Source organism: Embleya sp. NPDC025285, from assembly GCF_055558835.1.
In genome coordinates, this window is sequence record NZ_JBVHLU010000031.1 from 1 (window position 1) to 56632 (window position 56632).

The 56632-nt window shown below is 70.6% G+C and carries 52 protein-coding genes, 1 tRNA gene and 1 pseudogene; 28 read left to right on the forward strand and 26 right to left on the reverse strand.

Translation table 11 applies throughout. From position 1 onward, the window contains the following. From ACZ4FV_RS21775 to ACZ4FV_RS21785, 3 genes are all read left to right on the forward strand, one after another. Positions 1 to 223: hypothetical protein (locus ACZ4FV_RS21775; RefSeq protein ID WP_465323089.1), on the forward strand; the 223-nt coding region annotated here is incomplete at its 5' end. Between the two features lie 558 nt (positions 224 to 781). Further along, entirely contained in the window at positions 782 to 1456 is a 675-nt protein-coding gene (locus ACZ4FV_RS21780) for a Yip1 family protein (protein ID WP_402242106.1), read from the forward strand. Between the two features lie 405 nt (positions 1457 to 1861). After that, positions 1862 to 2464: a bifunctional DNA primase/polymerase gene (locus ACZ4FV_RS21785; RefSeq protein ID WP_465323090.1), complete on the forward strand. Its 603-nt coding sequence runs from the start codon at positions 1862 to 1864 to the stop codon at positions 2462 to 2464. 146 nt (positions 2465 to 2610) lie between these two features. Here the strand turns inward: ACZ4FV_RS21785 and ACZ4FV_RS21790 are convergent, their stop codons facing one another. Beyond that, positions 2611 to 3108 (reverse strand): phosphoribosyltransferase, encoded by a 498-nt coding sequence (locus tag ACZ4FV_RS21790; protein WP_395867950.1) that lies wholly within the window; start codon positions 3106 to 3108, stop codon positions 2611 to 2613. A 165-nt stretch (positions 3109 to 3273) separates the two neighbouring features. Continuing rightward, entirely contained in the window at positions 3274 to 3855 is a 582-nt protein-coding gene (gene dcd, locus ACZ4FV_RS21795; RefSeq protein WP_020557430.1) for a dCTP deaminase, read from the reverse strand. 156 nt (positions 3856 to 4011) lie between these two features. Here dcd and ACZ4FV_RS21800 point away from each other — a divergent pair. Further along, positions 4012 to 4082, forward strand: a tRNA-Gly gene (locus ACZ4FV_RS21800). A gap of 202 nt (positions 4083 to 4284) precedes the next feature. On the opposite strand, the gene ACZ4FV_RS21805 is transcribed toward ACZ4FV_RS21800, so the two are convergent. Together ACZ4FV_RS21805 and ACZ4FV_RS21810 are read right to left on the reverse strand one after the other, a co-directional pair. Further along, positions 4285 to 4722 carry a helix-turn-helix domain-containing protein gene (locus ACZ4FV_RS21805; RefSeq protein WP_402242129.1) on the reverse strand — a complete coding sequence of 146 codons (438 nt, stop codon included), beginning with the start codon at positions 4720 to 4722 and terminating at the stop codon, positions 4285 to 4287. Between the two features lie 441 nt (positions 4723 to 5163). Further along, positions 5164 to 6591 (reverse strand): hypothetical protein, encoded by a 1428-nt coding sequence (locus ACZ4FV_RS21810; protein WP_465323091.1) that lies wholly within the window; start codon positions 6589 to 6591, stop codon positions 5164 to 5166. Between the two features lie 491 nt (positions 6592 to 7082). On the opposite strand from ACZ4FV_RS21810, the gene ACZ4FV_RS21815 reads away from it, so the two are divergent. Further along, positions 7083 to 8069: a zinc-binding dehydrogenase gene (locus tag ACZ4FV_RS21815; protein WP_465323110.1), complete on the forward strand. Its 987-nt coding sequence runs from the start codon at positions 7083 to 7085 to the stop codon at positions 8067 to 8069. Positions 8070 to 8124: 55 nt separating this feature from the next. Here the strand turns inward: ACZ4FV_RS21815 and ACZ4FV_RS21820 are convergent, their stop codons facing one another. Further along, on the reverse strand, positions 8125 to 9201 hold the full coding sequence (locus ACZ4FV_RS21820; protein ID WP_395867945.1) for a nitrilase family protein: 1077 nt from the start codon (positions 9199 to 9201) through the stop codon (positions 8125 to 8127). A gap of 215 nt (positions 9202 to 9416) precedes the next feature. Between ACZ4FV_RS21820 and ACZ4FV_RS21825 the strand changes: the two genes are divergently transcribed. Further along, positions 9417 to 10577 carry a LysR family transcriptional regulator gene (locus ACZ4FV_RS21825; protein WP_465323092.1) on the forward strand — a complete coding sequence of 387 codons (1161 nt, stop codon included), beginning with the start codon at positions 9417 to 9419 and terminating at the stop codon, positions 10575 to 10577. 213 nt (positions 10578 to 10790) lie between these two features. Here the strand turns inward: ACZ4FV_RS21825 and ACZ4FV_RS21830 are convergent, their stop codons facing one another. The 4 genes from ACZ4FV_RS21830 to ACZ4FV_RS21845 all read right to left on the reverse strand — a co-directional run bounded on the left by ACZ4FV_RS21830 (position 10791) and on the right by ACZ4FV_RS21845 (position 14757). Then, a complete protein-coding gene (locus ACZ4FV_RS21830; protein WP_395867940.1) occupies positions 10791 to 11270 on the reverse strand; it encodes an RrF2 family transcriptional regulator in 480 nt (159 codons plus the stop codon). A 62-nt stretch (positions 11271 to 11332) separates the two neighbouring features. Beyond that, complete coding sequence (locus ACZ4FV_RS21835) at positions 11333 to 12127, reverse strand: hypothetical protein (RefSeq protein ID WP_395867938.1); 795 nt, start codon at positions 12125 to 12127, stop codon at positions 11333 to 11335. Positions 12128 to 12706: 579 nt separating this feature from the next. Next, entirely contained in the window at positions 12707 to 14059 is a 1353-nt protein-coding gene (locus ACZ4FV_RS21840; RefSeq protein ID WP_402242135.1) for a hypothetical protein, read from the reverse strand. Positions 14060 to 14241: 182 nt separating this feature from the next. Further along, complete coding sequence (locus ACZ4FV_RS21845; RefSeq protein WP_465323093.1) at positions 14242 to 14757, reverse strand: SigE family RNA polymerase sigma factor; 516 nt, start codon at positions 14755 to 14757, stop codon at positions 14242 to 14244. A gap of 174 nt (positions 14758 to 14931) precedes the next feature. Here ACZ4FV_RS21845 and cspE point away from each other — a divergent pair, with 174 nt between their 5' ends. Next, complete coding sequence (cspE, locus tag ACZ4FV_RS21850) at positions 14932 to 15141, forward strand: transcription antiterminator/RNA stability regulator CspE (RefSeq protein ID WP_395867933.1); 210 nt, start codon at positions 14932 to 14934, stop codon at positions 15139 to 15141. Positions 15142 to 15237: 96 nt separating this feature from the next. Here the strand turns inward: cspE and ACZ4FV_RS21855 are convergent, their stop codons facing one another. Beyond that, complete coding sequence (locus tag ACZ4FV_RS21855; protein ID WP_395867931.1) at positions 15238 to 15528, reverse strand: MTH1187 family thiamine-binding protein; 291 nt, start codon at positions 15526 to 15528, stop codon at positions 15238 to 15240. A gap of 59 nt (positions 15529 to 15587) precedes the next feature. Further along, a complete protein-coding gene (locus tag ACZ4FV_RS21860) occupies positions 15588 to 16514 on the reverse strand; it encodes an alpha/beta hydrolase (RefSeq protein ID WP_402242140.1) in 927 nt (308 codons plus the stop codon). A gap of 206 nt (positions 16515 to 16720) precedes the next feature. Between ACZ4FV_RS21860 and ACZ4FV_RS21865 the strand changes: the two genes are divergently transcribed. Continuing rightward, the gene (locus tag ACZ4FV_RS21865; RefSeq protein ID WP_395867927.1) at positions 16721 to 17071 is read left to right on the forward strand and encodes a hypothetical protein; all 351 of its coding nucleotides are present in this window, start codon (positions 16721 to 16723) and stop codon (positions 17069 to 17071) included. Between the two features lie 409 nt (positions 17072 to 17480). Here ACZ4FV_RS21865 and ACZ4FV_RS21870 read toward each other — a convergent pair whose 3' ends face one another. The 6 genes from ACZ4FV_RS21870 to ACZ4FV_RS21895 all read right to left on the reverse strand — a co-directional run bounded on the left by ACZ4FV_RS21870 (position 17481) and on the right by ACZ4FV_RS21895 (position 23069). Continuing rightward, complete coding sequence (locus ACZ4FV_RS21870; protein WP_465323094.1) at positions 17481 to 18260, reverse strand: endonuclease/exonuclease/phosphatase family protein; 780 nt, start codon at positions 18258 to 18260, stop codon at positions 17481 to 17483. Between the two features lie 185 nt (positions 18261 to 18445). Beyond that, positions 18446 to 18745, reverse strand: coding sequence for a hypothetical protein (locus ACZ4FV_RS21875; RefSeq protein WP_449760562.1), 300 nt, complete (start codon positions 18743 to 18745; stop codon positions 18446 to 18448). A 96-nt stretch (positions 18746 to 18841) separates the two neighbouring features. Further along, on the reverse strand, positions 18842 to 19807 hold the full coding sequence (locus tag ACZ4FV_RS21880) for a hypothetical protein (RefSeq protein ID WP_402242143.1): 966 nt from the start codon (positions 19805 to 19807) through the stop codon (positions 18842 to 18844). Between the two features lie 6 nt (positions 19808 to 19813). Then, complete coding sequence (locus ACZ4FV_RS21885; protein WP_465323095.1) at positions 19814 to 20086, reverse strand: hypothetical protein; 273 nt, start codon at positions 20084 to 20086, stop codon at positions 19814 to 19816. A gap of 499 nt (positions 20087 to 20585) precedes the next feature. Next, positions 20586 to 21542, reverse strand: coding sequence for a pirin family protein (locus ACZ4FV_RS21890; RefSeq protein ID WP_402242146.1), 957 nt, complete (start codon positions 21540 to 21542; stop codon positions 20586 to 20588). A gap of 339 nt (positions 21543 to 21881) precedes the next feature. Then, a complete protein-coding gene (locus tag ACZ4FV_RS21895; RefSeq protein WP_395867915.1) occupies positions 21882 to 23069 on the reverse strand; it encodes an ROK family protein in 1188 nt (395 codons plus the stop codon). Between the two features lie 215 nt (positions 23070 to 23284). On the opposite strand from ACZ4FV_RS21895, the gene edd reads away from it, so the two are divergent. From edd to ACZ4FV_RS21930, 7 genes are all read left to right on the forward strand, one after another. Beyond that, positions 23285 to 25189, forward strand: a complete 1905-nt coding sequence (gene edd, locus ACZ4FV_RS21900; RefSeq protein WP_465323096.1) for a phosphogluconate dehydratase — start codon at positions 23285 to 23287, stop codon at positions 25187 to 25189. Then, complete coding sequence (glk, locus tag ACZ4FV_RS21905; protein WP_395867913.1) at positions 25186 to 26205, forward strand: glucokinase; 1020 nt, start codon at positions 25186 to 25188, stop codon at positions 26203 to 26205. Before edd ends, glk begins: the two co-directional genes overlap by 4 nt. Continuing rightward, positions 26202 to 26822, forward strand: a complete 621-nt coding sequence (gene eda / locus ACZ4FV_RS21910; RefSeq protein WP_402242148.1) for a bifunctional 4-hydroxy-2-oxoglutarate aldolase/2-dehydro-3-deoxy-phosphogluconate aldolase — start codon at positions 26202 to 26204, stop codon at positions 26820 to 26822. Before glk ends, eda begins: the two co-directional genes overlap by 4 nt. A gap of 812 nt (positions 26823 to 27634) precedes the next feature. Continuing rightward, positions 27635 to 29962 carry a xanthine dehydrogenase subunit D gene (pucD, locus tag ACZ4FV_RS21915; protein ID WP_402234888.1) on the forward strand — a complete coding sequence of 776 codons (2328 nt, stop codon included), beginning with the start codon at positions 27635 to 27637 and terminating at the stop codon, positions 29960 to 29962. A 130-nt stretch (positions 29963 to 30092) separates the two neighbouring features. Further along, on the forward strand, positions 30093 to 30596 hold the full coding sequence (locus tag ACZ4FV_RS21920) for a nucleoside deaminase (protein WP_395867907.1): 504 nt from the start codon (positions 30093 to 30095) through the stop codon (positions 30594 to 30596). A gap of 208 nt (positions 30597 to 30804) precedes the next feature. Next, entirely contained in the window at positions 30805 to 31125 is a 321-nt protein-coding gene (locus ACZ4FV_RS21925; protein ID WP_465323097.1) for a hypothetical protein, read from the forward strand. Positions 31126 to 31349: 224 nt separating this feature from the next. Next, the gene (locus ACZ4FV_RS21930) at positions 31350 to 31706 is read left to right on the forward strand and encodes a VOC family protein (RefSeq protein WP_395867902.1); all 357 of its coding nucleotides are present in this window, start codon (positions 31350 to 31352) and stop codon (positions 31704 to 31706) included. 45 nt (positions 31707 to 31751) lie between these two features. On the opposite strand, the gene ACZ4FV_RS21935 is transcribed toward ACZ4FV_RS21930, so the two are convergent. Continuing rightward, positions 31752 to 32342, reverse strand: coding sequence for a TetR/AcrR family transcriptional regulator (locus ACZ4FV_RS21935; RefSeq protein WP_395867900.1), 591 nt, complete (start codon positions 32340 to 32342; stop codon positions 31752 to 31754). Positions 32343 to 32418: 76 nt separating this feature from the next. Between ACZ4FV_RS21935 and ACZ4FV_RS21940 the strand changes: the two genes are divergently transcribed. Continuing rightward, positions 32419 to 34188, forward strand: coding sequence for an ABC transporter ATP-binding protein (locus tag ACZ4FV_RS21940; RefSeq protein WP_465323098.1), 1770 nt, complete (start codon positions 32419 to 32421; stop codon positions 34186 to 34188). A gap of 63 nt (positions 34189 to 34251) precedes the next feature. Here ACZ4FV_RS21940 and ACZ4FV_RS21945 read toward each other — a convergent pair whose 3' ends face one another. Beyond that, a complete protein-coding gene (locus tag ACZ4FV_RS21945) occupies positions 34252 to 35331 on the reverse strand; it encodes a PP2C family protein-serine/threonine phosphatase (protein ID WP_395867896.1) in 1080 nt (359 codons plus the stop codon). A gap of 235 nt (positions 35332 to 35566) precedes the next feature. On the opposite strand from ACZ4FV_RS21945, the gene ACZ4FV_RS21950 reads away from it, so the two are divergent. The 5 genes from ACZ4FV_RS21950 to ACZ4FV_RS21970 all read left to right on the forward strand — a co-directional run bounded on the left by ACZ4FV_RS21950 (position 35567) and on the right by ACZ4FV_RS21970 (position 41416). Then, complete coding sequence (locus ACZ4FV_RS21950) at positions 35567 to 36193, forward strand: TetR/AcrR family transcriptional regulator (protein ID WP_395867894.1); 627 nt, start codon at positions 35567 to 35569, stop codon at positions 36191 to 36193. A 220-nt stretch (positions 36194 to 36413) separates the two neighbouring features. After that, a complete protein-coding gene (locus ACZ4FV_RS21955; protein WP_465323099.1) occupies positions 36414 to 38114 on the forward strand; it encodes an N-acyl-D-amino-acid deacylase family protein in 1701 nt (566 codons plus the stop codon). A gap of 186 nt (positions 38115 to 38300) precedes the next feature. Continuing rightward, positions 38301 to 39962, forward strand: a complete 1662-nt coding sequence (locus ACZ4FV_RS21960) for a peptidoglycan-binding protein (protein WP_402234883.1) — start codon at positions 38301 to 38303, stop codon at positions 39960 to 39962. Beyond that, the gene (locus ACZ4FV_RS21965) at positions 39959 to 41221 is read left to right on the forward strand and encodes an ABC transporter permease (protein ID WP_465323100.1); all 1263 of its coding nucleotides are present in this window, start codon (positions 39959 to 39961) and stop codon (positions 41219 to 41221) included. The genes ACZ4FV_RS21960 and ACZ4FV_RS21965 overlap by 4 nt, the downstream gene beginning before the upstream one ends. Before the next feature lie 123 nt (positions 41222 to 41344). Then, positions 41345 to 41416, forward strand: a complete 72-nt coding sequence (locus tag ACZ4FV_RS21970; protein WP_465323111.1) for a hypothetical protein — start codon at positions 41345 to 41347, stop codon at positions 41414 to 41416. Between the two features lie 139 nt (positions 41417 to 41555). Here ACZ4FV_RS21970 and ACZ4FV_RS21975 read toward each other — a convergent pair whose 3' ends face one another. Next, the gene (locus ACZ4FV_RS21975; protein ID WP_020549161.1) at positions 41556 to 41954 is read right to left on the reverse strand and encodes an SseB family protein; all 399 of its coding nucleotides are present in this window, start codon (positions 41952 to 41954) and stop codon (positions 41556 to 41558) included. A 217-nt stretch (positions 41955 to 42171) separates the two neighbouring features. On the opposite strand from ACZ4FV_RS21975, the gene ACZ4FV_RS21980 reads away from it, so the two are divergent. The 3 genes from ACZ4FV_RS21980 to ACZ4FV_RS21990 all read left to right on the forward strand — a co-directional run bounded on the left by ACZ4FV_RS21980 (position 42172) and on the right by ACZ4FV_RS21990 (position 45893). Further along, on the forward strand, positions 42172 to 43998 hold the full coding sequence (locus ACZ4FV_RS21980) for an acyl-CoA dehydrogenase (protein WP_395867887.1): 1827 nt from the start codon (positions 42172 to 42174) through the stop codon (positions 43996 to 43998). 179 nt (positions 43999 to 44177) lie between these two features. Beyond that, complete coding sequence (locus tag ACZ4FV_RS21985; RefSeq protein ID WP_395867885.1) at positions 44178 to 45464, forward strand: M18 family aminopeptidase; 1287 nt, start codon at positions 44178 to 44180, stop codon at positions 45462 to 45464. A gap of 138 nt (positions 45465 to 45602) precedes the next feature. Continuing rightward, positions 45603 to 45893, forward strand: coding sequence for a DUF6458 family protein (locus ACZ4FV_RS21990; RefSeq protein ID WP_395867980.1), 291 nt, complete (start codon positions 45603 to 45605; stop codon positions 45891 to 45893). A 201-nt stretch (positions 45894 to 46094) separates the two neighbouring features. Here the strand turns inward: ACZ4FV_RS21990 and ACZ4FV_RS21995 are convergent. Beyond that, positions 46095 to 47543: pseudogene (locus tag ACZ4FV_RS21995) on the reverse strand (thioredoxin-like domain-containing protein); the annotation flags it as partial. 171 nt (positions 47544 to 47714) lie between these two features. Here ACZ4FV_RS21995 and ACZ4FV_RS22000 point away from each other — a divergent pair. The 3 genes from ACZ4FV_RS22000 to ACZ4FV_RS22010 all read left to right on the forward strand — a co-directional run bounded on the left by ACZ4FV_RS22000 (position 47715) and on the right by ACZ4FV_RS22010 (position 49598). Next, the gene (locus ACZ4FV_RS22000) at positions 47715 to 48254 is read left to right on the forward strand and encodes an LURP-one-related/scramblase family protein (protein WP_395867883.1); all 540 of its coding nucleotides are present in this window, start codon (positions 47715 to 47717) and stop codon (positions 48252 to 48254) included. Positions 48255 to 48348: 94 nt separating this feature from the next. Further along, positions 48349 to 48915 carry a SigE family RNA polymerase sigma factor gene (locus ACZ4FV_RS22005; RefSeq protein ID WP_395867882.1) on the forward strand — a complete coding sequence of 189 codons (567 nt, stop codon included), beginning with the start codon at positions 48349 to 48351 and terminating at the stop codon, positions 48913 to 48915. Continuing rightward, complete coding sequence (locus ACZ4FV_RS22010) at positions 48891 to 49598, forward strand: hypothetical protein (protein WP_465323101.1); 708 nt, start codon at positions 48891 to 48893, stop codon at positions 49596 to 49598. Before ACZ4FV_RS22005 ends, ACZ4FV_RS22010 begins: the two co-directional genes overlap by 25 nt. Positions 49599 to 49619: 21 nt before the next feature. Here ACZ4FV_RS22010 and ACZ4FV_RS22015 read toward each other — a convergent pair whose 3' ends face one another. Beyond that, complete coding sequence (locus ACZ4FV_RS22015; protein WP_395867879.1) at positions 49620 to 50393, reverse strand: carbon-nitrogen family hydrolase; 774 nt, start codon at positions 50391 to 50393, stop codon at positions 49620 to 49622. 149 nt (positions 50394 to 50542) lie between these two features. Between ACZ4FV_RS22015 and ACZ4FV_RS22020 the strand changes: the two genes are divergently transcribed. Beyond that, entirely contained in the window at positions 50543 to 51355 is an 813-nt protein-coding gene (locus ACZ4FV_RS22020) for a maleylpyruvate isomerase family mycothiol-dependent enzyme (RefSeq protein WP_395867877.1), read from the forward strand. 16 nt (positions 51356 to 51371) lie between these two features. On the opposite strand, the gene ACZ4FV_RS22025 is transcribed toward ACZ4FV_RS22020, so the two are convergent. The 4 genes from ACZ4FV_RS22025 to pdhA form a co-directional block, all read right to left on the reverse strand. Beyond that, a complete protein-coding gene (locus ACZ4FV_RS22025) occupies positions 51372 to 52649 on the reverse strand; it encodes an MFS transporter (RefSeq protein ID WP_465323102.1) in 1278 nt (425 codons plus the stop codon). A 173-nt stretch (positions 52650 to 52822) separates the two neighbouring features. Next, positions 52823 to 54217 (reverse strand): dihydrolipoamide acetyltransferase family protein, encoded by a 1395-nt coding sequence (locus ACZ4FV_RS22030; RefSeq protein WP_402234934.1) that lies wholly within the window; start codon positions 54215 to 54217, stop codon positions 52823 to 52825. 32 nt (positions 54218 to 54249) lie between these two features. Beyond that, positions 54250 to 55215 carry an alpha-ketoacid dehydrogenase subunit beta gene (locus tag ACZ4FV_RS22035; RefSeq protein WP_402234931.1) on the reverse strand — a complete coding sequence of 322 codons (966 nt, stop codon included), beginning with the start codon at positions 55213 to 55215 and terminating at the stop codon, positions 54250 to 54252. Between the two features lie 35 nt (positions 55216 to 55250). Beyond that, positions 55251 to 56378, reverse strand: coding sequence for a pyruvate dehydrogenase (acetyl-transferring) E1 component subunit alpha (pdhA, locus tag ACZ4FV_RS22040; RefSeq protein WP_395867874.1), 1128 nt, complete (start codon positions 56376 to 56378; stop codon positions 55251 to 55253). Between the last annotated feature and the right edge of the window lie 254 nt (positions 56379 to 56632).

Consider the following 56632-nt stretch of genomic DNA (forward strand, 5'->3'; position numbering starts at 1 on the left):
CGAGCGCATGGACGAGGCCCTCTCCCTGAAACCGGACATCGTCTCCACCGCCTGCCCGTTCTGCCTGGTGATGTTCACCGACTCGATCAACGCCAAGAAGCAGGCCGGCGACGCCAAGGAAGACCTCCAAGTCGTCGACGTCGCACAACTGCTCCTGCAATCGGTCAAACTCCCCGAACCACCGGCAGCGGATGAGGTGCCGGCGGACGCGGCAGTGCAGTAGGACCGGTTTCGCACCGCGTGCCGTGATCGCCGTCGGCCCCTGAAGGGGTCGGCGGCGATCGCTTTTCGCGGGTCGGGTTCGGCTTTGGTTTTTGTGCCCGAATTACGACCTTCCCGGGGCGACGCAGGGGGTCGAACTGCCGGTACCGTCATTGATGTGACTGGCAATGGACCCTACGACCCGTACCGGCAACAGCCCCCGCCTGCCGGCCAGGGTTACCCACCTCAGCATGGCGGGGCTTATGGCGATCAGTACGGCGGTGGCCCGTACAACGGGCAACCGGGGTACGGGCAGCCTGGGGATGGGCAACCGGGCAATGGGCAGCCGGGGTATGGGCAGCCGGGGTACGGACAGCCCGGGTATGGGCAGCCTGGCTATGGACAGCAGGGGTCTGGACAGCCCGGCTATGGACAGCCGGGGTACGGGCAACAGGGGACGCCGCCTCCGCCGCCTCAGGGTGGGCAGGGCGGGTATGGCGGTTCGGGATCGGGTGGGTCCGGTACCGGGTCCGGGTCCGGGTCCGGTGGCTCGGGTGATCCGAACTACGGTCCGCTGTCGTTGCCGGACGAGACGAGCCTGTACATCTACGGCGCGCCGCCCGAGGAGTACACGACGGTCACGCCCGCGGTGTCACCTCGGCAGCAGCAGCCGTACCAGCAGCCGCCGCAGCAGTTCAGCGGCCCGCCGCCGAGGCGCCTGCACTGGAAAGAGGTGCTGAGTGGGCTCACGCTGCGCCCGCTGCGCACGATGGACGCGGTCCGCGACCAGGCGGTGTGGTGGCCGGCGCTGATCATGTCCGCGCTCGGCGGTGCGCTCGCGGTGTTCGCGAACGACGCGTCGCGCAAGGAGATCGTCGACTCGACGCTCGCCACGAGCGTGCCGGCGCTCGGCATGGTGATCGTCATCGTGCCCGCGTTCTGCGCGCTGCTCGGGCTGGTGTCGCACGCGCTCGCGACCCAGTTCGGCGGGAACGGTTCGCCGACACCGTTCATCACGCTGTCGATGATCCTGGTCTGGATCGCGGACGCGCCTCGGTTGGTGGTCGCGATGTTCGCGCCCGACGACAACGCGATCGTGGCCGCCATCGGCATCGCGTCGTTCGCGCTGACCGCGTGGCTGTTGACCATGCTGATGACGCGCGTGCACGAACTGCCGTGGCCGCGCGCGCTGGGGTGTGTGGCGGTGGAGTTGATCGCGTTGCTGCTGGTGCTGAAGTTGCCGCTGGCTTCGTGAGGTTGCGGGGTCGGGGTTTCGGGGCTTCGGAGTGTTGTGGCTTCGGGGCTTCGGGCGTTGCGGTGGCGGGGATGTCGCGGTGGCGGGTGTGTTGTGACGGTGGGCGGGCGGCGCGCCTTCGGCGGCTCGCGTGGCGGGTGGGCGATGGTTGGGGATGGCTCGCGGGGCGGTCGCCTGGTGGCTGCGGGGCCCTTCGCCGGACGTGGGGTGGGCGGGCCACGGTCCTGACGTCGGGTCAGGTGGCGGCCAAAGCGTGCCGGCAGTGGACCGGGTGGACCACAAGCGGCACGGTCAGGCCGCGTTGCGGATCTGTTCGGCAACCGTTTCGGGCGGTGTACTCGTAGAAGTACACCTATCCGCGCTCGACATTTCGTCGTAATCGCGGTTGCGAGGAACGGAACGGACATGCTTGTGCGGCAACGCACCCGGGCTGCGCTTCAGGCCGCCGCCCTCTTCTACGTCGTGGATCGGGGTTGGCCCGTCCTGCCCGGTGCCTACGTCGAAGACGGCCGATGTTCGTGCGGCGACACCGAATGCCCGGACCCGGGCGCCCATCCGGCCGCGGAGCCCGGGCTGACCCGGGCCACTCGATCGACCGACGACGTCTGGGAGTGGTGGAGCAGCAAGCCGTACACGGTCCTGCTCGCGAGCGGCCTGGAGTTCGACGTCCTGGACGCTCCGGCGAAGGTGGGCTACGCGGCGATCCGCCAGCTCGAGGTGGTCGGCCTGCCCCTCGGGCCGGTCCTGCATCTGCCCGACGAGCGGCTGTTGTTCCTGGTCGACCCGGGCGCGCGCAACCTGTTCTGGTACACGGTCGACCACAACGACACGGCCCGATTCGACGTCCGCCACCACGCGGTCGGCCATTTCGTACCGGCCCCGCCATCCTCCACCGCGTGCGGCGGGCGGACCCGCTGGGCGGTCCCCCCGGACCCGATCGAGCGGGGACTGCCGGGGGCGGTGGACGTGCTGGGGGCGTTGATGCGGTTCAGCACGCAGGCGCGCTGAGGCGCGGGGCGCGCTGAGGCGCGGCGGCGCGGGGTCGCGCGCGGCGGGCTCGGGGTCGCGCGGCGGGCTCGGGGTCGCGCGGCGGGCTCGGGGTCGCGCGGCGGGCTCGGGTGTTACTCGCCGTGTGGGAGCTTGGGCGTCGAGGCTCAGGCGTCGAGGATCTGGCCCTGGCGGGTGACGACCGGCGGCTGTACCGACCACGGGAAGTTGATCCAGTCGTCGGTGTGCTTCCACACGTACTCGCACTTCACCAGCGACTGCGGCTTCTCGTACACCACGGCGCAGCGCACCTCGGCGACATTGCCCTCGCAGAAGTCCCGGACCAGCAGCAGCGTCTTGCCGGTGTCCGCGACGTCGTCCGCGATCAGCACCTTCTTGTTGGAGAAGTCGACCACGTCCGGTACCGGCGCGAGCATGACCGGCATGTCCAGCGTGGTGCCGATCCCGGTGTAGAACTCGACGTTGACCAGGTGCAGGTTCTTCACGTCCAGCGCGTACGCGAGCGCACCGGCCGCGAACACCCCGCCCCGGGCGATCGACAGGATGATGTCGGGCTCGTACCCGTCCTCCGCGACCTGCATGGCCAGCTCGCGCGTAGCTTGACCGAAGAGCGGCCAGGTGAGGTTTTCGCGCACGTCACTCATGTCCGGGTATGCCTATCTTCTGTTCGGGGGTTCGCGGTCGCGGTGCCGACGCGGTCTCGGGTGGTGCTGCGGTCTCGGGTGGTGACGCGGTTGCGCTTGCGGGTGCCGACTCGGCTGCCACCGTCTCGGCGGCCACCGTCTTGTCGCGCCGCCCGGTCGTGCGGTCTAGTCGCGGACGTTCGTCCGGTGGAAGTCCTTGAACGAGCGGGACGGGGTCGGCCCGCGCTGTCCTTGATACCGCGACCCGTACACCGAGGACCCGTACGGGAACTCGGCCGGCGACGACAGCCGGAACATGCACAGCTGGCCGATCTTCATCCCCGGCCACAACTTGATCGGCAAGGTCGCGACGTTCGACAACTCCAGCGTCACATGCCCGGAGAAGCCCGGGTCGATGAACCCGGCGGTTGAGTGCGTCAGCAGCCCGAGCCGCCCGAGCGAGCTCTTGCCCTCCAACCGCGACGCCACGTCATCCGGCAGCGACACCACCTCGTACGTCGAGCCCAGCGCGAACTCACCGGGATGCAGGATGAACGGCTCGCCCTCGGGCGGCTCGATCATGCGGGTGAGATCCGGCTGCTCGACGGCGGGGTCGATGTGCGGGTACTTGTGGTTCTCGAAGACCCGAAAAAACCGGTCAAGTCGAACGTCCACACTCGACGGCTGAACCATGGCCGGCTCGTAGGGATCGATCCGAACCCGACCGCAGTCGATCTCCGCGCGAATGTCCTTGTCCGATAGAAGCACGGGGAAAGGGTAATCGCAGCCACCCGGATCCACCCAAACGCGCGACCGCCCTCGCGCCCCTCCGATCCCCGCCGTCCCCTCACCCGAATCGGTGCTGCGACCACGCGCGACGATCCGGTAGAGTGACGGAGCAGGGCTCCCCATGGGGCGCCTGATGCGGGCGTAGTTTAATGGTAGAACATGAGCTTCCCAAGCTTAGAACGCGAGTTCGATTCTCGTCGCCCGCTCGTTGGATGAAGGCCCAGGTCACGGACATGATCCGTGACCTGGGCCTTCGTCGTTTTCAGCTCGCTACGCCCTTGCGGGCGGGGTCCGTGCCGGATGCGCGTCGATGTCGGCCCTGAAGCTTTTTGAGCCGCTTCGCGATGACGTCGGGGAGCGGCTTGGCAGCGCCGCTGCCGCCTTCGACGCAACGTCCGGCCTTGCCCGTTAGACATTTACCCTGAGCCGATGCGCCGTGTTTCCGGCAGTGGTGGCGCTGGGAGGCTTGCGGGGGAGCCCGGTCAGCAGGGATTGACCTCCGCGCGTCGTTGAAGTTGCGGGGGCGCGACAAGCCGACCGAGTTGTCGAACGGGTTGCCCGTCGGGCTGCCGGCTTGAAGGTCACCACCGGGTTGCCAGTGAGCAATGCGACTGTGAAGTGCCCTTCCAAGGCCCGTCCCAGGCGGAGCAGTGTCGGTGTGGTCACCGGTCGGCCGCCGTCCTCAAGACGGCGGATGACCCGCTCGTTCATCCCCACACGGCAGGCGAGTTCTGCCTTCGTCCAGCCGAGTGCAACGCGGCGGTCGTAAACGGCTTGGGCCATCGCGTCGCCGAGCGCGGCCTCCGCATACGCCTGGTCGAACTCCTCGACCTCGCCCGTGGTCATCGCATCCGCGTGGGACGTCTCGGGGACGGGCTCGGCAGCGGCCTTCGCGGCCCTGCGACGCAATGCCTCACGCGCAGTTATCGTCGACCTCGCCTGTGGTCATCGCATTCGCGTGGGACGTCTCGGGGACGGGCTCGGCAGCGGCCTTCGCGGCCCTGCGACGCAATGCCTCACGCGCAGTCATCGTCCTGCCCCCGTCAGTCATCTCGTCTGTCGCGGCCGTCGATCTTCCCGGTTTGCCACCAGCCACCGTCACCGGCCGCCCAGTTCCAGCGGCTGGGGGCGGGTTGGATGCGCGGTGAGCGGTTGGTTATGCGGTGGGTGGATGTGTTGAGGCGCGGAGGGGCGGGTGGGGCGCGCAGGTCGGCTGACGGTTTGCGGGCGGGGCGGACTGCCTGATGCGGCCTGCGTTTCTGGGCCGTCAGAGGTGTGGGATGGGCTTCAGCGCCCGATGTCGCGGGTTGTGGGGTCCTGGTGTCGGGGGGCGGAGCGGAATGTGGCGGGGGCGTTGGTGGGCGCGGTGGAGGAAGGGGCGGGGACGCGGGGAGCCGGCGGCGATGACGACAGTGGGCCGAATGAGCCTCCGATCAGGCGGGCCAAGTCCAAGTGGCGGGACGGCACGGGTGATTGCGCCTGGTGTTGTCGTGCCACTTCGATGGCGGCCGTCGACGCGACGTTGCGCCCGGCCGGGGGTGGCGCGGTGGGGGCGGGGCCCCGTGCGGTCGACGGTTGTGCCTGGTCCCGAGCCGGCGCGGGCGTCGTCTTCGTCCTGTGAGCGGCTGTCGCGGCCTGGCCCTGGGTCGGTCGCCGTGCGGGGTCCCGGTGCGATCGGACTGCGGGCTGGTGCGGTCGGGCCACGTGCCGGCCGGAGCGGGCGAGGGCCTTGCGATTCGCCGGCATGGGGCCCATCACCGGAAAGGCGCGTTCGTGGTGCAACTGATGCTGCGCGGCCGACAGGGTGTGCGCCCGCCCACGCCATTCCTGCAGAACCGCCCCGCTTCCAGGCTTGAATGGGGCGATCGCGCTGCCGAGACGTTCGGTGATGTAGGCATTGGCGGAATTCGCCTCCGAGCCCTCCATGACCACGTTGTCCACCGCGTATGCGGGTACCTCGTCGGCTGCCACGGTCATACCCGGGCTGTACCACAACACCTGGGTCAGATCCTCGAGAGTGACCAGACCGGCGGGTTTTCCGATTTGCCCACCGATGATTTCCCGGAGATCGTCGTACATGGAATTTGGATAATCCGGAAGGACGCCGGCATTTCTCCATTCGGGATGGGCATTCATCTCCATTACATGCGCCATCTCGTGAGCTCCGATCCGAATGGCCGTGGTTTTGGGATCCAAGTCTCGCTGGGAGAGCGACTGCAACTCCTCACGTTGTCCAGGGCTGGTCCAATAGTCGCTGAGGACGACTGAGACACCCAGGTTGACGTAATTCGCGTGCTCGCTTCCTTTCACCGGACGATCCGCTGAAAGAGTCCGGGTCACAGCACCATCTTTCTGCTCCCAATCGGCACCATCCGATGCATAGATGTTGAACGGCAGTATGTTCCCGCGAGCGCTCTTCGAAAACAATTCGGACGTTCGGAGCATCCCGTCCGTGATCTCATGAAGCGTCCTGATATCGCCGCGCCATGGAAGCTCGGGTCTTTCCAGCAGACCATCCGACGCAATGGCGGCCGCCCGGCCCCCGGCGGCTTCCAGGGCTGCCTCCAGATCATTTTGGCGCCCGAATACATGAAACTCTGGCGACATCGAGAATTGGAAAATCTCATCGAGGTGGCGCTTCAGGGCACGTGCGACCGCGCGGTGGGTTGTGGCCGCGTAGATCTCGGGAAATCGAGAGCCACTTTCGTTGTTCACGTCACACTCACTCGGGAATCGGGCCTTCGGGCGACGGGGCCCGTTGTGGGGTTTCGGCGCGACTCGGGAGGTGTGGGTGCGGCGGTCAGGGCATGCGGGTCGTTTCGTGTGCCGATCGTGAGGCGGTGCCGGGTGCACCGGGTCGGGAGTACCACGGTGCCGGGAGCCGGTTCGGGCTGTTCGGGCTCTGAGCAGTCACGCACTTGGCGCCTCGCGGCAGGGTCGGCCGGGGGTTCTCGCCTCGGAGGAAGGGGCGTTGGTGGTCGCGTTGTACTTTGCGGATGCACCCGCCCAGACGTCAAGCCGGACATTTGTTCGACGTCCTGCACGCAGATCTCGGCGGGCCTCGGATACCTGCGGGCGTGCGGGCGTGATGTTTGGGGTTGGGGTCGGTGGGGCGTTGGGCGGTGGGGGGCGGGTTGGTGATGTTGGGTGGGGTGGTTGGGGGGCGGCGGTTTTGGTGAGGGTTGGAGGGGTTGGTGGTCGGGATGATGCGGGCTGTTGTGTTGAGTGGGCCCGGGCCGGTCGGGAATCTTGCGGTTCGGGACGTGCCGGTTCCGGAGGTGCGGGCCGGGTGGGTTCGGGTTGCGGTTCGGGCCTTTGGGCTCAATCGGTCGGAGTTGCATACGCGGCTGGGGTTGGCGGAGGGGGTCAGCTTTCCGCGGGTGCCGGGGATCGAGGCTGTGGGGGTTGTGGACGCGCTTGATCCGGCCGATGCGGGGTGTGGGCCGGCGGTCGGGCAGCAAGTGGTGACGATGATGGGCAATATGGGGCAAACCTACGACGGTGGGTACGCGGAGTACACCTTGGTGCCGGCGGGGCAGGTCATTCCCTTTTCGTCGGAGTTGCCGTGGGAGGCGGTCGGAGCGGTACCGGAGACGTTGCAGACGGCTTATGGGTCGCTGACGACCGGGCTGGATTTGGCTGCCGGGCAGACTCTGCTGGTACGCGGGGGGACTTCCTCGGTTGGGTTGGCTGCCGCCGCGTTGGCCAAGGGGCTTGGGGCGACGGTTTTGGCCACCACTCGCAAGGCCGGGAACGTGGATGTGCTGAAGGCGCAGGGGGTCGACCACGTTCTGATCGATGACGGGGATGTGGCCGGCGCGGTGCGGGCTTTGTATCCGGCTGGGGTGGACGCGGCGCTGGAGTTGGTGGGTACGCCGACGTTGCCGGACACGTTGGCCGCCACGCGGGTGCACGGGACGGTGTGTTTCACCGGGATGTTGTCCAACGAGTGGCTCGTGCGCGACTTCTATCCCATTGGGTATCTGCCGAAGGGGGTTCGGTTGACGGCCTATGGGGGCGAGAGCGGTGATCTGCCGGAGGAGGTGTTGCAGCGCTACCTGGACGAGATCGCCGCGGGGCGGATTTCGCTGGGGCCGACGCACGTCTATCGAATGGACGACATCCGGCAGGCTCATACCGACATGGAAATGGGCCACACCGTGGGCAAGTTGGTTGTGCTGACCGGTCCGTGAGCGCGCGTGCCGGGTGGTGGGCGCGACGGCATTGACTCGTGGAGGCAGGCGGCGTCTACCGCTCGTGGCGGGCGTGGGGTGCGGCCGAGGAGTCCGGGGCGGGCCGGGGTGCCGATGAGGGCGCGGGCGAGGGCGCGGATGAGGGCGCGGGTGCGGGGTTGAGGGTGGGTGGGGTGGTGGAGAAGCGGGCGGTTCGGGGGTCTCGTTCGTCACCGAAGTGCTGGGTGAGGATGGTGTAGAGGTCGGGGCGGCGGCCCTTGAGCCAGCGGCGGCCGGTGGACATCGGGATCAGGGACAGGTCGATGTCGGCGGTGACCATGGTGTCTTCGGGCGACCAGGTCTCGGTGAGGATTCGGCCGTAGGGGTCGAGGATCATCGCGTTGCCGGTGCGGACCTCGTCGTCGTCGCGGCCCACGCCGTTGCTGAAGATCAGGGCCAGGCCGTTGTCGTGGGCGCGGGCCGGGAGCCAGCGCAGGAGCCAGGCGCGGCCGCTGTCGCCGCGCAAGGCCGCCTCGATCGCGGCGGGGTCGCGGTGGCGGGCCTCCCACAGGGCCATCGGGATCGGGCGCATCGAGTGTGGGCTGCGTGAGGCGGTGCCGCCGGTTTGGTGCGGGGCGACCAGGATCGAGGCGCCGAGGAGCGCGGTGGCGCGGACGTTCTCGACGAGGTTGTTGTCCCAGCAGATGAGGATGCCGACGCGGATATCCCACGGGGTGTCGAAGACGGTGTAGCGGTCGCCGCTGGAGATGGCCTCGTGTTCGAAGGCGTGGAGCTTGCGGTGGCAGTGCACTCGGCCGTCGGGCAGGCAGACGGCGTACGCGTTGTAGAGGCGGCCGTCGGCCTCGTCGATTTCGAGGAAGCCCAGGCCGGCCGCTGTGTCCAGGTCCATCGCGAGCCGACGTACCCGTGTGACGGACGGGCCGGAGAGTGGCTCGGCGAGTTCGCGCAGGCGTTCGGGAGTGTGTCGGCGCAGGTGCCAGTAGCCGAGCAGGCACATCTCGGGCAGTACGACCAGGCGGACTCCGTCGGCGGCGGCCTCGCGGACGAAGTGTTCGACGCGGGCGAGGTTGTACGACTTGTCGTCCGGGCGCGGCTCGAACTGTACCGACGCGCACCGCAGGGTTTGCTCCATCGATCACTCCCGATTTCTGGTTCGGTGCGATCCGACCGGGTCCGGTCCGACTGGGTGCGATCCGGTTCGGTTCGGTTTGGTTCGGTTCGGTTCGGTTTTCGATTCGATTGCGTTCTGTGTTCTCTCATCACAGTCGGGGACACCGGCTGCGGTCCAATGAATGTTCGGTGCGTTTCGATAACCCGATGGAATGGAACGCGATCTAGGCTTCGGCCATGGACGTGCGGTTGCTGCGGGCGCTGGTGGCGGTGGCGGACTGTGGTGGGTTCGGGGTTGCGGCGGGGCGGTTGTCGATCACCCAGCCGGCGTTGACGAAGCAGATTCAGGCGCTGGAGGCGGAGGTCGGCGGCGCGCTGTTCACGCGTGGGCGGCGAGGGGCCGAGGCGACCCGGCTCGGGCAGGCGCTGTTGCCGGAAGCGCGGGAACTGGTGCGGCGCGTCGACGCGTTGAGCCGCCGCGCCGCGCAGTTCAAGCGCGGGGAGGCCGGGAGTCTGGCGGTCGGATTCGGCCTGTCCGGGATCGATCTGGCGCCACAGGCCGTGGCGGCCTTTCGACGGCGCTTTCCGGGGGTCGAGATCACGCTGGAGGACATGTCGTCGAACGCACAGGTCGAGGCGGTGCGGGCGGGCGACCTCGACGTGGGGTTCGTACGGCTGCCGGCGCCGGAGGACCTGGGGCGGCTCGTCGTACTGGTCGACACCCTGGCGGTGGCCTCACCCGGGGATCAGGATCCACCGCCGACGGATCCGGCGGGAGTCGCCGCGTGGTTGCGCGGGCGGCCGGTGGTGCGGCTGACACGGGCCAAGGGGCCGGGGCTGGTGCGGCAGATCGAGCGGTTCGAGGAGGAGTTCGGAGCCCGGCCGGAACCGGTACAAGAGGCCTCCGACCTGCAGACGGTGCTGGCCCTGGTGGCGGCCGGGGTGGGTGCGGCCCTGGTACCGGCGGGCGCCGCCGGCATCGCGTCGGCGACCGTCACGGTGACGCCGATCGAGTCCGAGAGTGGATGGGAAAGCGGGTCCGGCGGTGGGCGCGAGAACGGGTCCGGCGGGAGGTCCGCCGAAGGGTCCGGTGGTGGGGCCGGAGGTAGGACCGGTGGTGGGGCCGGTGGTGGGGCCGGTAGTGGGTCGACCGGCAGGTCGGACGCGGTTTCCTGGCGGATCGGCGCGGTCTGGGATCCCGCTCGGGCCACTCGGGTACGGGACAACTTCCTCGTCGTCGTCCAGGAACTTGCGGGTCGGCGCGACGAACTCGGCCGCGGGCGCGATCGATGGGCCGCCGACGCGGAGTCGACGTGGTCGGGTGCCAGGAGGAAAGCCGGACGCGGCCCACGACGCGGTGGTGGAAGGACCGGCGGCCCGGCGGGGTTCGCCGGGTGACGTTTGCGTGTGGACCGGGGTTCGGACGTGGCAGGGCACCGCGGCCGGGCGCTGCCGCCGGGTCGCCGCGTGCGGGGCCGCATTCGGCCGCCGTGCCGCGTCCCAAGCCCCCGCATCCCAGAGCACCGCGCCCAGAGCACCGCGCCCAGGGCTCCACACCCCCAGGGCACCGCGTCCGGATCGCCGCCGCGCCCGAGGCGCCGCCGTCGGGGGTTACTTCTTGGCGAGGCGGGCTCGGGTCAGTTCCGGGGTTTCCGGGGAGCGGGATTCGACGGTGGTTCTGAGGTCGGCGAGGGTTTGGCCGGCCAGTTCGTGGCGCCAGGCGAGGTCGGCTCGGGACATGGCCTGGGCGATGGCGCAGGAGGTGCGGTAGTCGGCGGTGGGGTCGGCGTCGGGGCCGTTGTGCAGGATTTGTTGGCAGCGGAACGCGGGGTCGGGGCCCTCGATCGCGACCACCACGTCCATCAGGGTGATGTCCTTGAGCGCGCGGGCGAGGCGGAAGCCGCCGCGTGGGCCGGAGGTCGAGGTGACGATGCCGGCGCGGGCGAGGGCCTGGAGTTGCTTGTTCAGGTACGCGGCGGGCAGGCCGTAGAAGGCGGCCAGTTTCGTGGCCGTGACGGCCGTACCCGACTCGGCCCATGCCAGGTTGAGGCAACTGTGCAGCGCCCACTCCACGCCTTCGCTCATCTGCATATGCTGGACGCTACCCATCCAGAATAGCCGGAACAACTCCCACTCCCCCGATCGGCCTAAGGTCAGAGCGGGTGGGCGGCGAGTTGCAGGAGTCGTCTGGCCCGGGCCGCGCCGTCGAGTGGCGCGGGGTCGGTGCCGGTGCGGCAGTGCCGGCAGAGGTCGCCGGGGATCAGGTCGGGGCCGGGGCGGCCGCAGTCGGCACATTCGACCAGGCGCGGGCGGCGCGCCTGGGACGGGATCACGGGTTGCTTCGGAGCCTTGGTGAGGCGGTAGTGCAGCAGACCGGTCTTGATCGCTCGGCCCGGTGGCGGTAGGTCTTCGGTGAGTTCGCGAAAGACCTCGGCTTCGACGTGGGTGTCGCCGCCGGCCAGACGGTCCACCAGGAACGGGACGAGGGTGCGCAACTCCCGCTCCTTGAAGGCCAATCGCTCGTCCACATCGGCGAGGGAACGGAGCAGCGCGAGCGCGCGCACGGCGGGATCGTCGACGGCCGAGACGGTGGTGGTGGCGTCGGATGCGGTAGGTGCGGCAGTGGACTCGGGAGCGTCTCCGGACGTGCGCGGCCCGGACCACTCCGTGAGGCGGCCGAGCATCCGCCCGGTCGCCGAGTCCCGTAACCGCTTGGCCACCGCGATGCCGGCCTCGGTGAGTTCACGAAGCACGCGGCGGGCGATGTGGGCGCCCACGCCGAGGAGTTCGCGGATGGTGTCGACCGTGAGCGGGGTGTCCGCAGGCATGACGTGGTAGCGGAGGGCCGCCTCCAACGCGCGCCCCGAAAGGCCGCCATATTGGGCCAACACGGTGACGACAGGGTCCTGGACAGGGGTGGGGGCATCGATACGCTGGGATACAGCCATGGCGAGGGTCCTCGTTCCTCGTTCGGTGGTCAGGCCCTCGCATCGGTGTTGGTAGCACCAGCGGGGGCCGACTTACGTTTTGGATACGGGGAACAGCAGACAGTGCCAACGCGGTTACCGTCAATCACCCTCCCGAGTGATCTTCCCCCACCCAGGGCCAGCCGCCGCCCGAAGGGGCGGCCGGCCTAGTGGGTCCTAGAGAACACCGCGTCCGCACAACGGAAAACCGCACTTACGGGCTGACCTCGGCAACCGGGCAGATCCCCGGACCACCCCTCCGTACAACGGATTTCATGTGCGTCGGGAAATCCACCCGGCGGGAAATCGGGGGCGGACGCGACACGTTCGAGGCGCGATCCCCGACCGGCGTCCCCGGCCTGCCTTGGATGACAACGCGCACGGTGAGACTCCCGACAACGCGCGCGCACGACGAACTCCCGGCAACGCTCACGACGGAGCGGGCAAAAGACCCCGACGGTCCCAGCGGCGGCCCGAGCAGAGTCCCGGCGCGAATGTGCCGAAGTCCTCGGTGGCCCGTCGGGACCACCGAGGACTTCGGGCGGCGGCTACTTCGCAGGACTACCGGGTCCAGCGCGGGTCGCCGGCCATCGCCTCGAGCTGGTCGAGGGTCAGTACCGGTTCGTCGCGGGACGGCCTGTGTGGGCCGAGCTCGGGTTCGAACAGGGCCCCCTCGATGTCCTCGTCCGCGGAGGTCATGACCGTTCGGCCGCTGGAGCTGTTCCCCGCGTCGACCCACACCGTGCGCCCGTCCGGATAGCGCACCCCCGCGCGCCATTGGACGAACTCGGGCGGCGCGTTGCCCACCGGCTGCCGTGCGGCGAAGGTCGTGGTGCCGTCGGGCAGGGTCCGGGTTCGGCAGTCCGAGATCCCGGCGCAGGACTGCAGCGGCTCGTCCGTGATCCGCACGTTCGCGCTGACGCCCGACACCCCTCGCACGTCCGTGATGATCATCGACGCGCCGTAGTCCGGCTCACCCTTGGTCGTGATGTTCAGCCCCGGGGGAAGCACGCTCTCCAAGATCGCCAGCATGCGCTTGTCCGGTGTGGGAAGCGCGGTGACGGCCTTCTCCCAATGTGAGTCCGTCACGATCCGGGTGAGGTCCGCGATCGACAGTCGCGGATCCTCCTTGATCCCGATGGTGCCCTTGTCCGAACCGATGTGCTGGTCGCGGGCCCCTCCGCTGTAGACATCCGCCGCGATCCGGCCGCCGTCGGGTCGATCCAGGATGACCCGCCAATGCTTTTGCCGCTCCTCCCCCCACGCGTCGAGGTGCGTCTTGGCCACCGTCAGTTTCGAGCCGTCCGGCCGCTTGGTGGTCTTGCACTCGTCGTAGGGCTTGCGCCCGTCGACGGCGCCACAGTCGGTGAGCCGGGCGTCGGGGGTGTTCGGTGCCGGGCGCGACAGCTTGACCCGTACGCCGGTCGCACCGGTCCCGTCGCGGTACACGAGCTGCGCGGTCGGGTTCATGGCGATCATCGGCGGGTCCTTGGGCGTGAGCTGCGACCCCGTACCGAGGGCGTCGCTCACCTCCCCCTTGGCCGGCAACAGGCTCGTGAGCACGGAGATCATCTGGTTCCCGGTCACCGGCCACCCCGTCGGCAGGTCCGTATCCGGGAGGGTACGGCGGGAGGCCGGCGACCCGTCGGCCGCGAGGCCCCGATCGAGCGCCACCCCGCCGCCGACCACGGCAACCGCCATCGCACACGCAGCGGCACCGATCCGCAGGCGCCGGACCCGACGCAGTTGCCTGCCACGGGCCAGGCCCCGAGGGATCACCCCGGGGTCGTGCTCCGGGAACGTGTCGGCCAAGGTGCTCAACGCGCCGGGTAGATCCCGCTCGAAGTCGCGGTCCGGGTCGGGAACTTGCCGATCCGGACCCCGGGAGGTCCAGCCCGGGTGGTCAGCGGCCACGATGCGATCACCGGTCCTTTCGGTAGGAGTAACGAGTGCTCAGCGAAGATGCGGAAAACCTGGGGGTGAACGTGGGATGTGTCCCGCGACATCCGAAGCGGGTGTCCCTCGACACCCGAAGCGCGGAAGCGTGGAAGGGTCGCAACGAACGCACGAGCGACGACCGCTCGAAGTCGGTCCCCTCACGCCCGGTCGAGGGCAAGTCCCGCCAGTTGATCGCCGAGCAACGCCCGAAGCCGATCCAGGGCGCGATGCGCGCGCACCCGTACCGCTCCCTCGGACATGTCCAGCGCGTCGGCGGTCTGCTCCACGGAGCGGTCCTCCCAGTAGCGCAGGACCAGCACCGCCCGATCCTTCGACGCGAGTGCGGCCAGGCCGTCCAGGAGGGTGAGCCGCAGCTCGGGATCCCCCGGCGGACGGACCGCGTGTTCGGGCACCGAGTCGGTGGTGCGCTCGGTGGAACTCTTGCGGCGCTGCTGTTCGATGTAGAGGCGGACCAGGGTGGTGTGCGCGTAGGCGAACGGCCAATCCATCCGGCTGACCTTGCGCCATCTCGGGTACAGCTTGCCCAGCGTCTCCTGGAGCAGGTCCTCGGCGCCGTGCCAGTCACCCGAGGTGAGCAGGCACGCGGTACGGAACAGCCTGCGGCTGTGCGTGGCGGCGAACTCCTGGAAGCTCGCGTCGCTCGCGCCTGCCATCCGATGCCCCCGTTCGTCGACGTCACCAGGGGAATGGGATGGGCCCGTCGATCCGTTACAGCCCGCCCGACACGGCCCGGCCGACCGGGTTCCTGGTTTCCGGTGCCCATCGGGTTGGGCAGGCTCGAGGCGCGCGTACCACGCGGTACTTCGGAGTTGGGGAGAGGCGACCGGATGGCCAGGATCAAGGGGAGCGTGAAGTGGTTCAACGAAGCCAAGGGGTTCGGCTTCATCAGCCCGGAGGACGGCAGTAAGGACGTCTTCGTGCACTTCAGCGCGATCCAGGGCAACGGCTTCAAGACACTCGCCGAGGGCCAGGCGGTCGAGTTCGAGGTACAGGACGGCCAGAAGGGCCCGAGCGCCGCCAACGTGCTGGCCATCTGACGCCGTCGACCGGGACAACCCCGATCGTGGCCACGAGGTCGGCTCGCCGATCCGTGGCCACGACGGTGCGAGACCGCGCCCGGTGGGCCGCGACCTCTACGCCAGGTACCGCTCGATCGTCTCGACCTTCGCCGTCAGCCCGTCGACGACGCCTTCGCGAATGTCCGCCTTGAGCACCAGGCTGACCCGGTTCGAGTGCGCCTTGACCGCCTCGACGGCCGCCTTCACCACGGCCATCACCTCGTCCCACTCGCCCTCGATCGAGGTGAACATCGCGTCGGTCCGGTTCGGCAGGCCGCTGGCCCGCACCACCTTGACGGCTTCCGCGACCGCCTCCCCGACGTCTTCACCGACACCGAGCGGGGACACCGAGAACGCGACGATCACGACAACACCTTCCGCAGCCCGAACAACGACGCCCCCAGCCTAGGCCGAGGCCGGCACCGCTACGCGACCTCGAAAGCGGTCCGCAGCGCGCGGCGGATGTCCGCCATCGCACGGCGCGAGACGTCGGCGGTCGGGATCGCGTTGGAGCCGTGGAAGGTACCGGGCCGGTGGTGCAGTTCCACCCGGACGCCCGCGCGGATCAGCCGGCCCGCGTACTCGATCGCCTCGTCGCGCAGCGGGTCGAGTTCGTTGGCGGTGATGTACGCCGGCGGCAGGTTCGCCACGTCCTCGGCCCGAGCCGGGGCCGCGTAGGCGGTGGGCTCGGCGCCCGCCAGGTAGTACCGCCAGCTCAGCGCCGCCTGACGGCGGTCCCACAGCGGCGCCGACTCGAACTCGAGCATCGACGGCGTGTCCAGGCGGTCGTCCAGGACGGCGGTGTCCAACACCTGGTGAATCAGCGCCGGCCCACCCTCGTCCCGGGCCCGCAGCGCCAGCGCGGCGGCCAGACCACCGCCGGCGCTGACCCCGCCCACCGCGATCCGCGCCGGGTCGCCGCCGAACGAGGCCGCGTGCTCGGCCACCCACCGCAGCGCCGCCCACGCGTCCTCGAAGCCGGCCGGGAACGGGTACTCGGGCGCGAGCCGATACTCGACGCTCACCACGACGCAGCCGACCTCGAGCGCGGTCGCCACACAGCTGCCGTCCGAGCTGTCGATGTCGCCGAACACGAAGCCGCCGCCGTGGAACCACAGCAGCACGCCGAGCGAGCCGTCCGGACCGGCTGCCTCGGCCGCCTCCTTCGGCGTGTAGATCCGCACCGGGACGTCCCCGGCCACGATCCGGTCCTCGACCAGCAGGCCGTCCGGGCGCTGCACCGGCTGGGTCCGGGCCCGCTGCGCCGCGCGGAAGGCGACCGGGTCGGAGATGTCCACGATCGGCAGGTACGGGAGGACCGCGAGCAATTCGGGGTCGATGCGGTGTTCCATGCCGCGGAAAGTAGCAGCGCACGCCGCCAACTTCTATGACGGTGCGTCAGATCCGAGCGAAGCGAGGCGGAAGTCACTCCCCCGCGGCACCCGGGGCCGGCGATCGGCCCGCCGCCCGCGGGCACCCCCCGGACCGCGGGCCGGCGACCGCCCCCACCTGCGAAATCCGCTTTCACCCGGACCACCCGCGGACGCACCATGTGGCCATGAACGCCATCCCCACCACGACGCTCTGGCGGCCGACCGGACCGGCCGAACTGGAGCTCGTGCGCGAGTCCGGCTGGACCGCGTGGCCGGCCAGGCTGCCCGACCAGCCGATCTTCTATCCGGTGCTGAACGAGGACTACGCGATCAAGATCGCGCGCGACTGGAACGTACCGGCCTCCGGGGTCGGCTACGTGACCCGCTTTCGGATCGAGACCGAGTTCGTGATCCGCTACCCGGTACGGCAGGCGGGTGGCCGAACCATCCTGGAACTGTGGGTCCCCGCCGAGGAGTTGACCGAGTTCAATCGGCACATCGTGGGACCGATCGAAGTCGTGCACGAGTTCCGCTGACCCCGCGGCCGCTCGGCCGAACACGAGCCGGCCGAGCGGCCGCGAACACGAACGAACGACCGAGCGCCCATCCGAGACACGTACGGCGCGGGCCGACCCGGGACACCGGATCCGCCCGCGCCGTTCGTGCGTATCGCGGCAGCACCCCACGCGCCCGCCGCACCCGGCCGGTCACTCCGTCCGAGCCACCTGCTCGGCCGCCCATTCCGCCCACTCGGGCCGCACCTGCGACAGCGCAGCCCGTATTCCAGCGGGATCTCCCCGTACACCGACAGCGAGCCCTCGTCCCCCTCGATGTTCGCCTCCACCGCCCGCTACCCGTCGATCGTCCAGGCCCGGGAGGCCGTCCGATCGGCGGATCTTGCGCGGCGCGAGCCAGGGGAGGCCCACCGGGGCGCTCGAGGCCGGCTCACGAGGCCGGCGCCCGCAGGCTCAGCCGGGCCTGGACCGGCCAGTGGTCGGACGGGCAGCGGCCGTCCCGAGTCCAGGTCAGCGTGCGCGCGTCGACGACGTCGAAGTCGGCGGTGGCCAGGATCCAGTCGATGCGCTCGCCGTCCACGGGCGGTTCCCAGTTGTTGTACGTCCGGGTCGCGTCGGCCGCACCGGTGTCGCGCAGCAGACCACCGGCGGTCAAAACGGCGTGCGGAGCACTGGCCGCGCCGACGTTGAAGTCGCCCACCACGACGGCCGGTTCCCCGGCGAACCGGCGGGCCAACAGGGCCCGCGTCGCGTGCGCGCTCCTGCGTCGCGCGTTGGCCGAGACGTGGTCCCAGTGCGTGTTCACGAAGCCGAACTCGGTGTCGGTGGCCAGATCCCGGAAGCGAATCCAGGTCATCATCCGGGAATGGCGCCAATTGCCCCACGTGCGCGATCCGATCAGGCGCGGGAACGCGGACAGCCACACGTGGTCGAAGGCCAGCGGTTCCAGTCGCTCGACGTCGTAGAAGACCGCGCAGAACTCGGACCGGCTGCCGCCCTCGCGACCGAGGCCGATCCAGTCGTACCGAGCCCGCAGTTCGCGTGCCAGCGGCCGGAGTTGATGCCAGCGCCCCTCCTGGGTGCCGAGCACGTGCGGACGCTCGCGGCGGATCAGCTCCAGCACGAGCGGGCGGCGTTCCCGCCACGAGTTCGGCGTCGGGTTCTCCGGGCCGCGCAGATTGAAGGTCATCACGTGCAGGGGGTCGCTCATGTCCTGGGGACTACCACCGGGACGACGGTGGCACGCCGCAGGTCACCCACCACCCGTGCGGGTTCGGGACCGGGCCGTGGGACGGGCCCGTTTCGGCCCGTCCCCCTTCGGCTCCGGCCTGCTCGACCCGAGTCGGGCCGGCCCGGCCCGACTCGACCCACGCCCCCGACCCGCACGGCCCAGGCTCAGCTGAACACGTCGCTGACCGCGTTGACGCCGGCCGTGACGAAGTGGTCGACCAACTCGGAGAGCGAGGACGCCACCTGGGTTCCGGACAACATCACACCGGCCACGAAGGCCAGTATCAGGCCGCCGATCTTGTAGTTCTTGTGGGTGACCAGGTAGAAGAGAATGAAGATGATCAGGATCGGGACACCGACGGTCACCCCGCGACCGACGCTGCTCGTCTCGGTGGTCACCGCCATTTGGAGCTCGACGATGGAGTCGGGCGCGGCAGCGGCCACGGCGCTCAGCGACATGTGCATGATTCCCCTCCGGTCCTGCGGTCGTCCGCCGGTCCCTGTTTGCCTTGGCGTACCCGTGATATGACGGTTCGTAAGCTACTCACGTCGCACGCACCGTCACCCGCCACCGATGGGGATGGATGCGCCGGCCATCAGACCGGCGAGCACCCAGGCCCAGCGCATGAGCCGCATCAACGGCCATTTCGCGCTGACGATCACGATCCAGAAGCCCATCATGAGCCACAGGCAAAAGGCCGCCATGAAGCCTGCCTCGGACGAGCAGCTCACGAGGAGCCCCGCACCGTAATAGGCGGCGAATCCGGCGGGAATCAGCATGGCCAGGTCGGTCCCGGTGAACGGACCGAAGCTGGACCCGGTACTCCCGTCGGTACCGCCCGCGAACGGCGCCGGCACCTTGGGTATGCCCGAACTCCCACCCTGTGTACCGGAATCGGCCGGTCCGGTGGAGTCGTCTCCGGCGCCGGCCGCGGGGCCCTTGCGGACGAACCTGGCCAGGCCGGAGGCGCCGGCGGAGGTGCTCGCGGCGTCGGCCGCGGCGCCGGCCCCGGCCGCGCCCGCTCCCGAGCCGGTCGCCTTCGCGGGCTTGCGCCACGGCAGCTTGCGCGCGCTTTCGACGGGGGTCGCGGGGGCGTTGTGTCGGCCCGGGTCGCGAGGCTTCATCACGTGCCGCACCGTGGGGCGCGTGGGAGGGTCGGCGGCCCCGGGGCCGCGCTCGGACCGTTGCGCGTCGGCGCTTCGGGCGGCATCGGCGCGGCGCTCGTCGGCTCGCCCGGGGCGCGCGCCCGAACCGCTCGCGCGCTCGGTCGTACGCCGGGCCTCGGCCGCGTCCCGCTCGTGCTTCCGACGCTCCCGCAAGTCCCGCCGCCAGGACGGCTCGTCGTCCTGGCGCGGCGCGCGGGTGCCGCGCGAGGAGCCGCGTCCGGGCTCGCTCACGCGTTCTTCACGAGGGGGCGGGAATGCCGGTTCCTCGTCGTCGGGGTCGGCGAGATGACGGCGACGGACCAGGTCACCGAGTCGAAGTCCGCGTGCCTCGGGGGGTGGTGGCGGCTCGTACGCACTCATCGCCTGTTATCCCCCTCCCGACTGACGTGGGCACGGCTTGCAGGCGCGGCTGTGCCGGTATGCCGCCAGTATCCACGGCGCGGCTATCCCGATCGCGAAGAACTCACCGTCGCGCGCGCGCCCCTTGAGGTGCAGCACCACCGCGAACACCGCGGCGGTGCCCAGGATGATCATGGTCAGCACGTTCGAGTGAACGATCTTGAGCGCGATCCAATTCGAGGACGAGGTACGGGTCTTGACCGTGCTCTCGACGAACTTCTTGCGCCAGTCGCCGGCCATCACGGCCCCCAGGGCTCGGTCGTACCGAGCCGTGCGTCGATCACCGAGGCACCCGTCGGCGGTACACCGGTCACGACCACACCGAACGTCGGAGAACCGGTCGGTGAATTGGCGAAATATGAAGCGTGGGGCGGCCGTCGGTCACCGTCGCCGATGCCGTGTGCCACCCGGGAGGGCCAGGACATACGCGGACTCCTCTCGTCCGGTGTCGCATCGCGCCCGTCGACCGGGGCCACTTCGACCCGGCGGCGGAGCTCACGGTGGTGAGGTGACGGCTCCACTCCTCTTTCCGCAGGCCGCGCTCATAGCGCGGCAAACCGGTACGTTCCATTTGACCTTGTTCAGTGTGGCCAGTGGGCGGGACAGCGTCAAGGGGCGACCGCTCGGCTGCGTTGCGTAGCCCAGCGCTCGCCCCTTCGAGGCATTCCCTTGCACTCTAAGGGCTCTGACGAACCGTCAGATGCCCTGCCGATGATCTTCGGCCACTGTTGATCTGCCGTCAGATCCGCTCCGCCGGGATCCGTCCCATCCGACCGGCCTTGAAGTCGTCGAACGCCTGAGCCAGTTCGGCGTGCGTGTTCATCACGAACGGGCCATACCAGGCGACTTCCTCGCCGATCGGCTGCCCGCCCAGGACGATCACCTCGAGGTTGGGCTTGTTCGAATCCTGCCGGGTGTCGGCCTGGAGGTCGATCGTGTCCCCGGCACCGAACACCGCGAGCCGGCCGGTTTCGATCGGTCGCCGATCGGTGCCGACGGTGCCGGAACCCGCGAGTACGTACACCAGCGCGTTGTAGTCCTTGTTCCAGGGCAGCGAAAGTCGTGCGCCCGGATTGACCGAGGCATGCAGCAACGTGATCGGGGTGTGGGTGATGCCGGGACCGTCGAAGCCGCCGACGGAGCCGGCGATCAGCCGGACCAGCGCGCCGCCGTCGTCCGACGCGAGCAGCTTGACGTCGCCCGCGCGGATGTCCTGGTAGCGCGGATCGGTCATCTTCTGCGCGGACGGCAGGTTCACCCACAACTGGATGCCGTGGAACAGACCGCCACTGGCCACCAGCGCCTCCGGCGGCGCCTCGATGTGCAGCAGACCGGAGCCGGCCGTCATCCACTGCGTGTCGCCGTCGGTGATCACACCGCCGCCGCCCGCCGAGTCCTGGTGTACGAACTCGCCGTCGATCAGATAGGTGACCGTCTCGAAGCCGCGGTGCGGGTGCCACGGGGTGCCCTTGGGCTCACCCGGCGCGTAGTCCACCTCGCCCATTTGATCCATCATGATGAACGGGTCGAGGTAGGTCTGGTTGACCCCCGCGAGGGCGCGGCGCACCGGGAAACCCTCACCCTCGACACCGCTCGGCGCGGTGGTGACGGCGAGTACGGGACGCGGCCGCGCGTCGAGACCGGGTTCCGGCAGACGCGGCAGGGCCAGCGGGTTGGAAACGGTGACGGCGGGCATGGCCTGCTCCTCGAGGACGAGTGCGGTCCCGGCTTTCCCGGGTCTTGCTCGCCTCAACGATAGTTGCCCTCTCAACATTCCCCGCGCGGAGGATCCTCTTTCGGGCGTGCGGAAGCGGCCGGGTGGGCGCGGCACGCGGCCGGTCCGGGGGTGGTGGAGGGCACGAAGAGGGCCCGAATGGCTCGGGCCGGCATCCGGGGCGGGTTTCGGGCCCGGCTTTGGATTGGGCTGCGAGCCCGGCTTCGAGAAATCGCGCTACAGGCCCGGCTTCGGAACGGGCTTCCGGCCGGGATCCCGCCGGGCTTCGGGCCGGATTCAGGCCCGGCTCCGAGCCCGGCTTCAGGCCGGAAGCGCCCGGTTGACGCTCGGCAACGACCGCTGGCCCGCGAGCCGCGCGAGCGTGGCGTCCACCGAGTCGGGCGAGAGGATCTGATCCAGGGCCATGAAGGCGCAGCCGGTCAGACCCGCAGCCTCACCCAGCACGCTCGGCACGATCCGCAGCTCGCGCGTGGCCACGGCGGTGGACCGCTTGTAGACGACCTCGCGCACGCCCGCGAGCAGCGGATCACCCGCGTCGGCCAGGTCGCCGCCCAGCACCACGACCGCCGGGTTGAGCACGTTGACCACGCTCGCCAGCACCTCGCCGAGCATGCGACCCGACTCGCGCACGAGCCGAACCGCCTCGGGCTGACCGGCCGCCGCCAAGGCCACCACGTCCCGCACGCTGGAGACCTCGCGACCGTCCGGGAACCGTGCCCCGTGCGCGGCCAGCGTCTCGATCAAGTGCCGTCCGCTGGCCAGCACTTCGAGGCAGTCCACATTGCCGCACCAACACCGCACGCCGGTGCCGCCGGCGACCGGGATGTGCCCGATCTCGCCCGCCGCGCCGAGTGCGCCGCGGTACACCTTTCCGTCGGCGACTATGCCCGCGCCGATACCGGTGGACGCCTTGACGAACACCAGATCGCCGGCGTCGGCCCGGGCCCGGTACTCGCCGAGCGCCATCACGTTCACGTCGTTGTCCACGTACACCGGTACCGGCAACCGGCGTTGCAGCGTGGGGGCTATCGCCACCCCGTCCCAACCGGGCAGCGTCGGCGCGCCGGCCGCGCGCCCGGTGTCCAGCTCGACCGGCCCGGGAACGGCCACCCCGACTCCGCGCACACGCGCCGGGTCGAAGCCCTCCTCCGCCAGCATCGTGTCGATCCAGTCCGGGAGTCCGGTGAGCACCGCGTCCGGTCCGCCCTGCGCGGCCATCTGGGTCTCCCGGCTGGCCAACACCCGGCCGGTCAGGTCGCAGACCGCCAACTGACCTCGGCTGCTGCCGAGCGACGCGGCGAGCACCAAGCCGCCGTCGGGGTTGAGTTCGAGGCGGATCGGCGGTCGGCCGCCGGTGGACACGCCGTCGGCGCGCTCGGCGAGCAGGCCCGCGTCGACCAGTTCGTCGATCCGGGCCGCCACCGCGGATCGGGACAGCCCGGTCAGCCGGGCGACGTCCGCCCGGGTCTCGGCATCCCCTTCACGCACAAGGCGAAGCACCTCGCCTGCACTGCTGTGCGGAATGGGGTTCGCGCGTCGGGCCATGCCATCCAGTGAACCAGGGCAGCTTTCCCTCGGTCAAAGCCCTAAGTTCACTACTTCGACACCCGAGCGTCACTCTTTTGCTTGCCAAGAGGCAAAAGTACCCCTAGTTTGGTACCCGAACCGGCAGAGCAGCCGCCGACAGCAGGGGCACGAAGATCGTGAGCGAGCAGAGGATCCACCCGACGGTGGCCGCAGTGACGGAGCGCATCGCGCGCCGCAGTGCCGCCACTCGTACGGCTTACCTGGAGCGGATCCGGGCGGCGGCCTCCGAGGCCCCCGCACGCGGTCAGCTCGGTTGCGCGAACTTCGCCCACGGCTTCGCCGCCTGCTCGCCCAGCGAGAAGCTCGGGCTGCGCGGCACCGGCCCCCAGGGCCCGGTCAAGCCGAACGTCGCGATCGTCTCCTCGTACAACGACATGCTCTCCGCGCACCAGCCGCTGCGCACCTACCCCGAGCAGCTCAAGGCCGCGGTGGCCGAGGCGGGCGGCGTGGCCCAGTTCGCGGGCGGCGTACCCGCCATGTGCGACGGGATCACCCAGGGCCGCGCGGGCATGGAGCTCTCCCTGTTCAGCCGTGACGTGGTCGCGATGGCGGCGGCGGTGGCGCTCGCGCACGACATGTTCGACGGCGCGCTGATGCTCGGCGTGTGCGACAAGATCGTCCCAGGCCTGGTGATCGGCGCGCTGTCCTTCGGGCACCTGCCGACCATCTTCGTGCCGGCCGGTCCGATGTCCTCCGGCCTGCCCAACAAGGAGAAGGCCCGGGTCCGGCAGCGCTTCGCCGAGGGCAAGGTCTCCCGCGAGGAACTGCTCGACGCCGAGGCCGGCGCCTACCACGGCATCGGGACCTGCACCTTCTACGGCACCGCCAACACGAACCAGCTCGTGATGGAGGTGCTCGGTCTGCACCTGCCGGGCGCCAGCTTCGTGCACCCCGACCAGCCGCTGCGCAAGGCGCTGACCGACGAGGCGGGCCGCCGGGTCGCGGCCACCACCTCGCTCGGCGACCCGACGTCGCTGGTCCGCGAGTACACGCCGATCGGCGAGGTGCTCGACGAGAAGGCCTGGGTGAACTCGGTCGTCGCGCTGCTGGCCACCGGCGGCTCCACCAACCACACGCTGCACCTGGTCGCGATGGCCGCCGCCGCCGGGATCACGCTGACCTGGGACGACTTCGCCGAGCTGTCCACCGTGGTCCCGCTGCTGACCCGGATGTACCCGAACGGTCCGGCGGACATCAACCACTTCCACGCCGCGGGCGGCACCGCGTTCCTGATCGGCACGCTGCTCGACGGCGGGCTGCTCAACGAGGACGTGCGCACCGTCGCGGGCGACGGGCTGAACCGGTACCGGCGCGAGCCGCAGCTCACCGAGGACGGCTCGATCGTCTGGGTGGACGGCCCGACCGAGAGCCTGGACCTGGAGGTGCTGCGGCCGTACGACAAGCCGTTCGCGCCCGACGGCGGGCTGCGGATGTTGCACGGCGATCTCGGTCGCGCGGTGATCAAGGTGTCCGCGGTCGACCCGTCGCACCACGTGGTGACCGCGCCCGCGCGGGTGTTCGACGGACAGGCCGAGTTCCTCGCCGCGTTCGAGAACAACGAGCTCGACCACGACCTGATCGCGGTGCTGCGCTACCAGGGCCCGCGCGCGAACGGCATGCCCGAGCTGCACAAGCTGATCCCCGCGCTCGGCGTCCTGCAGGACCGGGGCCATCACGTGGCACTGGTCACCGACGGCCGGCTCTCCGGCGCGTCCGGCAAGATCCCGGCGGCGATCCACTGCACGCCCGAGGCGGCGGCCGGTGGCCCGATCGGCAGGATCCGCGACGGCGACATCGTGACGGTGGACGCGGTCGCGGGGACGCTGACGACGGAGGCCGACCTGAGCGTGCGCGAGGTCGCCGGCGCGGCCCCGACCGACGCCGAGTGGGTCGGTACGGGACGTGAACTGTTCACCGCGCTGCGCGCCGGGGTCGGCCCGGCCGACCTGGGCGCAGGCGTGTTCGGCGCGGTCGCGGCCGCAAGTTTCGACGCTGGGACTTTTGCAGGAGGAACAGCGTGAGTGGCACCGTGGCACAGCCGACCCCCGACAGCCCGTGGCTGGTCGCCGACATCGGCGGCACCAACGCGCGCTTCGCCGTGGTCTCCGAGCCGGGCGGCCGGCCCGAACACGTGCTCGGGCTGCGGAGCGAGGACCACGTGGACCTGGCCGCCGCGATCGAGGACTACCTGGACCGCTCCGGCGCGGCCCGGCCGAGCGCGATCTGCGCGGCGGTCGCGGGCCCCGTACACGGCGACCGGTTCCGGCTGACCAACGGCGCGTGGGTGCTGTCCATCGCGGAGACCCGGGTCAAGCTGGGCGTCCCGGATCTGCACCTGATCAACGACTTCGAGGCGCTGGCACTGTCGTTGCCGCACCTCGCGGGCGACGACCTGATCGTGGTCGGCGACCGACTGCCCGACCCGACGCTGCCGATGGCGGTGCTCGGCCCCGGTACCGGACTCGGCGTGGCCGGTCTGGTACCGATCCCGGGCGGCGGCTGGGTGCCGCTGCCGGGCGAGGGCGGACACGTCCTGCTCCGTCCGGCGCACGGTCCGGACGCCGCGGCCCTGGAGGTGCTGCGCGACGAGCGCGGCGGCCTGGGCACGGTGACCGCCGAGCACGTGCTGTCCGGCCCCGGACTGTGTCGCCTGCACCGCTGCACGGCCGCGGTGCGCGGAGTCCCGGCCGAGGCGCTCAGCCCGGCGGACATCTCCTCGCGCGCGCTGGACGGCAGCGACGAGGTGTGTGTCGCGACGGTGGAGACGTTCTGCCGACTGCTCGGCACGTTCGCCGGTGGGGTGGCCCTGACCATGGGCGCTCGCGGCGGCGTCTTCCTGGCCGGCGGCATCCTGCCCCGGATCATCGACGTGCTGCTCAAGAGCGAGTTCCGGATGGGCTTCGAGACCAACCCGACGATGGCGCCGTACCTGCACCGCATCTCCACCGCACTCGTGGTGGCCCCGCATCCGGCACTGCGCGGCGCGTCCGCGTGGCTGGACGCGCGCAGCACTCGACTCGTGGAGGTGGCGGCGTGAGCACGTCCGCTCTGGACCTGGCCCCGGTGATCCCGGTGGTGATCGTGGACGACGTGGAGTCGGCCGTCCCGCTGGCGCGCGCGCTGGTGGCGGGTGGACTGCCCGCCGTCGAGGTCACCCTGCGCACGCCGGCCGCGCTCGGCGCGATCGAGCGGATCGCGGCCGAGGTCGAGGGCGCGTTCGTGGGCGCCGGTACGGTCCTGACGCCGGATCAGGCGAAGGCGGCGGCCGAGGCCGGCGCGCGCTTCCTGGTCACGCCGGGCTGCACCGAGACGCTGTACGGGGCGCTGGTGGACACCGGGCTGTCCTTCCTGCCCGGGACGTCGACGGTGTCCGAGGTACTGCGGCTGCGCGAACTCGGGGTCCGGGAGATGAAGTTCTTCCCGGCCGAGGCCTCGGGCGGCGCGCCGTACCTGAAGTCGCTGGCCTCGCCGGTGCCGGATGTGCGGTTCTGCCCGACGGGCGGAATCACCCCGGCCTCGGCCCCGACCTACCTGGCGCTGCCGAACGTGGCGTGCGTCGGCGGGTCCTGGATGCTTCCCGCGGACGCGGTCGCCTCGCGCGACTGGGCGCGGGTGGAAAAGCTCGCTCGCGAAGCCTCGGGGCTGCGCGGGTAATAAATCGTCCCCTGGCGCGCTCTGCCCTGAGGTGCGCCAGGGGCACGGACCGCGGATGGTGGGCCGTATGAGGGTTCGGCCCACGAACGAGCAGGTCGTATGAGGGTTCGACCTGCGGAGACCGCGAATAGGGACCCGCTCTTCGGCGAGGAGAGCGGGTCTCTTCTTTTTTGGGCGACTTCGTCGCCGGCTCGCGAGGCCCCACCTTTTTTCTCTCCCCCGCTTCGCTCCTCCGAGAAAAAAGGTGGGGCCTCGCTCGGGGCTTCGTGTCCCTCCGCTTCGCTCCGGGGCACGAAGCCCAAACTTGCGGCTCCGCCGCTCTCCGCGCTTCGCGCGTCGATCACTGGGGTGGGCGGGGGGGCGGGGGCGCTGACGCGCCGGGGGGTGGGCGGCGTTGGGGTGGCGTTGGGGTGGCGTTGGGCTCGGGGTGTGGCCGTTGGGGGTGTGCGGCTTGGGTGTCGTGCGCGAGATGAGCGGGCCCGGCCGAGGAGCTCGTGGCTCGGCGCCGCCGCGCACGAGGACCCTTTGCGCGGGTGGGGGTGATTCGGGGATGTGGGCGGCCGGCTCTTGTAGGAGTCTACGAAGAGGTGGGTGCGGGGTGTGGGCGCTTTCATTTCTTCCACCCCTGGTTGGCTCCACTCGGGTGACTGTGTACTTCTCGTAGGTGCAGCGCACCGCGATGACCCGCATTGGGGATCGGCATTTCCCGCGCGAGTCGCGGGCATCGGATAACTGCCTGCCATGCGGGCCGATTCGACTCACTCCGACCGAACTCTGGTTGCCGAGTGTCCAGACCGTGGGGGACTTTCCTGATGACCGAACAGACTTCTCCCGCTCGTACGCCGCAGGACCTCGACGAGTTGGTCGGTGGTGGCATCGGCGACAGCCCACTGCGGCCGGACGGGACGCTCAAGGTGCGCGGGCAATACGCCTACTCGTCGGATCTGTGGGCGGAGGACATGCTCTGGGGCGCGACACTGCGGAGTCCGCATCCCCATGCGCGGATCAGGTCGATCGACATCGGGCCCGCGCTCGGGCACCCCGGTGTGTACGCGGTGCTGACCCACGAGGACGTCCCCGGTGAGAACATCTACGGCCTGAAGGTCGCCGATACGCCCGTGCTGGCCGAGGGAATCGTGCGCTACCAGGGCGAGCCGGTGGCCCTGATCGCCGCGGATCACCCCGAGACGGCCCGGCGCGCGCTGGCGAGGATCGTGGTCGAGTACGAAGTGCTCGAGCCGATCACCGACCCGGAACGGGCCGCGCACGACGACACGTTGCCCAGGTTGCACCCCGGCGGCAACGTGGTGCGCTATCAGCCGATCGTCCGGGGCAATCCGGAGGCCGAGGCCGACGTCGTGGTGTCCGATGTGTACACCATGGGCATGCAGGACCAGGCGTTCCTGGGGCCGGAGTCCGGTTTGGCCATCCCGGCCGAGGACGGCGGGGTCGACCTGTTCATCGCCACCCAGTGGCTGCACGTGGACCAGAGGCAGACGGCGCGGGCGCTCGGGCTCCCGGTCGAGAAGGTGCGCTTCACCATGTCCGGCGTCGGCGGTGCCTTCGGTGGCCGCGAGGACCTCTCCATGCAGATCCACTGCTGCATGTTGGCGCTGCGCACCGGCAGGCCGGTGAAGATGGTCTACGGCCGGGAGGAGTCCTTCCACGGGCATGTCCATCGGCACCCGGCGAAGATGTACTACGAGCACGGCGCGACCAAGGACGGCAGGCTCGTCTACGTCCGGGCGCGGATGTACTTCGACGGCGGCGCGTATGCCTCCAAGACCCCGGTCGTGGTCAGCAACGCCACGTCGTTGGGAATCGGGCCGTACGAGGTACCCAACGTCAGGATCGAGGGTTGGGGCCTGTACACGAACAACCCGCCGTGCGGCGCGATGCGTGGCCTCGGCGCGGTGCAGCCCGCCTACGCCTACGAATCCCAGATGGACAAACTCGCCAAGGCGTTGGACATGGACCCGGTGCGGTTGCGCCGGCTCAACGCCATCGAGGAGGGCTCGACCCTGCACACCGGGCAGGTGCTGGACTACCCCGCGCCGGTCGCCGAGTTGCTGGACCGGGTCGAAAACATCCCGCTGCCGCCGGACGGCCGGAGCGGACCGGTGGACATCCGGGAGCTGCCGGGCGGCGCGGCCAACACCACGCACGGCGAGGGTGTCGTTCGGGGCGTCGGCTACAGCGTGATCATCAAGAACATCTCCTACGCGGAAGGCGCCGACGACTACTCCACGGCGCGGGTGCGGTTGCAGGCCATCGCCGGCAACCCGGTTGCGATGGTGCACACCGCGGCGGCCGAGGTCGGGCAGGGTCTGATCACCGTGCAGCAGCAGATCGCCCGCACCGAACTCGGCGTGGAGCGGGTGAACATCCACCCGAACGACACCAACGTCGGCGACGCGGGGTCGAGTTCGGCCTCCCGACAGACCTACATCACCGGCGGCGCCGTCAAGAACGCGTGTGAGGCCGTCCGCGAGGTGCTCTTCGAGCGGGTCGCCCGGCGTTTCGGCGAGAAGCCCGGGGACCTGTCGCTGGCCGGGGGCAAGGTCGTCTCCGAAGTCACCGGTGTCCTCGCCGATCTCGTCGACGTGCTCGGTGACGACGTGATCGAGGAGACCAGGGAATACCACCACCTGCGGACGTACGAGTTGGACCCGGTGAGCGGGCAGAGCCCGCGGGTGCACGTCCAGCACGCCTTCTCCGCGCACCGGGCGGTGGTGGACGTGGACACCGAATTGGGTCTGGTCAAGGTCGTGCAGTTGGACTGCGCGCAGGACGTCGGCAAGGCGATCAACCCGGACGCCGTCGTCGGGCAGATCCACGGTGGTTCCGCGCAAGGGCTCGGCCTGGCCGTGATGGAGGAGATCCAGGTCAGGGACGGGAAGATCCGCAACGCGTCGTTCACCGACTACCTGATCCCGACCATCATGGACATGCCGCCGATGACGGTGGACGTGATCGAAAGGGCCGACCCGAACTCGCCGTACGGGGTGCGTGGGGTCGGCGAACCGCCCACCATTTCCGCGACCCCGGCGATCGTGAACGCCATCCGCAACGCGACGGGGTTGAACCTGACCCACACTCCGGTCGCTCCGGAGCACATCTGCGGCGTCCGGCCGTCATGAACACCCGCGGGTGTCGCCGGCCGAGGTGAACTCGGGACGGCACCCGCAGGCCCACTTGTCACCCCGGTGCGTGCGGTGTTCCGCGTCGACAGCGCATCCGGGGATCCCCACACCGTCGCTAGGAGTGACCGTGACCACGCACACCCAAGGAACGAGCATCCGGGACCTCGAGCGCGCCTGGATGGACGAGGCGATCAGGTTGGCCACCGACAACGTGACCAATGGTGGTGGTCCGTTCGGCGCACTGGTCGCCAAGGAGGGCGTGGTTGTCGCGATCGGGCACAACCAGGTCACCGCGACCCTGGACCCGACGGCACACGCCGAGGTGAGCGCGATGCGCGCCGCCTGCAGGCAACTGGACGTCTTCTCGCTCGAGGGCTGCGTCCTGATCACCTCGTGTGAGCCGTGTCCGATGTGCCTCTCGTCCGCCCTGTGGGCTCGCGTGGACCGGATCGTCTACGCCGCCGATCGGCACGACGCGGCGGTGGCCGGCTTCGACGACCGCAAGTTCTACGACCTGTTCGAGAAGAAGCCCAAGTCGATGTGGCCGACCCGGGTCGAGCGGTTGGACCTGCCGCACCGCACGGCCCCCTTCGACGCGTGGCTGGCCAAGTCCGACCGCGTCGCCTATTGAGGACACGGGTGACATGCGCGCCTTCGCCCGGGCGTCGGCGCGCTTTGCCGATCCCCGCCGGGGGTGTCCGGTCGGGCGGGCCGAGACGTGCGTCGGGCTCGGCAGGGGGTCCAACGCTCATGGTTCGGGCCGGCGGCGCCGATATGCCGTACATGGTCCGCGCGTCCGAGGTTCCCGATGTGGTGCCCCGAAGGGACGCGATGAGCACATGGGGTTGGTGAATGTTGTCGTGCGTGTCCTCGCCTGGGCGCTGCGATCGAGCCGTCCCGATCCGAGCGGCCCACACGAGGTCGAGGTCGAGCGCACCGCGCGCCCGAGCGGGCCTCGCGGGCCGGCCGCGCGCCCGGGCGGGTGGCCCGACTTCGTACCGCCCGCTCCCGTCGACGACCCGCCCGTGCCGGCGGCGACGAAGGTCGTCGGGTCGTATCCGATGTCGCCGGAGGAACTCGCCGAACGGCGCCGCACGGGTGTGGAACGTGCCCGGCGGCAGGCGCGGTTCGTCGCGACCGCGCACCGCGGACCGGGCTGACCGGGCCGGCTGGGCCGACGGGCCGACCGCTCAGCCGAAATCGACCGGTCCAGCCGGCTGCGGCCGGCGCGCACGGGGCCGCCGAGTCGACCGGCTCGATGTGGCGTGGAGCGGCGCGGCATGGTGGGCGCCGCGACGGCGGGCCGACCGGCCGGTTGCGCCATAATCGGGGATTTCACCGGCTCGTGTGGGGCGACCGGGCCCGTGATCGTGTGGGAGAGACCGTGTTTCGTGGCGTTCGGACCGTCCTCGTCTTCGCCGCCGATCCGCGCCGGAGTGCCGGTTGGTGGGCCGAGGTGCTCGACGTCCCGGCCCGCTTCGACATCGACGGGGAGTCGGTGTACGCGTGGGTGGACATCGCCGGTGTCGAACTCGGCTTCCACCCGGCCGATCCGGAGCGCAATCCGCCGGGCGCGAGCACCGTTCCGTACTGGGGTGTGGACGACCTTGACGTGGTCCGGGATCGGCTTCTCGCGGCCGGGTGTGCGCATCATCGCGGCCCACTGGTGGTCGAGGCCGGGCGGCGGATCTGCCAACTCACCGACCCCTTCGGCTTCGTCTTCGGGCTGGACGGGCCGTAAGCGGTTGGCACGGCGTCGCCGACGGCCGGTCGGTGAGCCCGCGGGTCAGTGTGGACGCGGATCGGTCGGTTCCGGGGCGAGGACGCCTCGGGTCAGGCTGGTCATGATCGCGTCGACCACCTCGTGGCGGGGCAGGCCGTCCTCCTTCGCCGCCTCCCAGCCCGTGTAGAGCAGGGCCCAGAAAGTACGGCGGGCCCACCCGGCGGGGAGCGCCGGGGCGGTCGGCCCGCCGGCGCGGGTGAGGATCGTGTCGACCGGATCGTCGCCGCCGATCAGTTCGTCCCACAGGTCGGTGTCGCCGACGAGCGTGGGCTCGTTGTAGATGAACAACAGGATCGGACCCAGCGCGAACTGCTCCTCGACGACCCGGCGCAGCGCCGCGAGTGGCGGCCCGCTGTCCGGGCGGGCCCGGGCCACGGCGGCCTCGCTGAGCGTGATGACGTGCCGGGCGAGGGCGCGCAGGAGGTCGTGCCGCTCGGGGAAGTACCGGTGCAGCGTGGTGCGGCCGACCTCGGCCGCCGCGGCGATCTCGCCGAGCGACGCGGCGGGGGAGGCCGCGAACACCCTCGCGGCCGCGTCCAGGATCGCGGTCCTGGTGCGGAGTCGGGTGCCGGTTTCCGCGGCGTCTTTGGTCATGCCGGCAAAGGTACCACTATGACCCGTAATGGAAATCTGCTTGACCAAAATGGAACAGTCATGTTCCACTCGAAGCATGACGCAGCCCGCCATCCCTTCCGAGCGCCGGCCGAACGCCCGCCTGCTCTGGAGCTTCGTCCGCCCGCATCGCGCGCGGCTGGCCCTCGCGCTGCTCCTCGGCCTGGGTTACACCGGCACCGCGCTGGCGACCCCGCTCGCCACCAAGTGGATCCTCGACACGATCGACTCGCCGAACTCGCTGGTCGGGCCGATCGGCCTGCTGGCCGGACTGCTCGTGCTCGGCGCCGGGTTCGGGCTCGTGCAGTGGATCATGCTGGGTCGGCTCGCCGAGCGGATCGTCTTCGACGCACGCGAATCGCTGGTCCGGCGCTTCTTTCGAGGCGTGCTGCCCGACCTCCAGTTCCGGCCGCCCGGCGAACTGGTCACCCGGGTCACCTCGGACACCGTCCTGCTGCGCGAGGCCGCCTCCTCCAGCCTGGTCGACCTGGTCAACGGGACCGTCTCGCTGGTGGGCACGATCGTGCTGATGGCGGTGCTCGACGTACCGCTGCTGCTGTGCACGCTGGTCGCGCTCGTCCTGATCGCGGTCCTGGTCGGCTTGCTGATGCCGCCGATCGCGCGGGCCCAACGGCAGGCCCAGGAGTCGCTGGGCAACCTCGGCGGCATCCTCGAAGGCGGACTGCGCGCGGTCCGGACGGTCAAGTCCAGCGGCGCCGAGCAGCGCGAGGGCGACCGGGTGATCGCCGAGTCCCGCGACGCGGCCCGGCACAGCGTGCGGGCGGTACGCACCGAGGCGATCGCCTGGACCATCGCCGGCAGCGGCATCCAGTTGGCCACCATCGTGATCCTCGCCTACGGCGCGTGGCGGGTGGGCGAGGGACGGATGGCCGTGTCCACCCTCGTGGCGTTCCTGCTGTACGCCTTCCAAATCGCGGAACCGGTGGGCGAGTTGACCACCAATGTGGCCCAACTCCAGGCCGGTGTGGCGGCGGCGGCGCGGCTGCGCGAAGCCGAGTCGATCCGGACCGAGGACCTCACCGACGGCGAGCCGGCCCCGGCACGGCACTGCGGCCCCGCCGCGCTCACCCTCGACAAAGTGTCGGTGACCTATCCGGGAGCCGAACGACCGGCCCTGTCCGAGCTGAGCGTCGACGTCCCGCACCGCGGCCACATCGCGATCGTCGGCCCGTCGGGGGCGGGCAAGACCACGATCTTCTCGCTCCTGCTGCGGTTCTACGAGCCGGACGGCGGACGCATCGACATGGCCGGCGTGCCGTACCGGCGGCTGAGCATCGGCGCGGTGCGGTCCCGGATCGCCTATGTCGAGCAGGAGACGCCGCTGTTGGCCGGGACGGTCCGGGACAACGTGCTCTTCCGGCACCCGGACGCGAGCGATGAGGAGGCGTGGACGGCGCTGCGCGCGGTGCACCTGGAGGAGACCGTTCGGCGGCTTCCGGGCGGCTTGCACGAGCCGGTCGCCGGCACCAGTCTCTCCGGCGGCGAACGCCAGCGCATCGCGGTGGCCCGGGCCATCGTCCGCCGCCCCGAGGTGCTGCTGCTGGACGAGGCCACCGCACAACTCGACGGCCGTACCGAGGCCGCCATCCACGACGTCATGCGCGAGGTGGCCGAGCACGGCGCCGTGGTCACCATCGCGCACCGGCTGTCCACCGTGGTGGACGCGGACCGCATCCTGCTGATGGACGGCGGCCGGCTCCGGGCCACCGGCACCCACGACCAGCTCCTGGCCACGGACGAGTTGTACAAGGAACTCGTCGCGGCGCTCCGCATCTCCACGACACCGGACCCGACGCCGACCGCGTGACCGCCGACCGTGAGCCCGCCGTGGGCGAGCGGTGTGCCCGATTCGTGTGCCCGCTGCCTTGGGTCAGGCCGGGTGCCGGATCGGTTCCAGCGCCCGGGCCGGTTTGACCACCTTCATCAGCGGCCCCGTCAGGGTCACCGCGAGCATCGCCGCGTCGTCCTCCAGCTTGCCGCCCACGTGCGCCAGCAGGCTCTGTTCGACCGCGTCCAGCATCGCCGCGGCGTCGTTGTGCGCGTGCGTGGTCAGGTGCCGGCCCAGCGCGTAGAAGGTGCCGGAGGTGTCCCGCGCCTCGGTCACCCCGTCCGTGTGCAGCAACAACACGTCACCCGGCCGAAAGCGCACGTGCTCCACCGTGCGCGTGGTGGTCGCCGGCAGCAGGCCCATGCCCAGCGGCAGTCCCGCCTCGGCGATCACCTCGCCGACCGTGCCGCCGCGGACCAGCAACGGCGACGGATGGCCGCACGCCAGGACCTGCATGGTGCCCTCGCCGGGGCACAGTTCGACCATCACCGCGGTGACGAAGTCCTCGCCGCCGAGCTGCCGGTTGAGGCTGCGATCCACCCGGATGCCGACCTCCGCCAGGGTCGGCGCCTCGTAGGCCGCCTCGCGGAAGGCGCCCAGCGTCCGGGCCGCCATGTCGACCGCCTCCAGACCCTTGCCGCGCACGTCGCCGAGCAGCACCCGCACCCCGTACGGCGTTTCCAACACCTCGTACAGGTCGCCGCCGATGGACGCCTCCTCGGCCGCCGCCCGATAGCGGACCGCGAAGCCGAAGCGGCCGATCGTCCTGGGCACCGGCCGCAGCAGGGCACGCTGGGCCACCTCGGCCACCGACTGCACACGATGCAGGCGGGCGTCCTGCCGCCGCCGCTCCCTGCCCACCCAGCACCCGAACAGGGTCACGATCAGGATCGCCGCCGAGACGCCGGTGGAGTGCTTGTAGTCGCCGTGGTCGCCGCTGTACATCTCCGGCCGCAACAGCAGACGGGTGATCAGCGCGACCAGGCCGGCCACCGCGGTCATCCAGGGCCGATACGCCATCGCCACCACGGCCGGCACGGCGATCAGCACCGCGTGCATGTCCAGGTAGTCCGGAGCGAACACCCGACTCACCAGCACTGCCACGTACAAACCCACTGCCACCGGAACTGCTCGGCTGGCGGGAAGGGCCATGGCAGGCATGTGTCGGGACCTTTCGTTGACGCGCAGGGGGACGGACCGACGCCGACTCCGTCCATCGTCACGTGCGCCGAGGCACACGGACAGGGGCGAAGGTCCCATAAGGTCTAAAACGTATACAAACCTGGCCAAACAGGCACTTGACAACGCCGCCATTCGTGGCCGAACCCGGGCCCCACCCAGGCCATATGCTGCGCGCATGCCCCGTGACTCCGGCCCCACCAGGCGCCGCATCGTCGAGGCCGCCGAGATCCTGTTCGCGCGGCACGGTCTGGACGTGCCGTTGCAGGACATCACCCGCGCGGCGGGGCAACGCAACGCCGGCGCGATCCACTACCACTTCGGCGGTCGCGAGGGGCTGCTGCGCGCGATCGTCGAACAGCACGTCCCGGTCGTGTACGCGCGGCGCCAGGCACTGCTGGCCGCCGCCCGCGAGCGACCGGAGCAGATGTCCGGGTACGCCCGCGCGATCGTGCTGCCGATCACCGAGTTGCTCAACGGGTCGCCGGCCGACCGGGCGTACCTCCAGATCTCGGTGGAGCTGTTGCGCGACGCGACCTCGCCGATCACTCCGCTGCTCGGCGGCGAGGACGTCCAGGACGTGGTGGACGCGGTCGCGGCGGCCCGCCCCGAATCGGCCGTGACCGCGTTGCAGACCCGGACCTTCCTGGTCACCCAGATGGTCGGCATGTTGTGCGCGGCCCGCGCCGCGCGGCACACCCAGCCGCCCCGGCCGGACGGGATCGTCGCCACCGGCCTGCTCGGCCCGGAAGCCTTCGACGACCACCTGACCGCGATCGTCGCGGGCGCGCTCGCCGGCGGCTGAGCGGGTTCGGCCATCCCGCCCACCCGCCCGGGCCGCCTGCCGGCCCACCCCTCGCTTGCCGCGGCCCGCCCGACCGCCCGCCGATCCCCCCCCGCACCCGCTCCGCCCGGCCGCCGCGGCCACGCCCCGGAATCCCTTGACTCCTTCGACCCCTCGTATTAAACACACTTTTTAATTAACTGCATCAAGGGCTCTACCGAAGGACGAGGGAAGGGACGCCATGACGAACTACGACGTGGTCATCAAGGGCGGCATCGTCGTCGACGGTTCGGGAAACCCGCGTTTCCGGGGCGACATCGCGATCAACGACGGCGTGATCAGCCGGATCGGGCGAATCCCGGCCGAGGACGCGGATCGGGTGATCGACGCGACCGGCCTGATCGTCGCGCCCGGCTTCATCGACCTGCACACCCACTACGACGGCCAGGTCTTCTGGGACCCGTACCTGACCACGTCCGGCCCGCACGGCGTGACCTCGGTGGTCACCGGGAACTGCGGCTTCGGCTTCGCGCCGGTGCGCGAGGAGATGCGCGAGCGCGCGATGTTGTCGATGACCGCCGTCGAGGACATCCCCACCGAGACCCTGCGCGAGGGCATGCCGTGGGACTGGGTCACCTTCCCCGACTACCTGGACAGCGTCGACCGCACGCCCAAGGCGGTCAACGTACTGCCGTACGTGCCGGTGAACCCGCTGCTGATCTGGGTGCTCGGCCTGGAGCGGGCCAAGGCGGGCGCCGAACCCACCGACGCCGAGCACGCCGAACTCGCCCGCCTGCTGGAGGAGGCGATGGACGCCGGGGCATGCGGTTGGTCCGCGCAGTGTCTGGGCGAGCCGGGCAACCCGAACGGCCGACTGATGCAGGGCGACTTCGACGGCACGCCGATGCCCACCGACATCATGTGGCCGCAGACCCGCCTCGCGCTGGCCGAGGCGCTGGGCCGGCAGGGACGCGGCTTCATGCAGGTGTCCGGAACGCAGATCACCGAGGAGGAGTACGAGAACCTGGTCGAGGTCAGCGGCCGACCGCTGATCTGGAACGCGGTGATCGCCAACTCGCGCAGCGGCGGCCTGTACAAGCGCAAGATCGAATGGCTGCGACGCTGCCAGGAACGCGGTATCCCGATCTACGGCCAGGCGATGACGACCGACGTCCCGGTGCCGTTCAGCTTCCTGTACGGCGGCGTGTCCACCCGCCCGCCGGTGGCGGACATCTTCGCGGCCGAGACGGTCGAGGAGAAGATCGCGATGCTGAACGACCCGGCCGTGCGAGCGGAACTGCGCGAGTTCGACCCGCTGTTCTACCACCTGTACCCGGACATGAAGCTGCACCGCACCTTCACCGCCGAGTACAAGCAGTACGAGGGCCTGTCGTTCAAGGAGATCGGCGCGAAGCTGGACCGACACCCGGTGGACGTGCTGTGCGACGTCACCATCGCGGACGGGCTGACCACACAGGTGCACACCGGTCAGTTCAACGCGACCCTGGAGGGCCTGAAGGAACTCGTCGACTACGAGTACCTGCTGCCCGGCCTGTCCGACGGCGGCGCGCACCTGAAGACGCTGAGCGCGGGCATGTACGGCACGGAGTACCTGGTCGAGTACGTCCGCAAGCACGCCTGGACCTCGCTCGAACAGGCGCACTGGCGGCTCTCGGGTCTGCCCGCCCGCTGTGCGGGCTTCACCGACCGCGGCGTGCTCACCGAGGGCGCCGCGGCCGACATCATCGTCTACGACTACGACGAACTCGCTTACGGCGACCCCATGTTCGTACACGATCTGCCCGCCGGCCAACTCCGCACGGTGATCGATGCCAAGGGCTATCGCTACATCCTGGTCAACGGCCGGGTGACCATCGAGAACGACGAACCCACCGGCGTGCACAGCGGCGAACTGCTGCGTCACGGCCGGCGCGCCCGCTGACCCGACCCCTCCCCGTCCACCCACCGGCGCCGACGATCGCGCGCCGCGCGCCGCCCGTGGGGGCGCACGGCACCCGATCGTCGGCGCTTCGCGGTTCCGCGGCCGACCCGCCCGCCGAAGCGCCGACGGCCCGCCGGGTGGGTCGACGAAGCCCGCACGTGTGGCGGTCCGGGTATCGGCCATGCGGTGGACGACCGCACCACCGACCGCGCGTCCTCGTGCGGGGCACGGCTTCGGCTTGGCAGTCTGGGCGGCAACCGCCGAGTGGGCGGTGGTGTCGCTCTGCGCGAAGCGAGGATTGCCATCGGAACGTCCCGTGACCTCGGATTCGATCCGGTCGAGCCGGAATCCGCCCCCGCGCGCACGCCCGAGACGCGCCGGCGGCGCGTCCTGATCGTGCTGATCGTGATCACGCTGGTGTCGATCGTCGGCGGATGGACGGCCGCGCGCTTCGTCCGGTCGCCCGAAGAGCGGGCCGCCGAGGCCAAGGCGCCGGCTCGATCGGTGATCTCGGCGACGGTGGACCGCCGGGTGCTCACGGACACCGTGGTGCTGCGCGGGACGGTCGCGGCGGAGCACACGGTCACGGTGGCGCCCCGGGTGTCGACGGGCGCGGGCAAGGACGGCGGCGGTACGACGAAACCGGTGGTGACCGGTGTTCGGGTTCGGGCCGGGGACGTGGTCGAGGCCGGGCAGGTGCTGCTGGAGGTGTCCGGGCGGCCGATCTTCGTGCTGCCCGGGGAACTGCCGGTGTACCGGGATCTGCGACCGGGCGGCGAGGGCCGCGATGTCGAGCAGTTGCAGGCCGCCTTGAAGGGACTCGGGTACGGGGTCGGGACGGACCGGGCGGGAACCTACGGGGCCGGGACGCGGACGGCCGTGGCGGCGTTCTACCGGGCGACCGGGTACGAGGTGCCGGTGACGGGCGAGGACGACGCGATCGCGGCCGCCGAGGACCGGGTCACCGGCGCGGAACGCGCGTTGGCCCGGGCCAGGGACGGGGCAGGGACGGGGGACGGGGTCGAGGCGGGCGACGTGACGTCGACGGGTGCCGCGTCGACCGCGGGTGAGTCGACTTCGGGTGAGTCGACGTCGAGTGGGTCGACGGCCACCTCGTCGGCGGCCACGGCTCGGCAGGTGCGTTACGCGAACGAGGACCTGGCCAGGGCGAGGACCGCGCTGGCCGAGCTCAGGGCCAGGTCCGGTGCGATGGTGCCAGCTGCCGAGGTGGTCTTCCTGAGCCGCTTCCCCGCCCGGGTCGACACGATGCGGGCGGTCGTCGGCGACGAGGTGGAGGACAGGGCCCTGACGCTCTCGGTCGGCGATCCGATCGTGCGGGGATCGTTGGCGCCGCACGAGAAGAACCTGGTACGCCCCGGCCTGAGGGTGCGGATCCTGGTCGAGTCGTCCGGAATCGAGGCGACCGGCGAGGTCCGGTCGATCGCGGACACCCCGACCGCCGGGAGCGACGAGGGCCCCGCGCAGGGTGTCGCCGCCACGCCGGCCGCCGGCGGAGAGGGCTATCCGGTGATCGTCGTACCCACGGCGGCGTTGGATCCCGAACTGGCGGGACGAGAGGTGCGGCTGAGCATCGAGGCGACCTCGTCGGACGGACCCGTGCTGGTCGTGCCGGTGTCCGCGGTGTCCGCGGGCGCGGACGGTCGAACCATGGTGACGGTGCTCGAATCCAGCGGTGCCCGGCGGCGGGTGGAGATCCGTGCGGGCACCTCCGGCGACGGATACGTGGAGGTGGCGCCGATGGCGGGCGCGTTGGCCCCGGGCGACCGCGTGGTGGTCGGCGCGAACCGCAAGGTCGCGGCACCCGTCCGCGCCGGTGCGCACCCGTGACGGGCGGGGCCCGGCGGGCACCGACCGGCGAACCGGTACAGCGGACCGCCCGGTCCCGCCGACGCCTGCGCGCGTTGTTCTCCCAGGCCCTCGCCGACATGTTCCATCGACCGGCCCGCTCGATCCTCACCGCCCTGGGCACCGTCCTGGGCGTGGGCACCCTCGTCGCCGTCGTGGGTCTGACCGCCGGTGCCGACCGCCGGCTCGACGACCGCTTCGACGTGCGCGCCGCCACCGAGGTGACCATCGAGGACACCGGCGGCGCCGACCCCGCCAACGAACCGCTGATGTTCAGCGCCGACGCCGACCGGCGCGTCGGCGCCCTCAACGGCGTCGAACACGCCGGTGTGCAGTGGACGGTCGAACTCCCGCCGGGCACCGAAGTGCGCGCCGCTCCCGTCGGCGGCGACCCGAACGCCCCGCGGATCCCCGTCCTCGCCGCCTCTCCCGGCTTCCTCCGGGCCGCCGGGCCGCACTGGGCAAGCGGCCGCGGCTACGACACCTTCCACGACGGGCGCGCCGAACAGGTGGCCGTCCTCGGCGCGGACGTCGCCGAGCGCCTCGGCGTCGGCACCCTGGACACCGCCCCGGCCGTGTTCGTCGGCGACACCCCCTTCACCGTCGTCGGCATCCTCGCCGGCGCCGACCGCCGGGCCGACCTGCTCCGATCCGTGCTCATCCCCCGCACCACCGCCGAACGCGTCTACGGCCCACCCGGCGGCGCCGACCGGGCCAGGATGCTGGTCACCACGAGGAACGGCGCCGCCCGCCAGGTCGCCGGCGAAGCCCCGTACGCGCTGCGCCCCGACGCCGTCGACGCGTTCCGGTCGATCCCGCCGCCCGATCCGCGCACCCTGCGCGGCCACGGCACCGACGACCGCGCCGCGCCGTTCCTCGTCCTGGCCGGGCTCTGCCTGCTCATCGGCGCCGTCGGCATCGCCGGGACCACGCTGGTCGCCGTCCTGGAACGCACCCGCGAGATCGGCCTGCGCCGCGCCCTCGGCACCGGAAGCCGCGACATCGCCGGCCGATTCCTCCTCGAATCCGCCGGCCTCGGGGCACTGGGCGGCCTCGTCGGCACCGCCCTGGGCACGATCACCATCGTCGTCACCGCCGCCGCGAAACACTGGCCCGCGGTCGTCGACCCCGCCATGCTCGCCGCGGGACCCCTGATCGGCCTCGCCATCGGGCTCCTGGCCGGCCTGCCCCCCGCGTGGCACGCCGCCCGGATCGAACCCGCCGCCGCGCTGCGCCGCTGAGCCGAGGGCGTGGAGGGCCGGCGTCGAACGTCGCGGGTCGCGGGTCGCGGGTCACGTGAAACTTCGGGCATGAACGCGGACCGGGCGCGGGTAAGCATGCGGCACGACGAACAAGGGGGCGCGATGTCGAGGAAGACCCGCAAGCGCAAGTCCCGTCGCAAGAACAGAGCCAACCACGGCCATCGTCCGGCCTGATCGAAGCACCGTCCCGAGCGCGCCGACCCTCGGCCGCCCGACATCGACGAGACGCGACCACCCGGTCACCGTCGGTGCCCCGAGCGGCACGATCGTCGGCGCGTTCGACCGTGCACGCCGCCCCGGTCGAACGGACGGCTCAGCCGTACATCCGGCGCATCGCGAAGGCGATCATCTGTTCTATGGCCTTCGCGTCGAACATCACCCGGTGTTCGCCGTCGAGGTCGAGCACGAAGCCGTAGCCGTTGGGAAGCAGGTCGAGCACCTCGGCGCCGGTGACCGTGAAGTGACGCGACTCCTCACCGGCGTACTTCTTGAGTTCGGCGAGGGAGCTGAACATCGGGATCACCGGCTCGGGGGTGTTGTGCAGGGCCAGGAAGCCTGGGCGATCACCTCTCGGGCAGAAGACCTTCGACGCTATGAAGATGGACTGGAAGTCCTCGCCGTTCATGACGCCCGTGGCGAACGCGCGCACGGCGTCGGTGAGCGCCGGCGCCTCCGCCCGGGCCTGGGATTCTTCCGTTGCGTAGCCGTACACACCACGAGGCTAGCGGGTCTCCGGCCCGGGTTTGAGCCCTCCGTCGAGACGGTCACATGTACCTGGTGGTAACCGGATGGGAACCTCTCGGGCATTGAAAAAGTTACCCATGGGTACGATCATTATGTTACTGACCAGTACACTGGGTCCAAGTTCAGTTCGGTCGTTCAGTTCAATCAGCGCAGTCCACGAGACGCAACCACGGGCGGAGCCTGTCATGGGTCACTACAAGTCGAATCTCCGCGACCTGGAGTTCAACCTGTTCGAGGTCTTCGGGCGCGAGCAGGTCTATGGCACGGGTCCGTTCGCGGAAATGGACGTCGATACCGCCAGGTCGATCCTGGCCGAGGTCGAACGCCTCGCCGTGAACGACCTCGCCGATTCGTTCGCGGAGGGCGACCGCAACCCACCCGTGTTCGACCCCGCGACGCACTCGGCCACGCTGCCCGAGGCGTTCAAGAAGTCGTACAAGGCATACATGGACTCGGAGTGGTGGCGCCTCGCGCTCCCCGAGAGCATGGGCGGCACCAACTGCCCGCGTTCGCTGCGCTGGTCGGTGGCCGAGTTGGTGCTCGGCGCCAACCCGGCGCTGTGGATGTACGCGGCGGGCCCCGACTTCGCCCAGGTGCTGCACACGCTCGGCACCGAGGAGCAGCGCAAGGTCGCAGGCTTCATGGTCGACCGCCAGTGGGGTTCCACCATGGTGCTGACCGAGCCCGACGCGGGTTCGGACGTCGGCGCGGGTCGTACCAAGGCGGTCCGGCAGGAGGACGGCACCTGGCACATCCAGGGCGTCAAGCGCTTCATCACCTCGGGTGACCAGGACATGACCGAGAACATCATCCACCTGGTGCTCGCGCGCCCGGAGGGTGCCGGTCCCGGCACCAAGGGCCTGTCGCTGTTCGTGGTGCCGAAGTTCCACTTCGACCCGGAGACCGGCGAACCCGGCGAGCGCAACGGCGCCTTCGTCACCAACGTCGAGCACAAGATGGGCCTCAAGGTCTCCACGACCTGCGAGCTCACCTTCGGCGAGCACGGCGTCCCGGCGGTGGGCACGCTGGTCGGCGAGGTGCACAGCGGCATCGCGCAGATGTTCAAGATCATCGAGTACGCCCGGATGATGGTCGGCACGAAGGCCATCGCGACGCTGTCCACCGGCTACCTCAACGCGCTCGAGTACGCGAAGGAGCGCTACCAGGGCGCCGACCTCGCACAGATGACGAACAAGGCCGCGCCCCGCGTGACCATCACCCACCACCCGGACGTGCGCCGCTCGCTGCTCACCCAGAAGGCGTACGTCGAGGGTATGCGCGCGCTCGTGCTGTACACCTCCTCGTGGCAGGACCGGATCGAGGGCGCCGCGCTCGCCGGTGAGAGCGACGAGACCGCGGACCGGGTCAACGACCTGCTGCTGCCGATCGTCAAGGGCTACGGCTCGGAGAAGTCGTACGAGCAGCTCGCGCAGTCGCTGCAGACCTTCGGCGGCTCGGGCTTCCTTCAGGAATACCCGATCGAGCAGTACATCCGGGACGCCAAGATCGACACCCTCTACGAGGGCACCACCGCGATCCAGGGTCAGGACTTCTTCTTCCGGAAGATCGTCCGCGACCAGGGCAAGGCGCTGACCGTGGTGGCCGGCGAGATCCAGGAGTTCATCGCCGCGCACGCCGAGGGCGAACTGGCCGCCGAGGTCGGGCTGCTCGCGACGGCCGCCGAGGACGTCCAGGGCATGGTCGCCGCGATGATCAACCAACTGATGGCGTCCGAGCAGGAGATCGACTCGATCTACAAGGTCGGCCAGAACACCACACGGCTCCTGATCGCCGCCGGTGACCTGGTGGTCTCCTGGCTGCTGCTGCGTCAGGCCTCGGTGGCGCTGACGAAGCTGGCCGGCACGCCCGGTCGGGACGAGGCGTTCTACCAGGGCAAGGTGGCCGCGGCGAAGCACTTCGCCCGCGAGATCCTGCCGCTGCTGACGCCGCAACGCCTGATGGTGGAGCAGATCGACAACGCGATCATGGAACTCCCGGAAGCGGCTTTCTAGTCCTTCCGCGGATCGGGCCGGCGGCGAGGGCGTCCTGTGGACGCCCTCGCCGCCGGCCCGTTTCGTGCGGCCGCGGCAGCGGGAGCGCACGGCGGCGGCGCTCCGGGTGGGGCGTAGTCTCGGGGCGGAGAGACCGTGACGATCTTCGCGGCCGGGCGGCCGCGGACCTTGGAGTATGTATGCCCTCGCCTCGCTTCGACCGGAGTCACACCGACGACTTGATCGAGTTCGTCGCGGCCAGTCCGTCCCCGTACCACGCGGCGGCGAACGTGGCCGCGCGACTGGAGGCCGCGGGCTTTCGGCGGCTGGTGGAGACGGCCGCGTGGGACGGCGGGGCCGGCGGGCGGTACGTGCTGCGCGGGGGCGCGATCGTGGCCTGGTACGTACCGGAGGGCACCGAGAGCACGCGCGGCTTCCGGATCGTGGGGGCGCACACCGACTCGCCGACCCTGCGGGTCAAGCCGCAGCCCGACACCGGGGCGGTCGGCTGGCGGCAGGTCGCCGTCGAGATCTACGGCGGGCCGCTGCTCAACTCCTGGCTCGACCGCGACCTCGGTCTGTCCGGCCGGATCGTGCTGCGCGACGGCAGCGAGCACCTGGTGTTCGTGGACCGACCGCTGCTGCGGGTACCGCAGTTGGCGATCCACCTCGACCGCTCGGTCAACGACGCGGGCCTGAAGTTGGACAAGCAGCAGCACATGACCCCGGTCTGGGGGCTGGGCCCGGTCGACGAGGGCGCGCTGATCCGGTTCGTGGCCGAGGAGGCCGGGGTCGCCGCCGGCGACGTCACCGGGTGGGACCTGATGGTCCACGACGTGCAACGGCCGAGCTACCTCGGGCGCGATCGCGAACTGCTCGCGTCGCCCCGGCTGGACAACCTGCTGTCGGTGCACGCGGGACTGGCCGCGCTGCTCGCGGCCGCGCACGACGGCGTCGCGCACATCCCGGTGCTCGGCGCGTTCGATCACGAGGAGACCGGCAGCGAGTCCACCACGGGCGCGGCCGGGCCGCTCCTGGAGACGGTGCTGAGCCGGATCGTCAGCGCCCGCGGCGGGACGTCGGACGACCGCGCCCGCGCGTTCGCCGACTCGTTCCACCTCTCCAGCGACGTCGGTCACGCCGTGCACCCCAACTACGCCTCCCGGCACGAGCCGGGCCACCACCCGGTGCCGGGCGGCGGCCCGATCCTGAAGGTGAACACCAACCAGCGCTACGCCACCGACGCGCGCGGCCGGGCCGTGTGGACCGCGGCCTGCGAACGTGCCGGGGTGCCCTCGCAGATCTTCGTCGGGATCAACTCGATCCCCTGCGGCTCGACCATCGGCCCGATCACCGCGACCCGGCTGGGCATCGAGACCGTGGACGTCGGCACCGCGTGCCTGTCCATGCACTCCTCCCGCGAACTGTGCGGCGCCGACGACCCGTTCCTGCTCGCCTCGGCAGCCGCCGCGTTCCTGGAGGGCTGAGCGAGGGCCGCACCGCGGCCGAACGCCGCCGCGAATCGGTGGGCATGGGTCGGAGGACTCCGGGTAGGCGCGAGCCGACAGGCAAATCGGGCGCAGCGCATACCCGCCGCACGTCAGCGGATCGGAGTGAACGAACTCATGGGCATCGGAGCGGGCATCCTGTTGATCGCGGTGGGCGCGATCCTGACTTTCGCCACCGACTGGAGCGTGTCCGGGGTCAACCTCGACGTGGTCGGCGTCGTACTGATGATCACCGGAGTCGTGGGCATCGCGCTGTTCCTGATGGTGTGGGGACCCCGGCGACGCAACACGCCGCTGAACCCGCCGCCGGCCGGCTACGTGCAACCGCCCGTCACGGGTGGCTACGTCGAGCCGCCGGTCGAGCGGATCGTCGAGGAACGGCCGACCCGCCGCTACTACCGACGCTGAGGACCATTTCGGCACCACCCCCCTGAAGACCGCGGCTCCGGAGCCCTCCCCCTCCCGCTCCGGAGCCGCGGTCGTCGCCGTTCACGGGAAGGACGTTGCCGGGCACCCTCGTTCTCGTTCGCGCGACCGCTCGGGGCGGCCGCGCTCGGGGAGCACGGCGACGCGGGTCGGCGGGGCGCCCGGCCGCCGACGTCACGTGTGCGGCATGCGCAGCTTGTGCACCCGGTGGGCGGAGGATTCCACCACGGTCAGGTAGAGCTCCTCGTCCAGATCCGCGACCACCGCCACCGCGGCCGGCTCGGCCAGGCCCTCGACCAGGGTCGTCACGAACCCGTCCGCGGGGTCGTAGCGGCGCAGCGCGCCGTTGTAGGTGTCCGCGACCACCACCGAGCCGTCCGGCAACGTGTCCACGCCCAGGGGGTGTTGGAACAGCGCGTGCTCGGCCGGGCCGTCCCGCAGGCCGAAGTCGAACAACCCTCGACCGACCACGGTCTCGATCCCGCCGTCCACCAGCCGACGCAGCGCCGAACTCTCCGCGTCCACCAGCCACAACGTGTGCTGGTCGGGCGAGACGGCCAGGCCACAGGGCTGGGCGAAGCTGGCGGTGTCGACCGGTCCGTCCTCCATGCCCTCGTCGGTGGTGCCGGCCAGCACCCCGACCCCCTCGCCCACCGGGTCGAACTCCCAGAGTTGATGCACACCCGCCATCGCCACGATGATCCGGCCGCCGAACCACGCGACGTCCCACGGGCTGGAGAGGTCGATCGTGCGGGCCGCGCCGTGGTCCTCGGTGCCGCGTCGGCGCGGGCGCCCGGTGCCCGCGACGGTACGGATCGAACCGGTGGCCAGCGAGACGCCGCGCAGCGCGTGGTTGGCGGTGTCCGCGACCACGACGTCGTACCGCACGTGCGCGGCCACCTCGGGCGGCAGCAGGGCCATGCCGTGCGGCTCGGCCAGCATCGCGTGCCGGGGCCCGCCGTCGAGCAGTCCGCGGCGCCCGGTGCCGATCCGGCGCAGCACCGTACGGCCGTCGTCGGAGAGTTCGGCCAGCGAGTGGTGCCCGGTGTCCGCGACCAGCAGCGCCCCGGAGGGCAGCCGCAGCAGGTGGCCCGGGAAGCGCAGGTCGGTACGCGGGCTCTCGGACCGCTCGAACTCCTCGGCGGCCCGGCGCAGCGTGCCCTTGCCTTCGTGTTCGACCACCAGGTCGGCGATCATCACCTCCAGTTCGCCGGCGTGGCCCTCGCCGGACAGTTGCGCGACCACGTAGCCCTCCGGGTCGACCACCACCAGGGTCGGCCACGCGTGCACCGCGTACTGCTTCCAGGTGCTCAGTTCGGGGTCGTCCAGGACCGGGTGGCGCAGTTCGTGTCGCTGCACCGCGCAGACCACCGTGCCGTGCTCGGCCTCGTGTTCGAACTTGGGCGAGTGCACGCCGATCACGGTCAGCACGTCGCGGTGGCGCTCCTCGAGCGGCCGCAGCTCGGCCAGCACGTGGTGGCAGTTCACGCACGCCGAGGTCCAGAAGTCCAGCACCACGATCCGCCCGCGCAGCTCGGCCAGCGTCGGGCCGGGGCCGTCGGTGTTGATCCAGCCGCCGGAACCGGACAACTCGGGGGCCCGGACCCGGGCTCGGCGTGCGGTGCTGCTCATGGTTCGAAGTGAACCATCCGGGTCGGCCACAGGCCGCCGGCCGGCGCGTGTACGGGCCGCACCCCACCCAACCGGGTGTATCCGCGGCCGCACACCGGCGTTCCCCAAGGCGACTGAACGCCGGCATTTCGGGCAGTCTGCCCGACAACGCGTAGTCATCGTGGAGGCACAGTGTTCGGGGACGAGTACGACGGAGCCCAGCTCTATCCGGGAGTGGCTCCCGGGCGCTATCTCGTGCGCGAGAAGATGTTCGCGATCGGCGACGACTTCTGGGTCACGACGGAATCCGGCGAGAAGGTCTACCTGGTCGACGGCAAGGCGCTGACCCTGCACGACCGGCTGGAGCTCAAGGACACCGCCGGCACGGTCCTGGCGACCGTGAAGAAGAAGATCATGAGCATCCATCACGCGATGAAGGTCGAGGACGCGACCGGCGAGACGGTCGCCACGGTGCGCAAGAAGATGTTCACCCCGCTGCACGAGGCATTCGAGGTCGACCTCGCGGTCGGGGTCGAACTGTCGGTGCGCGGCGACATGTTCCACCACGAGTACGGGATCGCCGGGCCGAACGGGCCGGTCGCGCAGATCACCCGCAAGTGGCTGCGGGTGCGGGACACCTACGGTGTCGACATCGCACCCGGGTGGGACCATGCGCTGATCATCGCCATCGCGGTGTGCGTGGACCGGTTGAGCAGCGAGGACGACGACTGATCCGGGGACGGCCGGCCGTTCGCGCCGGCGGGTCTCCGAACGCGGCATAGAACGAGCCCCTTCCACACGTCTGTTCGGGTGGAAGGGGGCACGGTTGAGATCCCACGGGGAAGACGAGTTCCGGACCTTCGTCGAGGACCGTCGAACAGCCCTGGTGCGCACCGCGTACCTGCTGTGCGGCGATCGCGACGAGGCCGAGGACCTGGCCCAGACCACGCTGACCAAGACGTACACGTCCTGGGCGCGGGTGGCCGAGGTGGAGAATCCGGACGCCTACGTGCGCCGCATTCTGGTGAACACCAATCTGTCCCGGGTCCGCCGACGTCGGGTGACGCACTTTCTCACCGACCGCATGCCGGACCGCGCCGGGCCCGATTCGACCGGCCGGGTGGCCGAACGCAGCGTGCTGATGGCCGCGTTGGCCCGGTTGCCGGCGGGTCGACGGGCGGCGGTGGTGCTGCGCTACTGGGAGGACCGCTCGGAGTCCGAGGTCGCGCAGATCCTCGGGTGCGCGGTGGGCACGGTGCGCAGTCAGACGTTCAAGGGGCTCGCCCAGCTCCGCAAGGATCCCCAACTGGCCGATCTGATCCCATGTCAGACGGAAACCCCCTCTACTTCGGACACGGAGGTGCGGCCATGGCCGACGACGGCACCGCACTGAGGGAGGCGTTCATGGCGGAGATTCGGGCGACGAAGCTGACCCCGCCCACGGCGGAGGCGGCGATCGAGCGGGCGGGCAGGCGCCGCGGCCGGCGGGCGTTCACGCTGGGGGCGACTGTGGCGACCGCGCTGGTGGTGGGCGGCGGCGGTGCGGTCATCGCCGGGGGTGTGCTGGACGAGGACGGCAGGTCCACCGACATCGTCTCGGTCGACGCCGGCACCAGGCCGCCCGGCGCGGGCCCGGACATCGTGGGCGCCGGCGTGGTGGCCGGGAAGCCGTGGAAGTACCGGGCCTGGACGGAGGGTCCGGAACGGACCTGCTTCGAGCAGGTCGAGCGGGGCGTGTTCGACGCGGCGGGGACAATGTGTGATGTCCGGCCCGGCCGCACCGCACAGGACAAGGCAACCGACCGGAACCGCTTCGGCGGCGGCGGCAGGTTCGGACGGGTGGCGGGTGAGGCGAACCTGTACGCGGCGGCGGTCCAGGGCGAGGTGTCCCCCGACGTGGACCACCTGGAGGTCACCTGGCGCGGTCACCGGGAGCCGGTGGTGATCCGGCCCGTGCAGATCGACCCCACCACACGCGTGTACGTACTCGTGGTGACCGCGCGCACGTCCGACCCCGCGTACGACCTCAAGGCGTACGACGCGGCGGGCAAGGAGGTGAAGAACATCCACCTGTAGGACCGCCGCGGCGCGGCGCGCTCACAGCACCCGGTTCCGCAGGACCGGGAAGTCCTCCCGGGTCTTGGCCACCAGCGCCGGGTCGATCTCGGCGGTGAGCACGGTCGCCTCGGTGCCCGCCTCGGCGACGATCTCGCCCCACGGGTCGATCACCATGCTGTGGCCGCCCATCGCCTCGCCGCCCTGGGTGCCCGTCGCGTTGCAGGCGAGCACGAACATCTGGTTCTCGATCGCGCGGGCGCGGGACAACACCCGCCAGTGCTCGACCCGCCGCGCCGGCCACGCGGCGGGCAGCACCAGCACCTCCGCGCCCGCGTCCAGGATCCGCCGGAACAGCTCCGGGAAGCGCAGGTCGTAGCAGGTCGCCAGGCCCACCTCGGCCCACGGCATGCGCACCTGCGCGGTCTCGGTGCCGCGCGAGATCAACGCGGCCTCGCCGCCGGTGAAGCCGAAGCGGTGGATCTTGCGGTACGTGCCGCGCAGCGTGCCGTCCGGGTCGAAGACCAACGACGTGTTGTACAGGTTCTCATCCGCGCCGCGCTCGATGATGCTGCCGGCGTGCAACCACACGCCGGCGTCGCGGGCCGCGCGGGCCATGGTCTGGGCGACGGGTCCACGCACGCCTTCGGCGCCCGCCTCCCAGTCGTCGTAGACCCAGCCGGTGTGCAACCACAACTCGGGCAGCACCACCAGGTGGTCGCCGCGCCGGCTTCGGACCAGGGCGGAGACCTCGGCCAGGCGGTCCTGGGCGGGCACCGTCGGGTCGACGTCGAGTTGTACGAGCGAAACGCGCACTTTCCCCTCACCTACACCGCTTGCTTCCCGCGAACGGGCTGACCGCAGGATCTTCGGCAGCGTAACGTGCCTGCCAGGATCCGGGACCACGTCAAAGCAACGGTCGCACCCGTCCCGTCGACCGACGACGCAGCGACAAGAGGTAGTACGTGAGCAACGACCTGAAAACGCACGCCGACGCCTGGGAGCACTCGGTTCGCTCCCTCAAAGATCTGGTCTCCACCCTGACCGAGGGCCGGTGGAGCAGCGCGACCGAATGTCCGGGCTGGTCGGTCCGCGACATCGTGTCGCACGTGATCGGGATCGAGCTCGAACTGCTCGGCGATCCACGACCGATCCACACGCTGCCGCGCGATCTGCGGCACGTGCACGACGAGTTCAGTCGCTACACCGAGATACCCGTGGACGTCCGGCGCTGCCACACCTCACCGGAGATGACCGGCGAGTTGGAGTACGTGATCCTGCGTCGGCGTCGGATGCTGGACGAGTCCGACCGCGGCCCGGAGGACGAGGTGCGCGGCATCATGGGCCGCAGCGTCCCGTACCGGTTCCTGCTCACCCAGCGGGTGTTCGACGTGTGGGTGCACGAACAGGACGTGCGGCGCGCGATCGGGATGCCCGGCAACCTGGACTCGCCCGCCGCGCTGATCACCCGCGACTTCCTGCTGACCGGGCTGGCCCGGGTGGTGGCCAAGGACGCCAAGGCGCCCGCCGGTGCGTCGGTGGTGTTCGACGTGACCGGGCCGGTGGAGTTCATGCGCACGGTCACCGTCGACGAGAACGGCCGGGGCCGGTTGGACGGGCGGGTCCCGCTGGGACCGCTGGTGACGATCTCCACCGACTGGGAGACGTTCGTACGGCTGATGTGCGGTCGCGTCGCGGCCGCCCGGGCCGACGCCAAGATCGAGGGCGACCCCGATCTCGCGCGGCGGATCCTGGACAACATGGCCGTCACACCGTGAGCGGATCGGGCGGGGGTCAGCCGGCGTCGGGGACACTCTCGCGTTCCGGCACCCGCCCGGCCACCACGCACACGGGTTCGGTCGCGCGACCGCGACCGGCGACCTTGCGGGCGTAGCGCAACACCTGGACCACGCCCAGCAGCACCGGCACGGCCTGGACGGCCATCGCGACACGATAGGCGTTCAGGCCGTGCGCGCCCGCGCTCGGCTCGACCAGGTCCAGGACCAGACCGATCGCGAACAGGCACAGGGTCGCGGCGGCGAACCCGCCGACGTTGACGATGCCCGAGACCGTGCCCAGCCGCTGCGGCGGGTTGCCCGCCCGGGCGAACTCCATGCCGACCAGGGACAGCGCGCCACCCGGGCCGATCACCAGCGCGAGCACGACCAGCAGCCACAGCGGCGAGGGCTCGCTCGGGATCAGCACGGCCGCCCACAACACCGCGGCCAGCACCGGTTGGCCCACGCACAACACCAGCCTGCTGCCCGGCCGGCGGGTCACCAGCGGGCCGACCACCAGGCACGCGAACATGTTGATCACGATCGCGACGGTGAGCAGCGCGCTCGCGGTGCCCTTGGCCAGCCCCTGGCCCTCGACCAGGAACGGGAAGCCCCACAACATCAGGAAGACCTGCGGCAGGCAGCCGCACGCCCAGTGCGCCCACAGGCCGAGCCGGGTGCCGGGTTCGGCCCACGCCGCGCGGACCTGGGACCACATGCCGGGCCCGCCGACCGGCCGCACCCGACGCGCCGCGCCGGGATTGTCGCGCAGCACGCACAGGACCACGACCAGCACCGCCACGCCCACCCCGGCGGAGACCGCGAAGGTCCGACTCCAGCCGAACGCGTGCAGCGCCCCGGCCAGCGGCGTGGCACCGGCGAGGTTGCCGGCCATCCCGAGCAGCGCGGTCAACTGGGTCAGTACGGCAACGCGGTTCGCCGGGAACCACACCGCCACCACCCGCAACACGCTGACGAACGTCATCGCGTCGCCCATGCCGACCAGCACCCGGGCGAGCACGGCGCCGGTGAACCCGTGCGCGAACGCGAAGGTGAACTGACCCGCCGTCATCAGCACCAGGCCGCAGGTGAGCACCCGCTTGGCCCCGAACCGGTCGGTGAGCGCGCCGACGGGTATCTGGAGGCCGGCGTAGACGAGCAGTTGCAGCATCGGGAACAGCGACAACTGCGAGGCGGAGACCCCGAACCGCTCCTGTGCGTCGATCCCGGCCACGCCCAGGCTGCTGCGATGGAAGACCGCGACGACGTATACCGAGGCCGCGACCGCCCACATGATCCAGGCAAGACTTCCACCGGGCCGGAAGGGAGCAGGATCCGCGGATGGTTTCACAGTACATACACATTAGGGGACGCCCCCGGACATACGTACGGCCGGGCCCCGAAAAGGGCCCGGCCGCAGGGCCGTACACGAACCGCACGCGAACCGTACGCGCTCGGAACGAACGGTCAGCCGCGCACGAACAGCAACTTGGGCCGCTCCAGCATCTGGGCCACGTCGGCCAGCACCCGCGAGCCCAACTCGCCGTCCACCATCCGGTGGTCGAAGGACAGCGAGAGCGTGGTCACCTGCCGGGGCTTGACCTTGCCCTTGTGCACCCACGGCTGCTCACGAATCGCGCCCACCGCCAGGATCGCGGCCTCGCCCGGATTGAGGATCGGCGTACCGCCGTCCACCCCGAACACACCCACGTTGGTGATGGTGACCGTGCCGCCGGCCATGTCGGCCGGCGAGGTGCGCCCGTCCCGGGCGGTGGCCACCAACTCGGTGAGCGCGCCGGCCAGCGCGACCAGGCTCTTGCCGCCCGCGTCCTTGATGTTCGGCACGATCAACCCGCGCGGCGTCGCGGCGGCGATGCCCAGGTTGATGCGATCGCGGATGACGATCTCCTGGTTCGGCTCGTCCCAGGAGGCGTTGATCTCCGGATGACGGGCGATCGCCACCAGCAGGGCCCGGGCGACCAGGAGCAGCGGACTCACCTTGGTGTCCGCGAAGTCGGGCAACTCGCGCAGCTTGCGCACCAGCCTGACCGTGCGGGTCACATCGACCGTCACCCACTCGGTGACGTGCGGCGCGGAGAACGCGCTGGCCACCATCGCCTGCGCGGTCGCCTTGCGCACGCCCTTGACCGGAACGCGGCGCTCGCCCGCGACGGTCTCGCCCGGTCCGGTCGCCGCGAAGGCGGCCGGGGCCGCGGTGGTGGGCGCGGGACGCGCGGCGGCGTGCACGTCCTCGCGCGTGACGGTTCCGCCGGGGCCCGAGGGCCGCACCGACGCGAGATCCACGCCCAGGTCCCGGGCCAGTTTGCGGACCGGCGGCTTGGCGAGCGCGATCGAGCCGTTGCCGGGCGAGCCCGACGTCGGCGGCACCGCGTGGCCCGAACCGTTGGCCGCGTGCACCGCGGGCGCGGGGGTGTCCGTCCTGCGGGCTCGGCGCCGGCCGGACGTGGTGCGCACGCCGTAGCCGACCAGCACCGCCGTACGGGTGTCCTTCTTCTCGGGCTCGGCGCCGGCGGCGGTCTCGGTGGGTTCGGCCGGTTCGGGCACGAGGTCCGCCGTGAGCGCCTCCTCCCGGGTGTCGGCCTTCACTTCGGCCGCGCCGGCACCGGTGGGCACCTGCGTACCGCTCGGCGCCACGGCGATGATCGGCGCGCCGACCGCGACCGTGTCGCCCTCGGCGGCCAGGAGTTCGGTCACCACCCCGTCGAACGGACACGGCAGCTCGACCAGGGCCTTCGCCGTCTCCACCTCGACCATGACCTGGCCATCGCTCACCTCGTCGCCGACCTTGACGTGCCATACGACGATGTCGGCCTCTTCGAGGCCCTCGCCGACGTCGGGCATCAGGAACTTCTTCACCTCGGACACGAGATTCCTCACCAGGCCAGGGAGCGGTCGACGGCATCGAGCACACGGTCCAGGTCGGGGAGGTACTCCTCCTCGACCCGGGACGGCGGATACGGCGTGTGATAGCCGCCGACCCGAAGCACCGGCGCCTGAAGGTGGTAGAAGCAGCGCTCGGTGATGGTCGCGGCGACCTCCGCGCCGATGCCCAGGAAGGACGGGGCCTCGTGCACGACCACGAGATGACCGGTGCGCTTGACCGACTCCGCGACCGCGTCGAAGTCCAGCGGGGACAACGAGCGCAGGTCGATCACCTCCAGCTCGCGCCCCTCCTCGGCGGCGGCCGCGGCGGCCTCCAGGCAGGTCGCCACCATCGGCCCGTAGGCCACCACGGTGCACGCGTCACCCGGGCGGACCAGGCGGGAGCCGTACAGCGGGTCCGGCGTCGCCGCGGTGTCCACCTCGGCCTTGGTCCAGTAGCGCCGCTTGGGCTCCAGGAAGATCACCGGGTCGTCGGAGGCGATCGACTGCTGGATCATCCAGTAGGCGTCCACCGGGTTCGAGCAGGACACCACCCGCAGGCCCGCGGTGTGCGCGAAGTACGCCTCGGGCGACTCGCTGTGGTGCTCGACCGCGCCGATCCCGCCGCCGAAGGGGATGCGGATCACGATCGGCAGCCGGACGTAGCCGAGCGAACGCGCGTGCATCTTGGCCAGTTGGGTGACGATCTGGTCGTACGCGGGGTAGACGAAGCCGTCGAACTGGATCTCCACGACCGGCCGGTAGCCGGCCAGGGCCAGGCCGATCGCGGTGCCGACGATGCCGGACTCGGCGAGCGGGGTGTCCACCACCCGGTCCTCGCCGAAGTCCTTCTGCAAACCGTCGGTGACCCGGAAGACACCACCGAGCTTGCCGATGTCCTCGCCCATGATCAAAACCTTGGGGTCGCTCTCCAGGGACCTGCGCAGTCCCGTGTTGAGCGCCTGCACCATCGACATCTGACGGGTCGTGCCCGTCGACTGTGCGGGAGCCATCAGTGCCCGTCCTCCCCGGCGTCGACGAAGGACGCGTGATAAGCCTCGAACTCGGCCCGTTCCCGGTCCACGAGCGTGTGCGGATCGGCGTACACGTGCGCGAACATCGACACCGGATCCGGATCCGGCATCGTGCGCACACCGTTGCGTACGCGCTTGCCCAGTTCCTCGCTCTCGGCCTCCAGGGCGGCGAAGAAGGCGGCGTCGGCGATTCCCTGCTTGTGCAGGTATGCCTTGAGCCGTTCGATCGGATCCTTGTGCTTCCACTCCTCGAGTTCGGCGTTCAACCGATAGCGGGTGGGGTCGTCGGAAGTGGTGTGCGCGCCCATTCGGTAGGTGAACGCCTCGATCAGCATCGGGCCCTCGCCGCGCCGGGCCCGGGCCAATGCCGCCCTGGTCACCGCGAGACACGCGAGCACGTCGTTTCCGTCGACCCGAACTCCGGGAAAGCCGAATCCGGCGGCGCGCCGATACAGCGGCACCTTCATCTGCCGCTCGTTGGGTTCGGAGATGGCCCACTGATTGTTCTGGCAGAAGAACACCACGGGCGCGTTGAACACCGCGGCGAACGTGAATGCCTCGTTGACATCGCCCTGGCTGGAGGCGCCGTCACCGAAATAGGTGACGACCGCGCCGTCGCCTCCGTCGCGTTGCATGCCCATCGCGTATCCGACACCGTGCAGGGTCTGCGCGCCGATGACGATCGTGTAGAGATGGAAATTGTTCTCACGGGGATCCCAACCACCGTTGTTGACGCCGCGGAACATCCCGAGCAGATTCAACGGATCCACGCCGCGACACCACGCGACGCCGTGCTCACGGTAGGTGGGAAACACATAGTCGTCCGGGCTCAGCGCACGGCCCGACCCGATCTGCGCGGCCTCCTGGCCGAGCAGGGAGGCCCACAGGCCCAGTTCGCCCTGGCGTTGCAGCGCGGTGGCCTCGGCGTCGAAGCGACGCACGAGAACCAGGTCACGGTACAGACCCAGGTATTCGTCATCGGACAGGTCGATCGAGTAATCGGGGTGCTCGACCCGCTCACCCTCGGGGGTGAGCAACTGGATCAGTTCTGGACCGGCTCCGGATTCGGGCGGAAACAATGTCCCGTCCGTACTGTCCACTGCCACGTTCTCTCCTCCGTCTGTCCGGTCCGCGGGGTCGCCGTGGACCGGGTCCGGATCGCCGGGCCCGGTTCCGCGCGGGGTGTGCGCGGCTACCTTGATGTGCAGACACGGCGATTGGTGGCTGTACTTCCTAGGATTTCCTAGGAATTCCCGGGTGAATCCGGGAGGCACCTGCGCACAGGCATGCGGTTCGGAAACCGCACACCGCAACGTTACCCACCAGTCCGCCCGGCACGTAGTGGCGACCGACCCGAACG

What these genes read in the sequence shown, in the direction of transcription:
- ACZ4FV_RS22010 (WP_465323101.1), top strand. Translation starts at nt 48,891, where the DNA reads ATGGCCGACGACGGCACCGCACTGAGGGAGGCGTTCATGGCGGAGATT.
- ACZ4FV_RS21955 (WP_465323099.1), top strand. Translation starts at nt 36,414, where the DNA reads ATGACGAACTACGACGTGGTCATCAAGGGCGGCATCGTCGTCGACGGT.
- ACZ4FV_RS21845 (WP_465323093.1), bottom strand. Translation starts at nt 14,757, where the DNA reads ATGGCAGGCGCGAGCGACGCGAGCTTCCAGGAGTTCGCCGCCACGCAC.
- ACZ4FV_RS21880 (WP_402242143.1), bottom strand. Translation starts at nt 19,807, where the DNA reads ATGAGTGCGTACGAGCCGCCACCACCCCCCGAGGCACGCGGACTTCGA.
- ACZ4FV_RS21805 (WP_402242129.1), bottom strand. Translation starts at nt 4,722, where the DNA reads ATGACCACGGGCGAGGTCGAGGAGTTCGACCAGGCGTATGCGGAGGCC.
- ACZ4FV_RS21940 (WP_465323098.1), top strand. Translation starts at nt 32,419, where the DNA reads ATGACGCAGCCCGCCATCCCTTCCGAGCGCCGGCCGAACGCCCGCCTG.
- ACZ4FV_RS21865 (WP_395867927.1), top strand. Translation starts at nt 16,721, where the DNA reads ATGAACGCCATCCCCACCACGACGCTCTGGCGGCCGACCGGACCGGCC.
- ACZ4FV_RS21835 (WP_395867938.1), bottom strand. Translation starts at nt 12,127, where the DNA reads ATGGCTGTATCCCAGCGTATCGATGCCCCCACCCCTGTCCAGGACCCT.
- ACZ4FV_RS21925 (WP_465323097.1), top strand. Translation starts at nt 30,805, where the DNA reads ATGGGGTTGGTGAATGTTGTCGTGCGTGTCCTCGCCTGGGCGCTGCGA.
- ACZ4FV_RS21985 (WP_395867885.1), top strand. Translation starts at nt 44,178, where the DNA reads ATGCCCTCGCCTCGCTTCGACCGGAGTCACACCGACGACTTGATCGAG.
- ACZ4FV_RS21935 (WP_395867900.1), bottom strand. Translation starts at nt 32,342, where the DNA reads ATGACCAAAGACGCCGCGGAAACCGGCACCCGACTCCGCACCAGGACC.
- cspE (WP_395867933.1), top strand. Translation starts at nt 14,932, where the DNA reads ATGGCCAGGATCAAGGGGAGCGTGAAGTGGTTCAACGAAGCCAAGGGG.
- ACZ4FV_RS21890 (WP_402242146.1), bottom strand. Translation starts at nt 21,542, where the DNA reads ATGCCCGCCGTCACCGTTTCCAACCCGCTGGCCCTGCCGCGTCTGCCG.
- ACZ4FV_RS21820 (WP_395867945.1), bottom strand. Translation starts at nt 9,201, where the DNA reads ATGGAGCAAACCCTGCGGTGCGCGTCGGTACAGTTCGAGCCGCGCCCG.
- ACZ4FV_RS21825 (WP_465323092.1), top strand. Translation starts at nt 9,417, where the DNA reads ATGGACGTGCGGTTGCTGCGGGCGCTGGTGGCGGTGGCGGACTGTGGT.
- ACZ4FV_RS21950 (WP_395867894.1), top strand. Translation starts at nt 35,567, where the DNA reads ATGCCCCGTGACTCCGGCCCCACCAGGCGCCGCATCGTCGAGGCCGCC.
- ACZ4FV_RS21875 (WP_449760562.1), bottom strand. Translation starts at nt 18,745, where the DNA reads ATGCACATGTCGCTGAGCGCCGTGGCCGCTGCCGCGCCCGACTCCATC.
- ACZ4FV_RS21860 (WP_402242140.1), bottom strand. Translation starts at nt 16,514, where the DNA reads ATGGAACACCGCATCGACCCCGAATTGCTCGCGGTCCTCCCGTACCTG.
- ACZ4FV_RS21885 (WP_465323095.1), bottom strand. Translation starts at nt 20,086, where the DNA reads ATGGCCGGCGACTGGCGCAAGAAGTTCGTCGAGAGCACGGTCAAGACC.
- ACZ4FV_RS21790 (WP_395867950.1), bottom strand. Translation starts at nt 3,108, where the DNA reads ATGAGTGACGTGCGCGAAAACCTCACCTGGCCGCTCTTCGGTCAAGCT.
- ACZ4FV_RS22035 (WP_402234931.1), bottom strand. Translation starts at nt 55,215, where the DNA reads ATGTCGATGGTGCAGGCGCTCAACACGGGACTGCGCAGGTCCCTGGAG.
- ACZ4FV_RS21980 (WP_395867887.1), top strand. Translation starts at nt 42,172, where the DNA reads ATGGGTCACTACAAGTCGAATCTCCGCGACCTGGAGTTCAACCTGTTC.
- ACZ4FV_RS21830 (WP_395867940.1), bottom strand. Translation starts at nt 11,270, where the DNA reads ATGCAGATGAGCGAAGGCGTGGAGTGGGCGCTGCACAGTTGCCTCAAC.
- ACZ4FV_RS21785 (WP_465323090.1), top strand. Translation starts at nt 1,862, where the DNA reads ATGCTTGTGCGGCAACGCACCCGGGCTGCGCTTCAGGCCGCCGCCCTC.
- ACZ4FV_RS21815 (WP_465323110.1), top strand. Translation starts at nt 7,083, where the DNA reads ATGCGGGCTGTTGTGTTGAGTGGGCCCGGGCCGGTCGGGAATCTTGCG.
- ACZ4FV_RS22030 (WP_402234934.1), bottom strand. Translation starts at nt 54,217, where the DNA reads ATGCCCGACGTCGGCGAGGGCCTCGAAGAGGCCGACATCGTCGTATGG.
- ACZ4FV_RS21990 (WP_395867980.1), top strand. Translation starts at nt 45,603, where the DNA reads ATGGGCATCGGAGCGGGCATCCTGTTGATCGCGGTGGGCGCGATCCTG.
- ACZ4FV_RS21870 (WP_465323094.1), bottom strand. Translation starts at nt 18,260, where the DNA reads ATGAGCGACCCCCTGCACGTGATGACCTTCAATCTGCGCGGCCCGGAG.
- ACZ4FV_RS22025 (WP_465323102.1), bottom strand. Translation starts at nt 52,649, where the DNA reads ATGTGGGCGGTCGCGGCCTCGGTATACGTCGTCGCGGTCTTCCATCGC.
- pucD (WP_402234888.1), top strand. Translation starts at nt 27,635, where the DNA reads ATGACCGAACAGACTTCTCCCGCTCGTACGCCGCAGGACCTCGACGAG.